The organism is Gilliamella sp. X-57, assembly GCF_057063565.1.
The window spans coordinates 1-48,087 of sequence record NZ_JBXSQI010000023.1; the positions used below are offsets into that span (position 1 = coordinate 1).

General features: G+C 35.6%; 45 protein-coding genes and 2 pseudogenes. 15 read left to right on the forward strand and 32 right to left on the reverse strand.

All coding sequences use genetic code 11. From position 1 onward, the window contains the following. The 3 genes from ACYIAL_RS10560 to ACYIAL_RS10570 form a co-directional block, all read left to right on the forward strand. Positions 1-446 (forward strand): integrase core domain-containing protein (locus tag ACYIAL_RS10560; protein ID WP_483751271.1); only part of this gene is annotated, 446 nt, incomplete at its 5' end. 13 nt (positions 447-459) lie between these two features. Next, entirely contained in the window at positions 460-1,569 is a 1,110-nt protein-coding gene (locus tag ACYIAL_RS10565) for a cytochrome P450 (protein ID WP_483751652.1), read from the forward strand. A gap of 1 nt (position 1,570) precedes the next feature. After that, positions 1,571-2,935: an MFS transporter gene (locus ACYIAL_RS10570; RefSeq protein ID WP_065586987.1), complete on the forward strand. Its 1,365-nt coding sequence runs from the start codon at positions 1,571-1,573 to the stop codon at positions 2,933-2,935. Positions 2,936-3,797: 862 nt separating this feature from the next. Here ACYIAL_RS10570 and ACYIAL_RS10575 read toward each other — a convergent pair. After that, positions 3,798-4,947 (reverse strand): annotated as a pseudogene (locus ACYIAL_RS10575) (IS3 family transposase). Next, positions 4,943-5,077: pseudogene (locus ACYIAL_RS10580) on the reverse strand (transposase); the annotation flags it as partial. The pseudogenes ACYIAL_RS10580 and ACYIAL_RS10575, both read right to left, overlap by 5 nt. A gap of 122 nt (positions 5,078-5,199) precedes the next feature. Between ACYIAL_RS10580 and ACYIAL_RS10585 the strand changes: the two are divergent. Beyond that, a complete protein-coding gene (locus ACYIAL_RS10585) occupies positions 5,200-6,024 on the forward strand; it encodes an IS3 family transposase (RefSeq protein WP_483751653.1) in 825 nt (274 codons plus the stop codon). A gap of 13 nt (positions 6,025-6,037) precedes the next feature. After that, on the forward strand, positions 6,038-6,259 hold the full coding sequence (locus ACYIAL_RS10590) for a hypothetical protein (protein ID WP_483751654.1): 222 nt from the start codon (positions 6,038-6,040) through the stop codon (positions 6,257-6,259). A 99-nt stretch (positions 6,260-6,358) separates the two neighbouring features. Here the strand turns inward: ACYIAL_RS10590 and pgl are convergent, their stop codons facing one another. From pgl to ACYIAL_RS10610, 4 genes are all read right to left on the reverse strand, one after another. Next, positions 6,359-7,057, reverse strand: coding sequence for a 6-phosphogluconolactonase (gene pgl, locus ACYIAL_RS10595; protein ID WP_091346517.1), 699 nt, complete (start codon positions 7,055-7,057; stop codon positions 6,359-6,361). 13 nt (positions 7,058-7,070) lie between these two features. Beyond that, positions 7,071-8,531: a glucose-6-phosphate dehydrogenase gene (gene zwf, locus ACYIAL_RS10600; protein ID WP_174796618.1), complete on the reverse strand. Its 1,461-nt coding sequence runs from the start codon at positions 8,529-8,531 to the stop codon at positions 7,071-7,073. A 171-nt stretch (positions 8,532-8,702) separates the two neighbouring features. Continuing rightward, positions 8,703-8,987, reverse strand: coding sequence for a 50S ribosomal protein L25 (rplY, locus tag ACYIAL_RS10605; protein WP_065637261.1), 285 nt, complete (start codon positions 8,985-8,987; stop codon positions 8,703-8,705). Between the two features lie 181 nt (positions 8,988-9,168). After that, on the reverse strand, positions 9,169-10,041 hold the full coding sequence (locus tag ACYIAL_RS10610; protein WP_483751655.1) for a D-hexose-6-phosphate mutarotase: 873 nt from the start codon (positions 10,039-10,041) through the stop codon (positions 9,169-9,171). A gap of 196 nt (positions 10,042-10,237) precedes the next feature. On the opposite strand from ACYIAL_RS10610, the gene hemW reads away from it, so the two are divergent. After that, positions 10,238-11,365 carry a radical SAM family heme chaperone HemW gene (gene hemW / locus ACYIAL_RS10615; RefSeq protein ID WP_483751656.1) on the forward strand — a complete coding sequence of 376 codons (1,128 nt, stop codon included), beginning with the start codon at positions 10,238-10,240 and terminating at the stop codon, positions 11,363-11,365. A 246-nt stretch (positions 11,366-11,611) separates the two neighbouring features. Here the strand turns inward: hemW and ACYIAL_RS10620 are convergent, their stop codons facing one another. Next, positions 11,612-12,580 (reverse strand): sugar kinase, encoded by a 969-nt coding sequence (locus tag ACYIAL_RS10620; protein WP_483751657.1) that lies wholly within the window; start codon positions 12,578-12,580, stop codon positions 11,612-11,614. A gap of 1 nt (position 12,581) precedes the next feature. Next, on the reverse strand, positions 12,582-13,409 hold the full coding sequence (locus ACYIAL_RS10625) for a DeoR/GlpR family DNA-binding transcription regulator (protein ID WP_174796622.1): 828 nt from the start codon (positions 13,407-13,409) through the stop codon (positions 12,582-12,584). Positions 13,410-13,757: 348 nt separating this feature from the next. Here ACYIAL_RS10625 and ACYIAL_RS10630 point away from each other — a divergent pair, with 348 nt between their 5' ends. From ACYIAL_RS10630 to ACYIAL_RS10645, 4 genes are read left to right on the forward strand one after another with little or no spacing between them, the layout of a single operon-like run. Further along, positions 13,758-14,612, forward strand: coding sequence for a tagatose bisphosphate family class II aldolase (locus tag ACYIAL_RS10630; protein ID WP_483747500.1), 855 nt, complete (start codon positions 13,758-13,760; stop codon positions 14,610-14,612). 12 nt (positions 14,613-14,624) lie between these two features. Further along, the gene (locus ACYIAL_RS10635; protein ID WP_483747553.1) at positions 14,625-15,545 is read left to right on the forward strand and encodes a 1-phosphofructokinase family hexose kinase; all 921 of its coding nucleotides are present in this window, start codon (positions 14,625-14,627) and stop codon (positions 15,543-15,545) included. 11 nt (positions 15,546-15,556) lie between these two features. Further along, entirely contained in the window at positions 15,557-16,975 is a 1,419-nt protein-coding gene (locus ACYIAL_RS10640; RefSeq protein WP_483751658.1) for a PTS fructose transporter subunit IIC, read from the forward strand. Positions 16,976-17,032: 57 nt separating this feature from the next. Continuing rightward, on the forward strand, positions 17,033-17,470 hold the full coding sequence (locus ACYIAL_RS10645; RefSeq protein ID WP_483751659.1) for a PTS mannitol transporter subunit IIA: 438 nt from the start codon (positions 17,033-17,035) through the stop codon (positions 17,468-17,470). Between the two features lie 419 nt (positions 17,471-17,889). Here the strand turns inward: ACYIAL_RS10645 and ribD are convergent, their stop codons facing one another. The 13 genes from ribD to rpsU form a co-directional block, all read right to left on the reverse strand. Beyond that, a complete protein-coding gene (gene ribD, locus ACYIAL_RS10650) occupies positions 17,890-19,005 on the reverse strand; it encodes a bifunctional diaminohydroxyphosphoribosylaminopyrimidine deaminase/5-amino-6-(5-phosphoribosylamino)uracil reductase RibD (protein WP_483751660.1) in 1,116 nt (371 codons plus the stop codon). A gap of 8 nt (positions 19,006-19,013) precedes the next feature. After that, on the reverse strand, positions 19,014-19,466 hold the full coding sequence (nrdR, locus tag ACYIAL_RS10655; protein ID WP_065587000.1) for a transcriptional regulator NrdR: 453 nt from the start codon (positions 19,464-19,466) through the stop codon (positions 19,014-19,016). 229 nt (positions 19,467-19,695) lie between these two features. After that, positions 19,696-20,985: a threonine synthase gene (thrC, locus tag ACYIAL_RS10660; protein WP_483751661.1), complete on the reverse strand. Its 1,290-nt coding sequence runs from the start codon at positions 20,983-20,985 to the stop codon at positions 19,696-19,698. Between the two features lie 113 nt (positions 20,986-21,098). After that, the gene (gene thrB, locus ACYIAL_RS10665) at positions 21,099-22,037 is read right to left on the reverse strand and encodes a homoserine kinase (protein WP_483751662.1); all 939 of its coding nucleotides are present in this window, start codon (positions 22,035-22,037) and stop codon (positions 21,099-21,101) included. Continuing rightward, positions 22,038-24,494 carry a bifunctional aspartate kinase/homoserine dehydrogenase I gene (gene thrA, locus ACYIAL_RS10670; protein ID WP_483751663.1) on the reverse strand — a complete coding sequence of 819 codons (2,457 nt, stop codon included), beginning with the start codon at positions 24,492-24,494 and terminating at the stop codon, positions 22,038-22,040. Positions 24,495-24,839: 345 nt separating this feature from the next. Next, the gene (locus tag ACYIAL_RS10675; RefSeq protein WP_483751664.1) at positions 24,840-25,169 is read right to left on the reverse strand and encodes a hypothetical protein; all 330 of its coding nucleotides are present in this window, start codon (positions 25,167-25,169) and stop codon (positions 24,840-24,842) included. A gap of 139 nt (positions 25,170-25,308) precedes the next feature. Beyond that, positions 25,309-26,064, reverse strand: coding sequence for an SDR family NAD(P)-dependent oxidoreductase (locus tag ACYIAL_RS10680; RefSeq protein WP_174796630.1), 756 nt, complete (start codon positions 26,062-26,064; stop codon positions 25,309-25,311). Between the two features lie 177 nt (positions 26,065-26,241). Then, the gene (gene uspA / locus ACYIAL_RS10685) at positions 26,242-26,694 is read right to left on the reverse strand and encodes a universal stress protein UspA (protein WP_065637249.1); all 453 of its coding nucleotides are present in this window, start codon (positions 26,692-26,694) and stop codon (positions 26,242-26,244) included. Between the two features lie 65 nt (positions 26,695-26,759). Further along, a complete protein-coding gene (gene pitA, locus ACYIAL_RS10690) occupies positions 26,760-28,274 on the reverse strand; it encodes an inorganic phosphate transporter PitA (RefSeq protein ID WP_174796631.1) in 1,515 nt (504 codons plus the stop codon). A 68-nt stretch (positions 28,275-28,342) separates the two neighbouring features. Beyond that, a complete protein-coding gene (locus tag ACYIAL_RS10695; RefSeq protein WP_174796632.1) occupies positions 28,343-29,314 on the reverse strand; it encodes a bile acid:sodium symporter family protein in 972 nt (323 codons plus the stop codon). A gap of 65 nt (positions 29,315-29,379) precedes the next feature. Beyond that, a complete protein-coding gene (gene rpoD / locus ACYIAL_RS10700) occupies positions 29,380-31,218 on the reverse strand; it encodes an RNA polymerase sigma factor RpoD (protein ID WP_483751665.1) in 1,839 nt (612 codons plus the stop codon). An 81-nt stretch (positions 31,219-31,299) separates the two neighbouring features. After that, entirely contained in the window at positions 31,300-33,081 is a 1,782-nt protein-coding gene (gene dnaG / locus ACYIAL_RS10705; protein ID WP_483751666.1) for a DNA primase, read from the reverse strand. Positions 33,082-33,226: 145 nt separating this feature from the next. Continuing rightward, positions 33,227-33,442, reverse strand: coding sequence for a 30S ribosomal protein S21 (gene rpsU / locus ACYIAL_RS10710; protein WP_034882800.1), 216 nt, complete (start codon positions 33,440-33,442; stop codon positions 33,227-33,229). A 186-nt stretch (positions 33,443-33,628) separates the two neighbouring features. On the opposite strand from rpsU, the gene hemB reads away from it, so the two are divergent. The 4 genes from hemB (at position 33,629) to ACYIAL_RS10730 (ending at position 36,750) form a co-directional block, all read left to right on the forward strand. Then, positions 33,629-34,636 (forward strand): porphobilinogen synthase, encoded by a 1,008-nt coding sequence (gene hemB / locus ACYIAL_RS10715; protein WP_174796635.1) that lies wholly within the window; start codon positions 33,629-33,631, stop codon positions 34,634-34,636. 71 nt (positions 34,637-34,707) lie between these two features. Next, on the forward strand, positions 34,708-34,899 hold the full coding sequence (locus ACYIAL_RS10720; protein WP_483751667.1) for a hypothetical protein: 192 nt from the start codon (positions 34,708-34,710) through the stop codon (positions 34,897-34,899). A 242-nt stretch (positions 34,900-35,141) separates the two neighbouring features. After that, positions 35,142-35,912 (forward strand): IS1 family transposase, encoded by a 771-nt coding sequence (locus ACYIAL_RS10725; RefSeq protein ID WP_174796637.1) that lies wholly within the window; start codon positions 35,142-35,144, stop codon positions 35,910-35,912. Between the two features lie 28 nt (positions 35,913-35,940). Continuing rightward, positions 35,941-36,750 carry a hypothetical protein gene (locus ACYIAL_RS10730; RefSeq protein ID WP_174796638.1) on the forward strand — a complete coding sequence of 270 codons (810 nt, stop codon included), beginning with the start codon at positions 35,941-35,943 and terminating at the stop codon, positions 36,748-36,750. On the opposite strand, the gene nudC is transcribed toward ACYIAL_RS10730, so the two are convergent. The 6 genes from nudC to epmB form a co-directional block, all read right to left on the reverse strand. After that, on the reverse strand, positions 36,747-37,547 hold the full coding sequence (gene nudC, locus ACYIAL_RS10735; RefSeq protein ID WP_174796639.1) for an NAD(+) diphosphatase: 801 nt from the start codon (positions 37,545-37,547) through the stop codon (positions 36,747-36,749). The genes ACYIAL_RS10730 and nudC overlap by 4 nt on opposite strands. Before the next feature lie 58 nt (positions 37,548-37,605). Continuing rightward, the gene (gene yidC, locus ACYIAL_RS10740) at positions 37,606-39,234 is read right to left on the reverse strand and encodes a membrane protein insertase YidC (RefSeq protein ID WP_174796640.1); all 1,629 of its coding nucleotides are present in this window, start codon (positions 39,232-39,234) and stop codon (positions 37,606-37,608) included. Further along, a complete protein-coding gene (gene yidD, locus ACYIAL_RS10745) occupies positions 39,234-39,476 on the reverse strand; it encodes a membrane protein insertion efficiency factor YidD (protein WP_174796641.1) in 243 nt (80 codons plus the stop codon). Before yidD ends, yidC begins: the two co-directional genes overlap by 1 nt. Positions 39,477-39,523: 47 nt before the next feature. Further along, complete coding sequence (gene rnpA / locus ACYIAL_RS10750) at positions 39,524-39,880, reverse strand: ribonuclease P protein component (protein WP_174796642.1); 357 nt, start codon at positions 39,878-39,880, stop codon at positions 39,524-39,526. An 11-nt stretch (positions 39,881-39,891) separates the two neighbouring features. After that, complete coding sequence (gene rpmH / locus ACYIAL_RS10755; RefSeq protein WP_025314679.1) at positions 39,892-40,032, reverse strand: 50S ribosomal protein L34; 141 nt, start codon at positions 40,030-40,032, stop codon at positions 39,892-39,894. A 154-nt stretch (positions 40,033-40,186) separates the two neighbouring features. Then, on the reverse strand, positions 40,187-41,215 hold the full coding sequence (gene epmB, locus ACYIAL_RS10760) for an EF-P beta-lysylation protein EpmB (protein ID WP_174796643.1): 1,029 nt from the start codon (positions 41,213-41,215) through the stop codon (positions 40,187-40,189). Positions 41,216-41,248: 33 nt separating this feature from the next. On the opposite strand from epmB, the gene efp reads away from it, so the two are divergent. Further along, on the forward strand, positions 41,249-41,815 hold the full coding sequence (efp, locus tag ACYIAL_RS10765) for an elongation factor P (protein ID WP_085246840.1): 567 nt from the start codon (positions 41,249-41,251) through the stop codon (positions 41,813-41,815). Positions 41,816-42,147: 332 nt separating this feature from the next. Here the strand turns inward: efp and ACYIAL_RS10770 are convergent, their stop codons facing one another. The 5 genes from ACYIAL_RS10770 to thiI form a co-directional block, all read right to left on the reverse strand. Further along, positions 42,148-43,074: a hypothetical protein gene (locus ACYIAL_RS10770; RefSeq protein WP_483751668.1), complete on the reverse strand. Its 927-nt coding sequence runs from the start codon at positions 43,072-43,074 to the stop codon at positions 42,148-42,150. Positions 43,075-43,588: 514 nt separating this feature from the next. Beyond that, positions 43,589-44,074, reverse strand: a complete 486-nt coding sequence (trmL, locus tag ACYIAL_RS10775) for a tRNA (uridine(34)/cytosine(34)/5-carboxymethylaminomethyluridine(34)-2'-O)-methyltransferase TrmL (protein ID WP_174796645.1) — start codon at positions 44,072-44,074, stop codon at positions 43,589-43,591. A gap of 19 nt (positions 44,075-44,093) precedes the next feature. Then, positions 44,094-45,470 carry an envelope stress sensor histidine kinase CpxA gene (gene cpxA / locus ACYIAL_RS10780; RefSeq protein ID WP_174796747.1) on the reverse strand — a complete coding sequence of 459 codons (1,377 nt, stop codon included), beginning with the start codon at positions 45,468-45,470 and terminating at the stop codon, positions 44,094-44,096. Positions 45,471-45,508: 38 nt separating this feature from the next. Continuing rightward, entirely contained in the window at positions 45,509-46,225 is a 717-nt protein-coding gene (locus tag ACYIAL_RS10785; protein WP_174796646.1) for a response regulator, read from the reverse strand. A gap of 133 nt (positions 46,226-46,358) precedes the next feature. After that, a complete protein-coding gene (thiI, locus tag ACYIAL_RS10790; protein WP_174796647.1) occupies positions 46,359-47,807 on the reverse strand; it encodes a tRNA uracil 4-sulfurtransferase ThiI in 1,449 nt (482 codons plus the stop codon). Between the last annotated feature and the right edge of the window lie 280 nt (positions 47,808-48,087).

Sequence of the window (48,087 nt, forward strand, 5' to 3'; positions counted from 1 at the left end):
GTAGTGGTAATCAACGTCGCTTTAGGACATTCAATGTCATCGATGACTTTAATCGTGAGGCGCTAGGCATTGATATTGCGGTAAGCTTACCGGCAGGGAGAGTTACCCGTTACTTAGATAAACTGGCTGAATATCATGGGTATCCATTAAAAATACGGGTCGATAATGGACCAGAATTTACAGGAAAAACCTTTATAAACTGGGCAAAGTTACATGGTATAAACATTGATTATATCCAGCCCGGTAGTCCTTATCAAAATGGTTATATTGAACGATTTAATCGTACCTATCGTACTGAAGTACTCGATTTATATCTTTTTAACAACTTAGCACAAGCAAGGAGAATAACCGAAGAATGGTTAACGATTTATAATACTGAAAGACCGCATGAGGCGTTAAATAACATGACACCGATTGAGTATAAAACACTAAAACAAGCAGCATGATTTTCTACGTGAGTTGTGTACTAGGTTTGGGGTATTTACAATTTATGACAAAACTTTAAATGCGCATTTAGCTATTAGTTATGATGCTGTTCGTAGCATACTTGGAAATTCAGTATTATTTTCAACAAAACCTTTATCTAAAAGAGCTGAGCCAGTAATGAGAGGAAAAGTTCTGGCTCAGATGGAAGGTAATGAACATAAAATAAAAAAGAGCATGCTCTTACATCAGCTTACCGGTCGTGTGTTGAAAGATTATTATCACCCCAAACTGACAAATCTATGTGATTCATTGTTAACAGAAATTATAACTAAGAACAAATTTGATTTTATTTCTGATTTTGGTAATAAATATGCTTTATTAACAACATTCAATATCATTGGTATTGATTATAATAAATTAGACTGGTATCTAGAAAGATTAAAACTCATAGTTCAATTTGCGACTGGGTTTAATCTTTCAAAAGAGACTGAAGATATCGCACTATTTGCATCTGAAGAATTGGAAAAAGTGATATTGGATTTAATCGATGAACGTAAAAAGTGTGCTGGAGATGATATTATTTCTTTTATTATTCATAATAGTAATGAAAGTGAAATATTAAGTGATAGTGAGATAGTCGCACTTTCATTAAACATTTTACTTGCAGCTTCAGAACCAGTTGATAAAGTTTTAGCAAATTGTATCTATCACCTTTATAGAAATGAATCTTATATTGATCTAGTTATCTCCAATGATTGCAGCACTAATAGTATCTTGCAGGAAAGCTTACGAATTACACCACCTGTTCATTTAATTCCACGCCAAGTCGAGGATGATAGTTGTGTTGAAGGTGTTAACTTAAAAAAAGGAGATTTAATATTTTCCTTAATACCATCAGCAAATAGAGATGAAAAATATTTTGAACACCCAAACACATTCAATCCACGAAGAGAATTTAAGGGACATCTTTCATATGGAGTGGGAATTCATGCTTGTATTGGTGCTCAATTTGCAAATATGCAATTAAATATCGCCCTTCAAAAATTAGTTTTAATACTTAAAAATTATAAAGAAATTACACCGCCAACGTTCGGTGGAATATATACACGAGGCGCAACTCAATATAATCTGGAAAGAGTTTAATATGAAGCAATCGATTGACCTGACAACCTCAGAAAGAAAGTTAGTGTTTGCTATGACACTATCTAGTATATTGCCATTATTAGATAGCAGTATTGTTAATGTTATTTTACCCTCAATTTCGAATGACATTAATACCTCTTATGCTTATATGCAATGGGCTGTTACCATATATATGCTTGCTTGCGCAGCTGGCATATTACTATCACCTTATGTACATGAAAATTTTGGACTCAAGAAAGCATGGGTATGCTCAATTTTTGTCTTTCTTGTTGGTTCTATATTAGTTGGATTTTCATATAATCTGGTTTCTTTAATCTTGTATAGATGTCTACAAGGTTTTGGTGCAGGAATTTTAATTCCTATTACTCAATCTACAATAGCAACTTATTTTGGTAAGGAAAGACTAAAGCCGGTTATGGCATTGATTGCTATTCCGTCAGTCTTTGCCCCTGCACTAGGACCAATTTTTGGAGCAATCATATCAGAACAGTTAAATTGGAGAATAGCTTTTTTTATCAACATACCTTTAGTACTTATGGCTTTTTTATTTGGTAGAACGACAATGCCTGATAATAAAACGTCTAAATACAATATGAATATTTATGTATTAATGACATTTTTAATTGCTTTAATAATATTTTTCATCTCTATTAAAAATATCACTTCTGGGCATTTTTTTGATATTTTTAATATTATTATGCTAGTTTTAGGTATTGGTTTGATGCTGGTTTCGCTTATTATTAATAACAAGTCAGACAGTAAACTGATCGATTTAAGTTCATTTAGTTGTATTCAATATTCGTTCGCAATAATTATGGGATTTCTGACGTCACTTATCTTTTTTGGTTTCATGATTTTTTTTCCTTTAATACAAGCAATAAATGATAATATATCTATTACATATATTGGTATGTTGCTAGCTCTACAAGGTGTAGGTGCCTGGTTGGCTAGAAAATTTATTTATAAATCTCTAAGTGAGATAAATTCATTTCTAATTATTGGTGTAGGATTAATAATATCAGCAATAAGTATATTAATAATTCAAGTAGGTGGCAACGCCTTTGAAATTATCGGTTTTACTGTTCGAGGTTCTGGATTAGGCGTCGCCACGATTGCTGTTCTCTCTTCTCCATTTGAGTTCTGTGATAAAAATCAAATTAAGGACACGAGCGCTATCACGCGTGTTACACAGCAAATTGGTGGTGCATTTGGAGGCGTACTATCAGGAATATTAATCAACCTCACTCAACATCAAATAATTTCAATAAACTGCGCTTATCAGGCAATGTTTTTTGTGTCTCTGGCTTTTGGTTTTCTAGCGGTTATTGTCTATATTTTCTTTGGCCGAGTGAATACAAGGATTTAGCATACAAAAAAACGGAACATGTGAGTTCCGTTTTTTTCGCTTATTCAACGATACTGCTAAGCCACTTATTCAGTATTGAACAATTGAATGAACTATAAAGAGTCTCAACCGCTGACGCAGGTTTCAACTTGAATAAGGTATTTTTTCTGTTTAAACTAATTTTCTAAACCACTTACACAGTGTAACGGTATACTTTTCTTGCAGATATTCTTAGCGGTATGAAAAAGCATCAACTAATAAGATTATCCCGTGACAAGACAACTAAGTAGTGAATTTAAAAGAGAATGTGCACAATTAGTTCTGAATTCTATATTTTTGGCAGGAATACCTTGTAGATATCTGCTCAGAACATCATGCACTAACATTCGGGTTACCAAATATTGGTGTTTATACTTGTCAAAGTATAATTTTGCCACTGCTCCAATTCCTGATGATTCAAAAATTGGACATAGTTGGTCAAAGCAAAATCGGGATTTATTTCCTCATTATAGGTAAACCAGATGTGTATTTCATTTTCTGCTATCTTCATAAAGCTTTCTACTTATTCTTTGGTTTCGTAAATACGGTTTAATTTGAAACTCCATTGACTGAACTAATCCAAGCTCATCTTTCAGGCAGCTTATTGAACTTTGATATCAAACTAGAGTTATCTGTACAGCAGGAAAGGCGCCTAGAATAGGGAAATGGCGATAAATAGTCACTTATCTAGAGGTATTTAGGTCTAAATATAAGCCCAAATGCCTCAAAAAAGCACGGTTAAAAATTTAGTTTGAGTGAAACTTTACCGTACAAAGGTCGCAATAAAAATCAAAGTGGTTTATACATATGGTAATTTATCAGTACCTTGATCCTCGCCAAAATATTAGACAGTGCCCACCTCTATCATTTTTTCGTTTTGGTAATATTGTTGTTCATATTGTTCAGGTGATACCCAGCCATTAGCTGAATGACGACGTATCCGATTATAATAGATTTCAATATATTCAAATAGTGCTTTATTAGCCAGTTTCCTCGTTTTGTAGTAACAGTCATGAATAATATGTGTTTTGAGTGTATGAAAAAACTCTCAACAACCGCATTATCAAAGCAGTTTCCTCTTCGACTCATGCTTTGCCTGAGTCCATATTGTAACAATAACTGCTTGAAATCAGCACTGCAATATTGGCTTCCTTGGCCACTATGAATGAGTACATTTTTAGGAAAATGACGCCGCAATAAGGCTTGTTTTAATGTATTACACACTAAATGACGGTCTATGTAGCGACTCGTTTGCCTAGCAATTACTTTTCGTCCATATAAATCGATAATCACCGACAAATATAACCAACCTTCACCCGTTTTAATATAAGTAATATCGGTTACCCATGTCGTATTCGGCTTATCACGGTTAAATTTCCTATCTAACGTATTGGGCGCAATATTGAGATGAGCCTAGTTTGTTTTATACTTGAATTTACGTGCTGCTTTACTCTGTAATCCCAATTGTTGCAAAACACGGCTAATTGTCCTTTCTGAAACTTGATAGCCCGCTTCCCTAACATCATGAAGCAGGCTTGGCGCACCCAAACGGGCATTATGTTGCCAATACTGCTTTTTAATATACTCGCTGAGTTTGGCTGATTTGTTTGCTCTTTTTAACCAAGCATCATAACCCGATGAACTGACACCAAGTAATGAGCATATCTTAGTAACGGGATAGCAGGTTAAATGATTTTTCATATAAGCGTACTTCACCGACTTGGATTATTGATGAAGTACACATGCGCCTTTTTTAGTATATCATTGGCCATTTTCAGTTCTTTAATCTCTTTTTCTAACGCCATAATCCGCTGTTGCTCAGCCGTTAACTCTCGACGGCTGGTTTTATTCGGGGAAAGTTGCCTAATCCATTTATCTAGGGTTGATTTACCCACACCTAGATGGTTGGAAAGTTCGCTAATAGAAAGGTGTGCATGAGATAATGCATAATCAACTGGTTGTTGTTTGAATTCGATACTAAATTTTTTAACCATGATATTTATCTCGCCATTTATAGAAAGTTGAATTTCCCATGCCATATTTACGGCAAAGTTCCTTGACAGGGATACCGGCCTCAGCTTCTTTTAAAATAGATACAATCTGATGTTCAGTCATTTTTTTCATGGTTAAATCCTCAGTGGATTAATAAAGAGAATTTTCTACTCTTTTGCTGTACTATTTTAAGGGGTAGTTACAGAACTGAGCTTAAAATCCCAGCTTCAGGAAGAAATCATAAAAAAGCTTTAGTGCCCACAAAGGCACGTAAAACGTGGGCACAGCAACTACAACAAAATCATTCAGTTACTATTGCTATGAGTTGTGCCATTGTTGGCTTAAGCCGTTGTGCTTACTATTATCAACCTAAATTACCGGATGATTCGGTGATAATATCAGTATTAAGTACTATCACTGACAAGCATTTACGCTGGGGCTTTCCCAAATGTTTTAATCGCATCAGAAAGCTTGGCTATAAATGGAATCATAAGCGTGTTTATCGAGTGTATTGTGAGTTAAAACTTAATATTAGGGCTAAACGTGAAAAACGTATCCCCCCACGAACACTAGAAAAGCTATTGGTTCCTAATAAACAAGGTGAATGCTGGTCAATGGATTTTATGAGTGACAGTAGTGGTAATCAACGTCGCTTTAGGACATTCAATGTCATCGATGACTTTAATCGTGAGGCGCTAGGCATTGATATTGCAGTAAGCTTACCGGTAGGGAGAATTACCCGTTATTTAGATAAACTGGCCGAATATCATGGGTATCCATTAAAAATACGAGTCGATAATGGGCCAGAATTTACAGGAAAAACCTTTATAAACTGGGCTAAATCACATGATATAGCCATTGATTATATCCAGCCCGGTAGTCCTTATCAAAATGGCTATATTGAACGATTTAATCGTACCTATCGTACTGAAGTACTCGATTTATATCTTTTTAACAACTTAGCACAAGCAAGGAGAATAACCGAAGAATGGCTAACCAGTTATAACACCGAAAGACCTCATGAAGCACTAAATAATATGACGCCGATTGAGTATAAAACACTAAAACAGGCAGTTTAATTTTCTACGTGAGTTGTGTACTGGGTTTGGGGTATTTACAAAACCACCCTATCAGATTACCCACCCGACTGAACAAAAGGCGATTTTAGATAATAGCCAAGAGTGGGGCGTGATTGATGACGAAACGGGTGAACTTATCGACTATGGTCAATTTAAAAGACCCAAGAAAAAAGCCAGCCGAAAAAGAAAAACAAAAACAGCAAAACAAGCAGAAAAGCCCATAAAAGAGGATTAATTGGTAAGGTCAAAGCACTGCTGTTCCAGTGCTTTGGAAGCAAAATTTATTGTAAAAATTCATTACCGACGCAAGTTGGCAAACAAAACTGAAGAAAATTTAAGATGCAGTCCAAAACCCTGTGACATTCACTTTGTCCTGCTGCAAAACAGCTCGAATAGGCATTTGATTAACATTATGATCTTTTTCGGCTTGTTCTAATACCTGCATTTTACTTTCACCAACTAAATGTAGATAGATATTTTTACTATTTAAAATAGTAGGTAACGTTAAAGTAATACGATCAAGTGGCGCTGTTAATGGTGTCATTCCGACAACTTTTCGACCTGATTTCATATCTAAACCGGCCGCTAAATTAGCTGCCCCTGGGAATAATGAAGCTGTATGTCCATCTTCGCCCATACCTAAAACAATTACATCAAATGGCATCGGAATTTTATCTAACATCTTGTCAGTCATTTCGGCACCATCAAATGGATTATCACAACTGTTTTTTAAACCGACAAAATTAGCCAATTTTGCATTGTTTTGTAATAAATGCGTCATCACTAACTTTTCGTTACTGGCATCATCATTATCATCAACCCATCTATCATCAACTAATGTAATAAAAACTCGGCTCCATTCTATATTTTGTTGACTTAGTGATACAAATAATGGAATAGGTGTTTTCCCCCCCGAAACCGCAATAGAAGCATGTCCTTTTTGTACAATGGCCTGTTTTAATTCATTGACGATATGTGAGGTTAAATCTTCGATCAATAATTGACTATTTTGATATTTATTTAACGTAAACATAGTTATTTTTCCTTTATTCAAATTCGTGCCATGAATGCCCATCTTTAGTGATTAAGGCAACGGATGCGACTGGTCCCCAAGTTCCAGCTTGATAAGTTTTTGGTGGTTCTTTTTCTGTTTCCCATGCACTAATAATTGAATCAACCCATTTCCATGCTGCTTCAACTTCATCACGATGAACAAATAACGCTTGGCGCCCCCGCATAACTTCAAGTAATAAACGCTCATAGGCATCAGCGCTTTGTTGGTGAAAAGTTTCGCTAAAACTTAAATCAAGTTTAGTAGTTTGTAAATTGTGAGTACTATCTAATCCCGGTACTTTGTTTAGAATTTCAATATCCATTCCTTCATCAGGTTGTAAACGAATTGTCAATTTATTTTGAGGTAATTGTGGATAAAATTCACTAAATAGATTAAGTGGTAATGGTTTGAAATAAACAACAACTTCAGAACATTTGCTCGGTAAACGCTTACCTGTACGTAAATAAAATGGAACGCCCGCCCAACGCCAGTTATCAATATCAACTCGAATCGCAACAAATGTTTCGGTATTGCTTTTTTGATTTGCGCCGTCTTCTTCTAGATAGCCCGGTACATTAACACCATTAACGAATCCTGCTGTATATTGTCCACGAACTACTTTTTCGCGTATATTGGTTTTATCAATTGGCCTAAGGGCATTTAGTACGGCTATCTTTTCACTACGTAAACTGTCATCTTCAAGGTTAGCGGGTGGTGACATGGCAATCATGGTTAATATTTGTAATAAATGATTTTGCACCATATCACGCATTTGACCGGCTTTATCAAAATACCCCCAACGTCCTTCAATGCCTACTTGTTCAGCTACTGTAATTTCGACATGATCAATAGAATTACGATCCCAAAATGACGCAAACACTGTATTGGCAAAACGTAAGGCTAAAAGATTTAGTACTGACTCTTTACCTAAATAATGATCAATACGATAAACTTGTGATTCACTAAAGAATTTAGCCACCGAATCATTGATTTCACGAGATGATTGCAAATCAGTTCCAAGTGGTTTTTCCATCACAATGCGGTTTTGTGATTGATTTAACCCTGCGGCAGCTAGACCTTGGCAAATAGTCCCAAAAGCACCTGGATGCATTGCAAAATAGAAAATAGCGGGATGGCCTGAATCAAGTTTATTTTTCAACCCTGCAAAACCCGCGCTATCATTAACATCTAATTTATGAAAATCCAATCGTTGACTAAATCGTCGCCAAATACTATCGTCTAACGGCTCCGGCATAAATGAGATGAGTGCATCTTTTGCAACTTCACAATAAGCGGCATGATCCCAATCAGCGCGTCCTACGCCTAAAATCTTGGTTTGTTCAGGTAGTTTTCCATATTTTTCTAGTTGATATAAAGACGGTAGTAATTTACGTCTTGTCAAATCCCCTTTAGCACCAAAAATAACTAAATCGCAAGCTGGGATATCAGACATGGTTTTCTCCTAGGATGGTATAATGTAATTATTCTATTATGTTGGATGGTTAGTGTACAGGCTAAATCATAACAATAGGCATTAGCCTACATTAGCACTAAAACAAAAAGGCCACCACTGTGGTGACCTTTTGCTTGAAATAAGGAATTGGATAATATTCCAATATATAAATTATACGCGTACAAAATCCATATGAACTAATTTTGGTTTAAATGCATGACGTTGTACTGCTTGTACTTTTACTTTAACTGCTTTGCCGTCAACCTCGATAGTTAACACTTCAGAGTAAAACTCTGGTTTTTCTTGCATATTAAAGATTTGGTTGTGATCAAGCACAACAGAGATTGCAGGCTCAGTTCCACCATAAATGATGGCTGGGAATTGACCAGCGTGACGCAGGCGGCGGCTCGCACCCTTACCATGCTCTTTTCTAACTTCAGCTTTGAATGTAAACATATTTATTTCTCTTAATGATTTAAAATAAAAGCCAATTACAGGCGACCCAGTAGTTGACTATCAAACTAGCACTTTAAAAAGTGGTGTGGATTATAAAGTGTTATCCTTGTAAACGCAATCAATTAATCATATTACAAATGAGTAAAACATTGATTGCGTATGTGGCATAAAATATGGACGATTAGATCAATTCTATCAGAAAACCATAAGTTAATTTTTTATTAGGAGATGATTTTAATGGTTTTGTAATACAACCGGCTTCGACACAAACCATTGATTTATATTCATCATCACCAAAATCCGCCATGGCTTTAGCTTTATTTATCCATGGATTCCAAGTAACTACATCACTGACATTAGTATTGGTTAATCGAATTGTTCGGATGCCATCAGTTATCGTTAGTTGTTTACTCGCATCAGTATAAATACGATCGACTTCTTGATTAAAAGTTAATTGACCTACTGTCGCCGGTTTGTTTTCAACTGCAAGTCGTTCTTGATAAGTTTCACCTAAACCTTTGACTACAACATGGTCAATGTTATCAATACCAAAATAAGTATGTAGCGCACTAGTTACATCAAAGTCAGCAAAACAGCTTAAAGTAACTTCACAAGTTTTACCTAAATGAAGATTTAATGACACAGTAAAAGGTTGGTGACAATAAGGTGCTGTCTGCTGATTATTAGTAAGAGACAATATGAGATCAACACCATTATCATCCTCTTTACAAGAGTCTAATTTCCATTCAACAATACGCGCAAAACCATGAGAAGGATTCCCTAATTGACCAAACCAAGGCCAGCAAACGGGTACCCCTCCTCGAATAGCCACTCCTTGTTTAAAATTTGTTTTGTCGCTTAGCCAAACAACGGGGGTTTGTTCAGTAGCGGGGTGCCAAAATAGCAAATGTGCACCTTGTAATGTAACCGCTGCCTTGCAAGTTTTATGGTTAATAACCACAATAGGGAGTTGGCCATAAGTCGATTGCTTAACCGATGAGCTTAGTGATACGCCTGATAAGCCACTATCTAAAATCGCTTTATATATACTCATACTTACTCCTAAATAATAAATTTAATCAACAATTAATATCGAAATATATCGATAATTGTACGCTTTTTAACTTAATAATAAAAACACTATAGATGCCAAAAGCTTTTTTTAATAAATTGGAGTAAAATGGCAGGCTATAAAAATAAGATAACACACGGGTTATTTTTGTTAAAAAGTTTCAGGAAAGGCTACGTTTATGTATAAAATCCCAATGAGTTTGTATATTCATATGCCATGGTGTGTACAAAAATGTCCTTATTGTGATTTTAATTCACATACCGTTAAAAGAACGCCAGATTATGAAGCTTATGTAGAGCATTTGATTGAAGATTTACAGCATGATGCTGTTTTTTGTTCAAACCGTTCAATTCATTCAATCTTTATTGGCGGAGGTACACCGAGCCTGTTTTCTGCTGAATTGATTGATAAATTATTATTGAACATAAATAAGATTATCCCCATAAATAAGAATGCCGAAATCACCATTGAAGCCAATCCAAATTCTGTAGATATAGAAAGATTCAATGGTTATCAGCAAGCAGGTATAAATCGAATATCAATTGGTGTGCAAAGTTTTCAAGCCGATAAGCTGGTTAAATTAGGGCGGATACATGATCCCAAAGAAGCAATCACAGCAGGAAAACTAGCCAAAAAATTAAATTTAAGAAGTTTTAATTTAGACTTAATGCATGGATTGCCAAATCAAAGTATTGATGATGCCATATATGACTTAGAACAAGCCATTGCTATCGCGCCGCCTCATTTGTCTTGGTATCAATTAACTATTGAACCCAATACACTATTTGGATCAAAACCACCCGTTTTACCAGATGATGATAAACTTTGGGAAATTTATCAACGAGGTCATCAATTATTGACAAGCCATGGTTATCAGCAATATGAAACTTCGGCTTATGCTAAAGAAAATTTCCAATGCCAACATAATTTAAATTATTGGCGATTTGGGGACTATTTAGGTATTGGATGTGGTGCTCATGGTAAATTAACACAACCTGATGGCAAAATTATTCGCACCATAAAAACGCGTCACCCAAAAGGGTATTTAGAAGGACGTTATTTAGATAAATATTATACAGTACCGGAAGAAGATCTGCCCTTTGAATTTTTTATGAATCGTTTTAGACTATTTGAACCAACTCTTAAACACGAATTTGAACAACGAACTTATTTACCATTACAAACAATCGAGAATCAAATAGCAACTGCCATTGAAAAAAACTATTTAATTGAGGATAAGCAAAACTGGCAAATAACCGATCATGGAAAGTTATTTTTGAATTCGTTATTAGAGCTATTTTTATAGTTAATTAAATGATATATATTAATTTATTTAAAATAAGATAATTGTTTACATTTATTTAACATGATAGATACGAACTATTTAATCAATCATTCTGTTATCTTTACATACTTTTTTTAAAAAAAAGTGCATAATGTCTCTCGACAATGCATTTATTTCATTGTTTTCCTATTCCTTATGTTTTCCCAATAACTTTGTTATTGGGATTTTTTTTGCCTATACTATTAATAGTATTATTGCTTTTAATGATTAGTTGAAAGAAGCGTGCGAAAGAAATTGTTCTTGTTGAGCTAATGTAGATGTGCCTTCCATTGGGCCTTTCTTAGATACGGCAAGTGCACCACTCGCATTTGCATATTGCAAGGCTTTTTCGACCGAATAACCTGCCAACATTAAACTGACAAATGTTGCGCCAAAACAGTCGCCGGCTCCTGTAGGATCCAGCAAATTGACCTTGTATCCATTAATATGCAGTGTTTTTAAATGGCCTTGTTCATTAAGTCCATAATAATTAGCACCTTTAGTGCCCCCTTTTACCACTATATGCTTAATACCTTTTTTTAGCAAAGTAGACATGGTTTGTTGCTCTGTTTCACCATTATGCTCAGCAAAATAACTGACTTCATTTTCACTCGGTAAAAAGATATCGGTATATTCCATTATATAATCAAAAGATTGCTCCATTTCGGGTATATCAAACATCTCTTTGCGTAAGTTAGGATCGAATGAAATTGTACCGCCTTTATTTTTGATAATATCTAACGCTTTACGCATAGCATCAATCACGCGAAACGAATAAAGTGATGACCCCATTACATGTAAATGAGTACAATCTTTTAATAAGTTTTCATTAATATGATTAAATGAAAGTAAACCACATGCGCTATTTGGAATATTAAAAATAAAATCTCTTTCGTTAGCACCTTTATAAGTAACAAATGCACTGCCGGTATTGGCTTTATGATGTGAGGTAATGCCATCAATAATCACACCGTCATTTTTGAGGCGACTAATACACATTTTGCCAAAGGCATCTTTTCCGACACAACTAAAAAAGACAACGGGAAAACCTAATTTTGCAACTTGATCTGCAAATATTGCGGGAGCACCACTAACAAAAGGACCTATAAACTCTCCTGTTTGATCGAAACGTTGATTTTGTGTTTTCGCCAAAAACTCAACCAACAGCTCACCTATCGTGCAGATTTTAAAATGCATATTATGTCTCCAAGATGTTTTGATAAGTCACACAATATTTATTGGAAATAAGCTGATCAAAATGAGTATCTAATAATTGTTGATGATATTCAGTCACAGCCGGTCGTGACAAAACCACCATATCAATATCAGCTAATATCCCAATGCTATTGTTATCATTATGGGCGATGCGTTGTGGCAAAATGCCAATAGTATGTGCCGCTTTTTTCATTATTTGTTGATAAGTTTTAACTTGTTCTAAATTTTCAATAATCAATTGATTATCAGAATTAATTGCACTTAATTCAGTGATAAAATGCGTGACTGAAAATTGATTCAAGACAAAATTAATCATCTTGTTATCTTGCAAAATATTGCCATCAAGTAACACGCCGCCAACAACAATCACTTCAGCATCGGTAAATTCTTTTGCTAATTGTGCGTTACTAATATCATTCATAATAAGTATTAATGATTTTTTGCTATGTAAAAATGGAATCAATTTCCTTATTAAATTGCCATGGCTCAAAAACAACGTATCACCATCATTAATATAACTTAAACAGACTTTAACTAATTCAATATCACGACAATCACTAACACTTTGTGTATAACTTTGGGTAATGGTACTTGCCTGATTAAACACACTCTCTGGAGCAATATAAATCGCTCCACCAAAGGATCGCTTTAAATATCCTTGCTGCTCTAAATAAGTTAAATCTTGACGAATAGTCACATTCGAGACTTGAAGCAATTCTGATAACTCATCAACTTTAACTTCGCCTTGCTGACGAACTATTTCTGCAATTTGCAATCGTCGCTTTAATAGGGCTGAAGATGCTCTAGCCAATTTTATTTCCCATGCTGTAGATAAAAATAAAGAAGCAGTGATAATAGAATTAATCCTATACTTGGTCAACATCAAACTAGATCAATGTTTTACCTTATAAATCATATTAATAATGCTTAACACATTCTTTATTTTGCAGCATTCCCTATATACATATTAACCATCAAAACGAAAATTTATAAATTATTTTTATTTCGTTTCGAAAGTAAAGTTGAATTTTGTGATCTATCTCACGTGATTACCACTAGAATAACTTACGTTTTGAAAGTATATTCATTAACAATAAATTTCAAAAAGAAAGTTATTAGCACAATATCAATCAAAACCAAATTATTAAGGGAAAGTCATATGTCTATCATTTCAAGCCACAATATGTTAAAAAAAGCGCAAACAGAACACTACGCTGTACCTGCCTTTAATATCCATAATTTAGAAACCATGCAGGTTGTTGTCGAAACTGTCGCCGAATTGCAGTCCCCTGTCATTTTAGCTGGCACACCTGGGACATATAGTTATGCCGGAACAGAAAATATTATTGCCATTGCTGATGAGTTATCGAAAAAACATAACATTCCATTAGCAGTTCATTTAGATCATCATGAACAATTCGACGATATAGCTCATAAAATTAGCGCCGGTGTTCGCTCGGTGATGATTGATGGTTCACATTTCCCATTTGAAGAAAATATTGCGATTGTTAAACATGTGGTGGATTACGCCCACCGTTATGATGTCAGCGTTGAAGCTGAACTAGGCCGTCTTGGAGGCGTTGAAGATGATCTCGTTGTTGATGCAAAAGATGCTTTATATACCAATCCTAAGCAAGCAGTAGAATTTATTGAAAAAACTGGAATTGACTCTCTTGCTATCGCCATTGGTACCGCACATGGTCTTTATAAATCAGAACCCAAACTAGATTTTGAACGCTTATCAGAAATCCGTTCAATGGTTGATATCCCCCTTGTATTACATGGTGCATCGGGCGTGCCAGAAAAGGATGTCCGTGAGTGTATTCGACGCGGCATTTGTAAAGTCAATGTCGCAACCGAATTAAAAATTGCATTTTCAGATGCCCTAAAACAGTATCTTATTGAACATCCTGATGCTAATGATCCTCGTCACTATATGAAACCTGCAAAAGCAGCAATGAAAGATATTGTCAAAAAAATTATTGCGACATGTGGATGTGCAGGCAAATTATAGGGGGGCGAGATGATGATCTATACATTAACGCTTAACACGGCAATCGATATGAATATTCATTGTCAGGGGCTTAACCCTAATAGCGTCAATCGCACATTACACACGAAATATAGTCCCAATGGTAAAGCAATCAATGTTTCCATTGTCTTACATAAATTTGCTAAACCAACTTGTGCAATAGGCTTTTTTGGCGGGTTTTCAGGTAAATATATTACCGATGAACTGACAAAAATGCAGATTGAAACAAAACCTTGTTTTATTGACGATATTACCCGTATCAATGTTTTTATTAATGATGGGCAAAATGAATATAAATTGGTGAGTAAAGGGCCATTTGTACCGAACGATAAAAAAATCGAACTGCTCACTATCATTGAATCATTAGTCAACAATAGCTATTTAGTTATTAGTGGTAGTTTACCTAATAATGTTGAGCCTGAATATTATGAAACTATTTTAGATTTATGCAATCAAAAAAATATTAAAGTTATTCTTGATATTAGCCACAAAAAATTAAGCCAGTTACTTACCTATAAGCCACTATTAATTAAACCTAATGATGATGAAGTAAAAGAGATTTTTGGTCTTGAAACAAGAACCACATCACAAATCATTACCACGCTAGAAACGCTACACGCGCAAGGTGCACAAAACATTTTATTAACCATGGGGGCCAAGGGACTCTACTTTTCTAATGGGGTGCATATTTGGTATTGCAATGCTGTAGCAATCAAATTAATCAGCTCTGCTTGTGCTGGTGATGCTTCACTGGCGGCTTTTCTTAGTGAATGGTTACCTGAGCAACAACATATTGAAAAATCAATAAAAAAAGCGGCTGCGACTGGTGCTAACGTGGCCGAATCAGATGGATTAGGGTTATTAGATAAAGTCAATATTTATATGGATCAGCTTGAAGTTACCCAAATAAAGTAAGGGGGATTATTATGAAAAAAATATTAGCTGTAACAGGCTGCCCAACGGGCATTGCCCATACCTATATGGCAGAAGAAGCCTTGAAAGCGGCTGCTGAAAAAGCAGGCGTTGAAATTAAAGTGGAAACCAATGGTGCAGGTGGGGTTGATAATGCCATTACCGATATAGATCTTGCGAATGCAATGGGTGTTATTATAGCAGCAGACAAAGATGTCAATCCAAACCGTTTTGATGGATTGCCTGTTATTGAAGTCCCTGTCAAAGATGGTATTCATAAAGCAGCCGCACTAATTGAACAAATCACTTCAGGTAAGGTTCCTATCCGCAAAAGCGATAAAAACGACACCAAAAACTCGGTTTCACCATCTAACCCAATAGATGTAAAAGAATCGATGGGTCGACAGATTTATAAACACCTTATGAGTGGTGTCTCTAACATGTTGCCTTTTGTTGTTGCTGGTGGGGTATTAATTGCACTCTCATTTTTATGGGGGATCTATTCAGCAGATGAAACCAATGCACAATACAATGAATTTGCTGCATTATTGATGAAAATAGGCGGGCAAGCATTTGGTATTATGGTGCCAATCTTTACCGGTTTTGTCGCTTACTCTATAGGAGGAAGGCCTGGAATGGTTGCCGGTTTTGTTGGCGGATTGATTGCCAATATGACCGGAGCTGGTTTTTTAGGCGGCATTATTGCTGGTTTTGCCGCGGGTTACTTGATGCTTTATGTCAAAAAGTGGTTAGACTGTTTGCCTCGTTCATTTGAAGGGCTAAAATCTATTTTTATCATGCCATTAATCGGTGTCTTTGTGATCGGTGCCGGCATGTATTTACTAGGCGGACCGATTGCAACCATTAACAATGCCATGAAATCATTCCTTGAATCATTACAATCCGCTAATCCTATTTTACTTGGTATAGTAATTGGAGCAATGTGCTCTTTTGACTTTGGCGGTCCTGTCAATAAAGCAGCCTATGTGACTGGCACCATGCTATTAGGTGAAGGTAACTTTTACTTTATGGCTGGAGTTTCTGCTGCGTGTATTGTGCCACCTTTTGTGATTGCTTTTTCAACGACTATTTTCCGCGACAAAGCTTTTACTGAAGAAGAACGTGCAGCCGGAATGGTAAACTATATTTTAGGTTCAACGCACATTACCGAAGGCGCGATTCCTTTTGCGGCAAAAGATCCATTACACGTGCTCCCAATCATGATGCTATCATCGGCCATTGCTTCTGTATTAACTTTCTTAAGCAAAATTCAAGTCCCTGCGCCCCATGGCGGTTTTTTAGTACTGCCATTGGTAAATAAACCTTTTCTCTGGGTGGGTTGTATTTTCGCTGGTGCACTTATTGGTGCCATATTATTAGGTTTAATGCGTATTCATCAAAATCGACAATTAGCAATTAAAGACACAGTATAATTAACCAGTTGATACATCGATAACTTTTCGGTATATCAAAATTAATAAGGACGAAAAATGAGTCATTTAAAGCTGACAACTAATGATATTTCAATCATAAGCGGATCTCACTCTAAGCAAGAAGCCATTCAGTCAATATCAGAAGCGATGATCAAAGCCGGTTTAGTTAAAGATGATTATACTCAAGCTATGTTTGATCGCGATGCGCAAATCTCAACCTTTTTAGGTAATGGCATCGCAATTCCGCATGGAACCACTGACAAACGTGATAGTGTCATCAAAACAGGGCTAAAAATAAATTATTATTCTGAAGGAATCTATTGGGATGAAGATAACAATATTGCTTATGTTGTCATAGGTATAGCAGCAAAAACCAATGAACATCTAGATATTTTACGGCAATTAACTCGTGCTGTAATTGCTGAAGATACCCTTAAACGCATTAAAGCAATTAATACCACTGAAGATTTATTAAAAATATTACAAGGTAGTTGATATTAATCATCCCATGATGAGATTGTATTCTCATTCATGGGATTGATGTTTTTATGTTACTTAATACTAGTTGGCATTAGCTGTTAAGCTTAAGCTTTGATTTAAATATAAAGTTATTTTTTAGATTTGAAATATTTAAACCTATTATCGATAATGCTCTTATTATTAACTATTTCCAATAATACTAAATTCTTTTTAAAGCTAAGGCTAAAGATAATAAATGGTTCACCGATATCAGAATAATAACGTTTATCATCTTCATTGATATGATGTTTAAATATCTAGTTACGATTGAAGGTATCAGTTAAAAACAAACAGACGTCCTAATTTAAAATCAAAACCTAGATTTGTAGTTTTATAATGAAGCCCATTTTAGCTTTCGACTATATCGTTTAATAGATGATTTTTTGTTAATAGAATTATATCCGTTTTAAAATAACTCGCAGATCTTCGCCCACCATAACAACTGATTCAAATCGAAAATTTGGCGCCATTGACAAATTGTGTAAGTTAGGCAATATACACATATCTTTTGCATTATGACCAAGTAATTTAGGCGCGTAATAGATAATCAATTCATCAACTAAGTTTTGTTCTATTAGAGCACCAGCTAGCTGAGCACCCGCTTCAACCCAGACAGAATTAATACCTTTTTGACCTAAAATTGTCATTAAATGCACTAAATCAATATTATTTTTGGGTGAGGATTCAACTATTAATTGGCTGTTAGGCTTATTGATGGAAATAGCTTGCTTCCGCACTACCCATATTTCGCCTAATTGCTTAAAAAGATTCTCATCACCGGTTAATTGATTTTGACCATCAATAATGACACGAATGGGCTGCCGAATTTTTTCGGCGGAATAAACTTGTTTTATATCATCAGGTAATTCAGCATGTCTAACCGTTAAACTCGCGTTATCGGTTTGTACCGTCATGCGAGTACTTAAAATACAACTTGCCTGTGCCCTAAACTGCTGTACATCTTGTCTTGCCGTGCTTGATGTGATCCATTTGCTTTCGCCCGATGCCATTGCTACTTTACCATCAAGAGAAGTGGCAAGTTTAAGTTGTACATATGGCAATCCAGTTCGCATTCGTTTTAAAAAGCCTTGATTGAGAGTTTCAGCCTGCCTATTTAATACCCCAACAACCACTTCAATTCCCGCATCACGCAATCGTTTTATACCATTGCCCGAAACATTTGGATTGGGATCTTGCATGGCAATAACAACACGCCTAATTTGCGATTTGATTAGGGCATCGGCACAAGGTGGCGTTCGACCAAAATGGCTACAGGGTTCTAGTGTTACGTATGCTGTAGCATCTTTAGCATTATTCCCTGCCATCTGTAGTGCATAAACTTCGGCATGTGGGAGCCCTGCTTTTTGATGATAACCTTTACCAATGATGTGATTATCTTTTACAATCACACAACCAACATTAGGATTTGGTGATGTGGTAAAACGACCAAGCTTAGCTAGCTCAATCGCTTGTTGCATATAAAAATAATCATTGTCGTTTATCATCGTCATTTGGGGTATTATTTCTGTTGTAGCTTGGCAATTTCATTACTAAATTGTTCGATATCATCAAAACTAAAATAGACCGAAGCAAAACGAATATAAGCAATTTTATCTAAGTTTTTGAGTTCTTCAATCACATAGTCGCCAATTAATTTTGCTGGAACTTCGCGTTCACCAGTTGCTCTAAGTTTAGATTTTATACGTGTAATAGCATCTTCAATGGCATCAAAACTCACTGGGCGTTTTTCAAGTGCCCTTTTGATACCATTACGTAATTTATCTTCATTAAATGGTTCACGAACTTTATTGCTTTTAATGACATTAGGCATAATTAATTCAGCAATTTCAAATGTGGTAAAACGTTCATTGCACTCGACACACTGGCGACGGCGACGCACTTGATATCCTTCACCGACAAGACGTGAATCAATCACCTTTGTATCATCTGCATTACAAAACGGACAGTACATAACAATATCCTTATAATGACATAATTAAGCTTACAATAGCTGAAAATTTTAATTTAAACAAGGTTGATTAGTATCTTCTATTTTTAGATGGGGTAGTACAAGTAAATTTAAGCATTGAAAATGAAGATGATGACTGTGAGGATAAAATTGGCTAGTCAATCAAGTAAACAAATTGGGGCACTATCATTAAGTAAAAAATGCCGTCGCCTATTGGGCAACGGCACAATATTTACCAATCTAAGTTAATTAAAAAATCACGTAATTTGGCAAAATCATCAGGCATATTATGGGAAAGTAATGTCATATCTGCGCGTTCCGCTAGCGCTTTTGGTAGTGGAATTGACTTACCAAGAATATCTTCAACCACCTCTTTAAATTTAGCTGGATGTGCCGTACCTAAAAACAGACCATATTCACCGTCTTGCAGTTGATCACGTAATGCACGGTAAGCAATTGCACCATGGGGCTCTGACAAATAGTTTTTTTGATTCAGTTCACGAACGGTCTGCTTAACAACTTCATCAGACACAGCAGCATGACCAAGTGATTTAAGTGCCCAACCTTCTCTTTTATAAATTTCCTCAATTCGAGGCCAATTATTAGGTTGGCTAACATCCATTGCATTAGATAGCGTTGCAACTGTTGCGTGAGGTTCCCATTTTCCGGTTTCTAAATATCGTGGTACGGTATCATTCGCATTTGTTGCAGCAATAAACCGTTTAATTGGTAAGCCCATCGTTTTTGCTAGCAAACCAGCAGTTAAATCACCAAAATTACCACTGGGTACTGAAATCACAAGTTGTTCACGTTGCTTAGGCGTTAGTTGTGCATAAGCTTCAAAGTAATAACAAATTTGCGCTAGTAATCGGCTAATATTGATAGAATTAGCAGAATTCAAACCAATGTTATTTTTTAATTCCTCATCATCAAATGCTTTTTTAACTAATGTTTGGCAAGCGTCAAAATCGCTTTGAATCGCAATAGTATGGATGTTATCACCAAGTGTACAAAAAAGTTTTTCTTGTAATGGGCTAATTTTTCCCTCGGGATATAAAATTACGACCCGAATATTAGGTAAATGATAAAATGCATGGGCGACAGCGGCTCCAGTATCACCAGATGTAGCGGTTAAAATAGTAATTTTTTTATCTGCTGCAACTTGGACTAATGCTTGCGCCATAAAACGTCCACCAAAATCTTTAAATGCGAGCGTTGGCCCGTGATAGAGTTCTAGTGAGCCAATATCTGCTTCTACCGATTTTACAGGTGCAGGAAATTGGAACGCATTGTTAACGAGCCTATGCATATCATCAAAGCTGATCTCATCACCAATAAAAGCAGATAAGATTTTAGCACTACGAGTCACAAAATCGAGTTCTAATAATGATTCAATTTCGTTTATAGAAAATTTAGGTAGCTCTTGAGGGAAGAATAGACCTTGCCCTCTTCCTAATCCTTGTTGCACCGCGTCAGCAAAACTAACTTGCTGGTAATGATCTTTTAAGTTATATAATTTCATAATATATTCCAGTTATCTTTATGCTTTAATTTTGTGCTTTTTCTGATATTAACTTAATCAGCAAAAAGTTGGCGTCTTCTTAGATTTAACCCGATTTTTTATAATCAATAAACTTAGATCACTCTTGCTCCTTGGGCATCTATTTTACAAATATGGGTAAAACCTTCATCATTTTGTAAATAACAATGTTTAAGCAGTGATTCAATTTGCTGAGCAGTTTCCAGTTTATCGGCAATCACAAACATTGTTGGACCAGAACCGGAAATACCCGATGCCAACGCACCAAGTTGTTTAACCCGTTTTTGTGTTTCATCAAAGTGAGGCAATAGCTGTTTGCGATACGGCTCTGCAATATTATCAAAAAGCATTGTCGCAGCTAGCTTAGATTGCTTGGTATAACAAGCATGCAAGAACCCACCAACATAGCGCCCATGCGCTACACAATCAGCTTTTTGATACTGGGCAGGTAATATTGCGCGCGCATCAGCGGTTGAAACCTTAATGCCTGGATATGCCATTACCCAGTACCAATCTTCAAAATGAGGTATCGATTCACTAATGATGCCCATTTCATCAAGGATAAGTTGCATTCCACCCAAATAGCAGGGTGCCACATTATCATAATGCACACTACCAGAAATACGTCCTTCAAGTTCACCCATCATTGAAAGCATTTCAAACTCATTAAATGGTTTATCAAAAAACTCATTTAAAGCAACAAACGCCCCAACCACAGAGCAAGCGCTTGATCCTAGTCCCGAGCCAATTGGCATATTTTTTTCAAGCGTCATACTGACAGGCAATTTTTTACCCATTGCTTGGCAAAAGCGCTGCCAACATTGATAAACAATATTATATTTAGGATTATCGGGTAGTTTTTTTACAAATTGACCTTTGCTAGTAAGGGAAAATTCATTAGCAGATTTAACGGTAATACAGTCCCCCAGCATCGCACCACTAATCGGGCTAATTGCTGCACCTAATATATCAAAGCCAACACTAATATTAGCCATTGATGCTGGTGCATAAACAGTTAAAGATTTATGACTCATTTAACCCCCAATTTTGCCAGATGTAGTTCGTAAAATATCAGCAAAAACACCTGCTGCTGTGACATCATTCCCTGCACCATAACCACGTAAGACTAAAGGAATTGGTTGGTAATAACGTGTATAAAATGCTAGGGCATTTTCGCCATTTTTGACTTTATAAAGAGGATCTTCACTATCGACAGCTTCAATTCTAACACTGCATTGATTATTTTCTATGCTACCAACATAACGTAATACTTTGCCTTGTTTTGCCGCTTGTTCTGATTTTGCTTTAAACTCTAAATCTAATTGCGGTAATTTAGCCATAAACTCATCAATACTACCTTGTGCATATTGATCAGGTAAAACCGATTCAACTTCGATTTGATCAAGTTCTAATTGTAATCCTGCTTCTCGGGCTAAAATTAATAGCTTTCTAGCGACATCTGTACCCGATAAATCATCACGAGGATCAGGTTCAGTAAAGCCTTTTTCTTTTGCCAATTTAGTGGCTTCGGACAATGACATGCCCTCATCAAGTTTTCCAAAAATAAAAGAGAGCGAACCTGATAATATGCCAGAGAATTTAATTAGTTCATCCCCAGCATTAAGTAAATTTTGTAAGTTTTCAATAACGGGTAAGCCAGCTCCAACATTGGTGTCGTACTGAAATTTACGTTTACTTTTTTCGGCTTCTTGACGTAAACGTAAATAATAAGCCATTGAACTTGTATTTGCTTTTTTATTTGGCGTGACAACATGAAAACCATTAGCTAAAAAGTCTGCATATTTATCAGATATTTCACCACTAGAAGTACAATCAACTAAAATTGGATTAAGTAATCGATTATTTTTAGCAAACTCAATAATTCCATCTAATGAGTAACTACTTTCACTGTGCTTAATTTGCTCTCGCCAATTTGAAAGATCGATACCATCGCGATTAACAACGTTATGTTTAGAATTAAATAACCCACAAACACGCAAATCGATCTGTTTATTTTTAAGCCATGCTTGTTGACGTTCGATTTGATCAATTAATGCACCACCAACACCACCAACACCAATCACAAACACATCAAGCATTTTATCAGTACCAAATAACATCTGATGTGCAACACGTACGCCCATCACGGCAACATCATTATCAACCACAACTGAAATAGACCGTTCAGATGAACCTTGTGCAATTGCAACAATATTAATATTGGCTCTAGCAAGCGCTGTAAAAAAGTTAGCCGATAAGCCTCGCAATGTCCGCATACCATCACCGACAACAGAGATGATCGCTTGTTTTTCGATCACTTCAATTGGTTCAAGTAACCCATCTTTTAATTCTAAGAAAAACTCATCACTTAATGCTTCTTCTGCGCGATACAGTTCAGTTTGGGGTACACAAAAACTGATACTATATTCTGATGAAGATTGAGTAATGAGTACCACTGAAATACCTGCATAAGACATTGCTGAAAAAACACGGGCAGACATACCAACCATGCCCTTTAATCCAGGACCAGAAACATTGATCATTGCCATGTTATTTAAATTGGTAATACCTTTTACTGGGTTTGTTGAATCAACCACATTTGCTCCAATCAGTGTTCCCGGTGCATCAGGGTTATTCGTATTTTTAATTAAACAAGGGATTTGGAACTGGGCAATAGGTAAAATTGTTCTTGGGTGAAGCACTTTTGCACCAAAATATGAAAGTTCCATGGCTTCTTGATAAGACATCGTTGTAAGTAGTTTAGCATCGGGTACAATACGGGGATCACAGGTATAGACACCATCAACATCTGTCCATATTTCACAGCTATTAGCACGTAAGCATGCTGCTAGTACCGAAGCTGAATAGTCTGAACCATTACGCCCAAGAACAACTAACTCGCCTTTCTCATTACCTGCTGTAAAGCCAGGCATTAAAATAATATGATCTTGTGGGATACGCATTTCACTAATGCGGTGTGAAGACTCTGCAATATCGACCGTTGATTCTAAATAGCTACCCTCTGCAATTAACATCGCGACTGGATTAATTACAGTAACTAAATGCCCCTTAGTCTTTAGTAGTTCTTCCATAATGGCGATAGAAAGTTTTTCACCACGACAGATAATTGATGCATTAATGCTATCAGGGCATTGACCTAATAAACCAATACCCTTAAGCAATTGCTTAATATTATTTAATTCATCAAGTGCAAAGCGTTTCATCTGTTCATAAGCAAAATTAGGTTGTGCTTTTGCAATGCCTTCTAATAAATCAGCAAAGATTTTTTCAGCATCATAGATATTATTTTGTATATCTTGCCCTGCAACTGTTTTTTCTACCATTGCGACTAAATGATTAGTAATTTTAGCCGGTGCTGATAAAACAGCTGCGTTTTGCTCTTGCTTAGCATTATTTTCAATAATCTCTGCAACGCGTAAAAAACGTTCTGCGTTAGCGACAGAAGTTCCTCCAAATTTTAAAACTTTCATATCACACCTTTACTTATTGTTCTAATTTATGCCCATTAAAATCCAAAATACCTTTTGCCAAAAGGCTAGCAATTTTAAAAATATTGCTATAAATATCAAAACTTTATATTTTATTTATTTTTATGCTTTTTGAACATATTTTTTATATAAACTAAAAACCCGCCTTTTTTGGCGGGTTTTTATATTTTTTAAGGGAAAATCAACCCGCCCTATATTGAATAATAGTGCTTAAGGTGCCAATAATGTTTGAAATAGTCATTATCATTTTCATCACTTCCCTAACTAAATTTATACTTTAAACGCTAAAAACAAAACAGCCCGACATTTTCATGTCAGGCTGTAATTTTAAAAAACTTTTTTACTGTTTTCGTACTCATGAACGACTTTATTCAAAGCTTGGTAGATGCTTTCAGTATCTTGTTTTTTTAATGCTTCATCAAGAATATTAAGGTACGATAACATTAACTTTTGATTGTCTTCTGCAAACGTAGGCGATATTTCCTGATCTTCATATAGCATGACATAAGTGCGCGCAAATCCAAAGATCAAAAAATAAACCGCTGCATTTTTTGGGTCTTCTTGAATCAATGTCCACATAGCGTTGCGCAGTTTCACATAGCTATCTGTACCCGGTAAGCTTGTTGCAAATGTTTTAGTCACTTCAGTAAATGTCATTACCATTAACCTCAATCAAAATTACAAGGGAAAAGAATAGCAATCCAAAGAAAGAAGTGCAAGTCTATTTTGTTTTTTATATCTATTTTTTAAAATTAAAGAATATCGATATTTATAATTTAATCCCGATGTTATTTGATTATTCACCTTCTTTGTAAACCGCTAATCCAGCTTGAGCTTGTGCAACAGGCATTATCTCAAGTGAATTAACATTAAAATGTGTTGGTGTATTAACTAGCCATGAGACAGTATTGGCGATATCATCTGGAGTTATATAATCAATACCCTTGTATACGGCAGCTGCTTGCTCATTATTTCCATGAAATCTAACATTAGAAAATTCAGTACCACCACATAATCCAGGTTCGATATTAGTCACCCTAATGTTTGTTCCTAAAAGATCGGTACGCAAATTAGCACTAAATTGTTTAACAAATGCTTTAGATGCACCGTACACATTTCCACCTTTGTAAGCATAGGTACCAGCTACAGAACCAAGGTTAATGATGTAACCAAAATTACGCTCAACCATACTAGGCAAAAGCTGATGGGTCAAGTGGATTAATCCAATTATGTTAGTTTGGATCATTGTTTCCCAATCATTATAATCGGCTTGATAAGCAGGCTCTAACCCCAAGGCCAATCCAGCATTATTAATTAAAATATCGACAGGTTGAAATTCTTTAGGTAGCTGCAACAATATTGACTCTACTGCATCTTTTTTTGTGATATCCAAAGCTAAAAAAGTAAAGTTTCTTCCCAATTCATCCGCTAGCTTTTGTAATTTTTCTGCACGCCTAGCGACACCTACCACTTTATAGCCATCTGCAATTAGCTTACGACAAATAGCTTGCCCAAATCCAGAAGATGCACCAGTAACTAAAGCGATATTCATATTAAATCCCCTTATTGACTATATAACAATTTGAGTGTATTTCCATAAATGCAATAGGTACAAACAAGAAAGTAGTAAATAAAAATATACTAAAACACATACTTTTCTGAAAGTTTTTTACAAATTATGAAATACTAATAAAAAACCCGCTAATTAAGCGGGTTGATATTTAACACTTCATTTAGCTGGTTCTTCCACTGGCTCTTCATCTTTTAATGGAACAATCAAAGTATCAATATGGGTATTATTGATAAGTTGACGAGCAGAAGACATTAATTTACTCCAGAAATCCTGATGATGCCCACACACAACCAGATCAATGTTATATTCGTGAATCGCTTCAATTAATACTTGGTCAAATTCCCCATTGCCCGAAAGAGTATGAGCGATAGGATAACCTGCATCATCCGCTAATTTATTTAATGCAAGATGTGCATCTTCGGTAATACGATCTTTCATATCATTCATATTGATATCAACTAAACCCGTGTAAAGATCTGAATAATTAATACCAACATGAATCAATGATATTTGAGCATTATATGGCCTAGCCATCGAAACGGCTTTTTCGACAAGAACTTCACTTTCAGGTGATAAATCAACTGCGACTAATATATGTTTATAAGCCATGATACTTTACTCCTTCCTATTTTTAACGCTCAAGTAAATTGAAAATCAGTACTCTACTTTTACTACTAAATTAATTTTTGAGCAAGCCAAAAAAGTGATCCAGATAACAAAATCGAAATTGGAAGTGTTAAAATCCATGTTAATGCAATACTTTTAATGGTTTTACTTTGCACGCCACCACCATCAACAATCATCGTCCCCGCAACCGATGAAGAAAGAACTTGAGTTGTCGATACGGGCATGCCGGTGTAACTTGCAATCCCAATTGATAAAGCTGTTGTGATTTGTGCCGATACGCCTTGTGCGTAAGTCATGCCTTTCTTACCAATTTTTTCACCGATAGTAATCGCCACACGACGCCAACCAATCATCGTCCCTACCGCTAATGCGGAGGCAACCGCAACAATAATCCAAATTGGGGCATACTCTACTGTCTTAAGTAAATCATTATTTAAAGATTTAAGATATTGTTTGTCTTCTGATGATACATTCGGTTGTTTGGCAACATGAGATACCGTATCAGATAAACATAACAATATACGTCTAGTTTGTGATCGTTGATCAACAGTCAATGAGTCGTAATCATTGATTTTGTTAAATAAGTGATTAGCAATCCCTAATGTGATAAATGAGCGTGAATAATCACAATGATATTTATTCAAATCGCCTTCTGGAATACTGGTGTCTAACGCAGGCTGCGTACCAATTATTGTATTTAAATCATCATTATGGGTAACAAAATACTCTTGAATATTGTGAATCGCATTACGAGTATTTGTAATATCATAGGTCGATGCATTCATGTTAACAATAAAGCCTGCAGGAGCAATGCCCATTAATACTAACATTAATAAGCCGATACCTTTTTGCCCATCATTAGCACCATGTGAAAAACTCACACCAGCAGCTGAAATTATAAGCATAATGCGAATCCAAAAAGGGGGTTTCTTTTTGCCATAGAGTTTTTCACGTTGTTCTGGCGTCATGAAAATACGTTCTCGTTTTTTGCTGCTTTTTTTACTTTGGCTTTTACGTGTCCAATATTTCCTCAACAAAAAGATCATCAAGCCTGCAATCACAAGACCTACAACAGGGGAAACAATTAATGATAAAAAGATATGAATCATCTTAGGAATATTAAGGGCATCTATTATTGATGTATCCATAATAAATGCGTTAGTCAGTGCCACACCAATAATTGAACCAATTAGGGTATGTGAGCTTGATGCTGGAATACCAAGATACCATGTTCCAAGATTCCAAATGATAGCCGCAAATAAAATAGAAAAGACCATAGCAAGCCCATGTGATGAACTTACATTAAGTAATAAATCAGTAGGTAATAGATGAACTATGGCATAAGCCACACTGAGGCCACCAAGCAAAACCCCAAAAAAGTTAAACATACCAGCCATAAAAACAGCGAGTTGTTCCTTTAATGCCCTAGTATAAATTACTGTTGCAACAGCATTAGCTGTGTCGTGGAATCCATTAATTGCTTCATAAAAGAGTACAAAAAACAGTGCCAAAACTAATAGTATAATGGTCGAAAATTCTAATTCAGCAAATAGATGTAACATAATATATCTTTCTGTTGTTAATAGCGGCCCTATTATCCTTGAGAATAGGGCAATGAGCAAAACAATTTTTAAATTTTTCGTTTTGCATAATGTGCAGCTAAAAGCGCACAAATCATTAATTGAACTTGATGAAAAATCATTAAGGGTAAAATCATTATGCCAATTATCGACATGGGAAAGATAATGCTAGCCATAGGAATACCGCTCGCTAAGCTTTTTTTGGAACCACAAAACACAATAGTGATTTCATCTTCTTTGTTAAAACCCAGTAATCTTGAACCATAAGTTGTTATTAATAAAACAATAATTAACAATATAATAGAATAAAAAATAATTGATAAAAGTGATAACAAACTAATTTGAGACCAAATGCCATTAGCAACGGCATCACTAAAAGCTACATATACAACTAATAGAATCGAGAATCGATCGGTTTTGGAAATGACACTTTTATATTTATCCACCCATTTGCCAATAAAGCGTCTTGATAAGTGACCAAGTAAAAATGGCAACATAAGTTTTAACATGATAGAAGTGATGGCATCTAGCATATTCATAGAATTTGAAGCTTGGGTATGCATCAATAAATTCACTAAAACAGGCGAAATAACCACCCCTAATAATGTTGATGCTGAAGCACTACAAATAGCCGCAGCCACATTGCCTTTTGCAATTGAGGTAAACGCAATAGCAGATTGAACGGTTGCTGGTAATACGCAAAGATAAACAAAACCTAAATAAAGATTTTGTGATAAAAAAGTGGGAACCAAAACTTGCATTATCACCCCAAGGATCGGGAAGATAACAAAAGTAGTCATAAAAATAACCAAATGCAATCGCCAATTTTTTATGCCAATAACAATTGCTTGAAAAGAAAGCTTGGCACCATGCATAAAAAAGAGTAAGCCAATAGCAAAGGTTGTGAGGTTTTCAAAAAAAACTTTGGTTTGCCCCTCACATGGGAAAAAGCTTGCTGTAATAACGACACAAATTAGCGTTAATAAGAATGGATCAAGTTTAAAACGTTGGAGTATATTCATAGCTTTTAGCTTAATTAGTTAAAAAAAATCGCCACAATTGTGGCGATCTAAATAGAAAATAAAGTTTATTCTAAGAAACTACGAAGCACATCGGATCGACTTGGATGGCGTAACTTACGCAAGGCCTTAGCTTCAATTTGACGAATACGTTCACGTGTGACATCAAATTGTTTACCGACTTCTTCTAGCGTATGATCTGTATTCATATCAATACCAAATCGCATACGTAACACTTTGGCTTCTCTTGGCGTTAATCCAGATAAGATATCGCGTGTCGCACTGCGTAAGCTTTCAGACGTGGCTGCATCTAACGGTTGCTCAAGAGCGGTATCTTCAATAAAGTCACCTAAATGGGAATCTTCATCATCCCCAACAGGTGTTTCCATTGAAATAGGTTCTTTAGCAATCTTAAGCACCTTACGAATTTTGTCTTCTGGCATTTGCATGCGCTCTGACAACTCTTCAGGCGTTGGTTCACGACCAATCTCTTGTAACATCTGACGTGAAATACGGTTTAGTTTATTGATTGTTTCAATCATATGCACTGGAATACGGATTGTTCTTGCTTGATCTGCAATAGAACGAGTAATGGCTTGCCTTATCCACCAAGTTGCATAGGTTGAGAATTTATAACCACGGCGATATTCAAACTTATCAACCGCTTTCATCAAACCAATATTACCTTCTTGAATAAGATCTAAGAATTGTAATCCGCGGTTAGTATATTTCTTCGCAATAGAGATAACGAGTCGCAAGTTAGCTTCAACCATTTCTTTCTTAGCACGACGTGCTTTAGCTTCACCAATAGACATACGTCGATTAATATCTTTAATTTGCTCAATAGAAAGATTAGTTTCTGTTTCAATTTGCTGTAATTGATTGATCTGAACTTGGATAGGTTCTTCAAATTCTTTCAAACTTACAGCAAATGCACTTTTAGCAGTTAATGCCTTATGATACCAGTTCATGTTATTTTCATTACCGGTAAAATGCGTCATAAACTGCTTTTTCGGCATTTTACATTGTTCCACACAGATCTTCATAATGGCACGTTCATGCGTTCTAACGCGCTCCATCATGCTTCTCATATTATTAACAAGAATATCAAACTGCTTAGCAACTAAACGGAATTGTTTGAATATTTCTGATAGATTTTCGATCTCATTTTGTGCTTTTTTATGAGCACGACCATATTTTTTTATAGCCTCAGAGGTTTTATCATGTTGCTCTTTTAATTCAGCAAATTTAGCTTTTGCAACTTCAGGATCGATAGAAACATCATCATCAGTTGAAGCATCGCTTTCTTCATCCTCGTTCTCATCGTCGCTATCATCAATGTCAATTTCGGTTTCACTAACTAACTCTTCAGGTAGTTCTTCCGCAACTTCTTCAGCATTCGGATCAACAAAACCTGTAATCAAATCAGATAAGCGAACTTGTCCGCTTTCGATTAAATTATATTGCTCTAAAAGATAGGTAATGGCTTCTGGATATTCGGATACTGAAGTTTGAACCTGATTAATACCATCTTCAATACGCTTAGCAATATCAATTTCGCCTTCACGCGTTAACAGTTCAACCGCCCCCATTTCACGCATATACATACGAACGGGATCGGTTGTTCTACCAATTTCTGACTCAACATTAGATAATACTAATGCTGTCGCTGCTTCAACGGCCTCTTCATCAGGGACATTATCGGAAAGTAATAACTCATCAGAATCTGGGGCTTCTTCAAGAACTTGAATCCCCATATCATTAATCATTTGGATAATATCTTCAATCTGATCTGAATCAATAATCTCTTCAGGCAAGTGATCGTTGACATCAGCATAGGTTAGGTATCCTAGCTCCTTACCTCGAATGATTAGGAGTTTAAGCTGTGATTGAGAATTTTGCTCCATAAAAGGTATCCACTTTAGTTATTTGGTCATCTATATTATATATGTAGAACAGTATCTGAAATCTACATGTACCCTATATATTTAGTCTTTTTTTGATAAAACAAGTATTAAAGTCGCCAATTCTTTTTTCTCTGCGGTACTTAAACCGGAGACTCTCTCTTTTGCGATTAGTTCATCTTGCCTTTGGACGAGTATGTTATCATACAACTCTTTTAAAGTATGTGAAAAAGTTGAATCTATTTCATCATCTTGATAATGACACTCCCATGTTGATAAACGATTTAATTGTTTATAAAACGGTCTATCTATACACTCTGTTAATATTTGTGCTGTCGTTATATTGGGATAACGTTGACATAATTCAAGTAATTCAATGAAGATCTCAATACCTGCCATTTTAACTTGGCGAATCACATTAATATCAGAAACTTGCTCAGCAAGATTAGGATATTGAAGTAATAAACCAATTAAAACACGCATAGTGGTTAATTTCATTTGTGATACAGGGGCTTTTTCTTTCGCCTTTTCATCACCTTTAGAGCGATTTTCATTCATTAATTGCTCTAGCTGAGAAACATCAAGCAAACCTAAATAATTGCCAAGTTTTTGTAATAAATTTAATCTGAAAGCTTTTGCCTTAATTTGATCAAGTAGCGGTAAAGCTAACGAGCTCAATTTAGCTTTTCCTTCAGCAGTTTTTAAATCAACCTGTTTCAAAAGTTCATCAAATAAAAACTTTGATAAATTTGAGGCCTCATTTAAATATTTTTCAAAACCCGCTTTACCAACTTTACGAACAAAACTATCCGGATCTTCATCTTGAGGTAAAAAAGCAAAGGTAATTTTCTTACCATCGATTAAGCAAGACAATAATACATTAAGAGCTCGCCATGCGGCACTTCGCCCAGCATTATCGCCGTCATAACAAAATATTACCGAATCTGTTGCTCTAAATAATAACTTAATATGTTCTTCTGACGTTGCCGTACCTAAAGAAGCAACTGCATAATCAATGCCATATTGAGCAAGCGAAACCACATCCATATAACCTTCAACCACAATGAGTTGTTGAGGATTACGATTCACTTCTTGTGTTTCATAAAGTCCATAAAGTTGAAAACCTTTATGGAAAATTGGGGTTTCCGGTGAATTAATATATTTTGCTGGGTCATTAATGATAGTTCGGCCACCAAATGCTATCACGTTTCCTTGCCTATCACGGATAGGGAACATGATTCGTGCCCGAAAGCGGTCATATTGATTACCACTATCATTGGTTACAAGCATTCCTGCTTGTTCATAAAGCACTGCTTCAGCTTTTGTTTTAACAATGTTTTGTGAAGTTAACCGCCAATCATTAGGGGCAAAACCAATTTTATATCTAGCAATAATTTCAGCGTTAAGCCCTCGATTTTCAAGATATTTTTGAGCATCAATAGATGTTGGTAATACTAATTGCTGCTGGTAGAAATCCGTGATTTTAGCCATCAAGGTATACAAATCACGACGTACATTTCGAGATTCAATATGCTTGGATTGATCTATTTGATTGTTATCACGATCAATATAAGGTACTCGAATCCCTTGCATACTAGCCAATTCTTCAATAGCTTCAGGGAAAGACAACCGTTCATATTGCATTAAAAAATTAACAACCGATCCCGATGCACCACATCCAAAACAGTAATAGATCTGCTTTTTCTCATTAAGCGAAAAAGAGGCTGTTTTTTCATCATGGAAAGGGCAGCAACCAAAATAGTTATTCCCCTTTTTTTTCATTTTAACGCGTTTACTAATCACATCAAGAATGCTAGTTCGAGCAATGAGATCTAAAATGAAATCGCGAGGGATATGACCTTTCATGATAAATTTTCAACCAATTTAGGTGTTATAGAAAGACAACAAGCCGTATCAAAAATACGGCTTGTTAGAATTCTTTATATTAAAAAGATAACAAATTGATTTTAATATCAATTCAAGTTTTCAGTATAAATAATCTTAAAAACAATTAATATAGACGAGTGCGACGAGCGTTTTCTCTTTCTAATTTTTTAGCATGGCGTTTAACAGCTGCCGCTTTAGCTCGTTTACGAATAGTCGTTGGTTTTTCGTAAAATTCACGATTACGAACTTCAGCTAAAACTCCTGCTTTTTCACAAGAACGTTTGAAACGACGTAATGCTACATCGAAAGGTTCATTTTCACGTACTTTAATTACTGGCATGTGCCTCTCACCTCAAATTTGTTTAATATCACAAGGGACTAAAATTTAGTGCGCAATTTTACCCCTAATCAATATATGTTGTAAAGTAAAAAATCGAATTATTCTAAGAGAGCAAATTAATTTGCCAATCAACATATAGCGTCAGATAATAAATGAAATCTGATTAAGAATAAACAGGAGTTTTTCATGCCATCATTTACAGGTCAATATCCAACTCGCCGCTTACGTCGTAATCGTGCCCATGATTTTAGTCGTCGTATGGTTGCAGAACACAGCTTGACCGTCAATGACCTCATTTATCCAGTTTTCATTATTGAAGGCAATAATGTTACTGAACCGATTACCTCAATGCCAAATGTAAATCGAATGAGTATTGATGTATTACTAAAAGAAGCAGAACAAGTAGCTAAATTAGGGATTCCTGTTCTTTCATTATTTCCTGCTATTGAACCAGCAAAAAAATCACTACTTGCTCAAGAAGCATATAATGAAACGGGATTAGTACCGAAAGCGATTCGAACATTAAAAAAAGAGTTCCCCGAGCTAGGCATACTCACTGATGTCGCACTTGATCCTTATACCACCCATGGACAAGACGGCATTATTGATGAACAAGGGTACGTGCAAAACGATCGCTCTGTTGAGACGCTTGTAAAACAAGCGCTAATGCAAGCAGAAGCGGGAGTAGACATTATCGCACCAAGCGATATGATGGATGGACGCATTGGCGCAATACGTAATGAGCTAGAAAAACACGGTTTTGTTAACACCCAAATTATGGCTTATTCAGCCAAATATGCATCTTGTTTTTACGGTCCTTTCCGTGATGCTGTCGGTTCTGCCCAAAATATTAAAGGTGGCAATAAAAAAACTTATCAGCTCGATCCTGCTAACAGTGATGAAGCATTACAAGAAATTTATCAAGATTTAAGCGAAGGTGCAGATATGGTCATGGTTAAACCGGGTATGCCTTATCTTGATATCGTGCAAAGAGTCAAAGAAACTTTTGCTGTGCCGACTTTTGCTTATCAGGTTTCTGGCGAGTATGCCATGTTAACAGCGGCAATTGAAAAAGGTTGGTTAGATGAAAAATTAGCCATTACGGAGTCTTTACTTTGTTTTAAACGCGCAGGAGCCGATGGTGTATTAACCTATTTTGCCAAACAAGTCGCCGAATGGTTACACCAAAAATAAATATATTTATTCAAATAGATAATAATTACGCACTCCAATATTTGGAAGGCGTATTTATTCCTATACCGGACATGAATATCAAAGCACAGGCGAACACCTATTTGTTAAAACGTGTAATAACGATTATATCAATCAATAATTTACAAAACCTACCTGCAAACGAATGGGAAAGCGGAAAGAATGATACGGTTAAACCGCATAAAGCGATTTCAGGGAAAACCCCTTATGAGTTTTTAGAAGATTATTTTAATCATGAAGTGTAAACAACCTGACTTTCCCTACAAAATATCTAACATATCGAATCATATTATCAACCATACTGCTTAATAACAATACAACTTCCATTCTTCCTTGGGCATCGATAATAAGAAATAAAAATAAGTGATTACTTAGCCTTGGTTAATAATTACTCTTTGCTGAAAATCGTAAAAAAGTTTCAGGGAAGCTATATGTTTAAGTAAAAATCTGATAATATTTACAGGGATAAGCGATAAGGGAATAAAAAATGATTTATGAACTCGTACCAACCGAATTGCATGATGAATTCAAAGCTTTTCATCATGACCTAGAAAAAATAGCATCGCAACATGTAGAAGCTTGTCCATTTTGTAAAAAAACTGCATTTTATTTAATTCGTTCAAAACCAACTAAAACATACCGCTGTAAAGATTGTCATAAATATTTTACCGTTTCAACCAATACTCCTTTCAATCGTTTAATGCCATTTAATTGGCTAGAACTTATCTTTACTAGTCGTATAAAAAATATTAGTTATCTCAATATTGCAGAAAAACTTGAAAGCTCATTAGAAAAGGTAATACGTCGAGATCGTGCTATTATTCATTATCTTCAAATCCATTACCCATCATTGCATAAGTGGTATACACATCAAAAACAAACCACATTAATGCCAACTTTAGCAGAACAACATCAAACCATTAAAGCTAAAGTAACCGCCTTATTGAATGAACAAAGTCCAACGTGTATACACTGCGGATCGAACGAAACAACCAAAGTCGGTTCTCGCACTTGCTATCGCTGTAGGCGCTGTCGACATAGTTTTAATATTTTAAGCAACACTAGTTTAAACCGGATACCAAAACCTGAATTATGGCTACAATTCATCGATCTACTTGTTTCTGGAGCTAATAATTTACAAATAAGAAAAGCACTTAATTTACACAATGATACTGTACGTAAATGGCGTTCGGCTTGGTACCACATGATGAAAGATTGGCACTGCGAAGCACTTGCTATTTGGTGCAAAAATAAATAAGACAACAGAATAAAAGGAAATCAGCTCTATGAAAAAAAATAGTTTATTTTTATATATATGTATATTGAGCAGTACACTATCCATCAGCGGTTGCAATGATAAAAAAACAGTTGAGGAAAAAAACTTGCCACAATTACCGACAGCAATGATTAATAGTTATCTTTTTCATACTGAACCAGAACTTTTACCGTTTAGTAAAATGATTAAACAGCAACATATTCAAGGATCATCAAGTAAAATCATTAACTACAATGAACAAGGCTTTGTAGCTAATTATGATTTAGAAGGGTTACATGGCGACATTAACTATGAAACAGCTAAATATAGCTACGGCATGGGTGACACCAGAAATGTTTATGAGATTACTTTTGATTCATCGAAAAATATTCTTGGCATGAAAAACAATAATAATGATATAGTTGCAAGTTCAGAATTTGATGAACAAGGTCGTTTAGTTGAAACTACCCTATCACGATTTGCAGAAAATAACGTCATTTTTAACAGTAAAATTATTTATGATAACAACCGTGTCGAGCTTGTGTTATATAACGCTTATGTTCCTGTTGATGAAAAAACAAAGTTTCCTGTATTAGCACAAGAAAAAGATGTCGTTTACAATGCCAATAAACAATTAGAAAAAACCATCACTAGAACCTTTAAATTAGCATCAAATGGTGACATCATCATTAATGATAAAAATGAACAAGAGGTTGAACTCACCGAAACGTGTACTTATTCGGATTATAATCAAAACAACGATTGGACTAAAGCTGTTTGTATTACAACAGGCGATGAATCAAAAACTGTTAATCTAATTAGAACTATTGAATATAATTAATCATTGCCATATTCATCATAGTCACGGCAAAGTGTAATTGTATCTTCAATTAAGCGTCTTGCAATGGTGCCATACTCTGGAATTTTAGGTAATTGTGTGTAATGGTACCAGTTTGCTTCAATCAGTTCATTTTTGTCTACCACTATTTCACCACTATCATAATCAGCTAAATAAGCCATCATTAATGAATTAGGAAATGGCCAAGGTTGCGAGCCTACATAACGAATATTCTTAATTTTGATTCTTGACTCCTCAAATACTTCCCGCTCAACTGCGGTTTCCATTGTTTCACCAATTTCAGTGAAACCAGCTAAAACAGTATATAAGTTATCTTGATTATGCCTAACATGCTTTGCTAATAAAATTTTATTTTTGTGGCGAATAGCCACGATAATAGATGGTGAAATTTGTGGATAGTAACGCTCTTTACAATGGTCACACATACAGCACCATTCTGTATTACTAATATACATCTCATGTCCACAATAGCCACAATACTTATGAGAACGATAAAACTCAGAAAGTTGTACAGCTCGACCTGCCATATTAAATAGTGATTGATCAGTTATATCCAGTAATTGACGAATTGAACTCATTGCATTTTTCATTTCATCACAAATCAACCAAGCAATTTGCCCATTCCATTCGCCTATTGGTTGCGCACGCTTATGGGTAAAACCGAGCTGATCGGCACGCCCAACAGGAACATCACCATTAGGCAACCATAATCGACCATTAGCACTGACAAACCAATAACCGATTTCATTACCGGTTAAATTAAATTGTTGTATATTCATATCATTGACACCAAAAATAAAAACGAAAAAGGAGGATTTACTCCTCCTTTTTTCAATACTATTTCTTTTTCTTCTCGTAAAGCCCTTTTTTCTCAAGTTCCCAGTAGATAACACGCTGCTGAGCAATTGTGAATAAGTTACTAACGATATAATATAAAACTAAGCCTGATGGGAACCATAAAAAGAACAACGTAAAAATTAATGGCATATAAGTCATTAATTTTTGTTGTAGTGGATCGGTAACAGGTGTTGGTGACATCTTTTGGATTAAGAACATGCTAGCACCCATTAATAAAGGCAAAATATAATAAGGATCTTGCGCTGATAAGTCATAAATCCAAAGTGCAAATGGCGCATGCCGTAGTTCAACTGCGTTGCCTAACATATAGAACAAAGACAAGAAAATTGGCATCTGAATTATTAACATCAAACACCCTCCTAATGGGTTCACTTTTTCTTGTTTGTAAATTGCCATTGTTTCCATACTCATTTTTTGTCTATCATCACCATAGCGCTCTTTTAAAGCTTCTATACGAGGTTGCAATAACTTCATTTTTGCCATTGAACGATACTGCGCACGAGTTAATGGAAATAAAATACCTCGAACAATAAATGTGATAACAATAATTGAGAAGCCCCAATTACCAATAAAACTTTGAATAAACTTCAATAAGTAAAATAATGGTTGTGATAAGAACCATAACCAACCATAGTCAACAACTAAATCAAGATGATTAGCTGTTTCTTTCAATTGACTTTGAATTTCTGGTCCTAACCATAATTTGGCTCCAATGGTTTGTGTACTACCCACTGGAATAATAGCTGACTCACCTTTGAAACCAATCGTTGCTTGTGATTTATTAGCCGCTGCTCGTGTATAAAATAAGTTATTTTTATCCTGTGTTGGTACCCATGCTGAAGCAAAATAGTGCTGTAACATCGCAACCCAGCCTGTTTGCGTCTCAACCGCTAACGCTTTATCTTTGATATCATCAAAACTATATTTGCTGTAGTTAGTATTCGAACTTGAATAAGCGGTGCCACGGAATGCGCTTTGTCCAACTCCACTTCCCCCTTCGGTTGGTATATCATCAGGTAATTTAATGGTTTGTTTTAATTGACCATACATTGCTACATCAACAGGCGCATTGCTTTGGTTATTAATGTCATACTGAACATCAACAGCATAATTACCACGATGTAATATGTAATATTTAGTATAACTTACACCATTAACTTGATAAGTAAGTGGAACACGCAATTCATCTTGCCCATCAGCTAACACATATTCAGACTTTTCAGTTTGATATACAGGGCGTTTTGAGCCTTGAGTCGCATTATCTGGACCATCTTTACCTGTTAAACCACTTTCTGCAATATAAACAAAATCGGGGCGTGATGTTAATAATTGGAAAGGCGTGCCAGAATGAAGCGTTTGCTCATATTTTAACAGTTGTGCAGCTTGTACATCACCGCCATAAGTATTAATGGTGAGTGACAATACATCTGATTTTACAGTAACTGTTTTACCCAGCATTGAGCCATCAGCTGAATCATCATCACTCATTTGTTGAGTTAATTGATTTGCGATTGGCGGTTTAGGTGCGTGATCTTCCTCCCACGCTTTCCAAATGAAAAAAGATACAAAAAGTAAAGCAATGACTAAAATATTACGTTGAGATCCCATTAGTGTTTTTCTCTATTGGTTTTAATTTTTGGAGGAACAAAGTCTTCTCCTCCTTCATGTAAAGGATGACATTTTAATACACGTTTAACTGTTAGCCAACCACCTTTTATTAATCCAAAACGTCGTAATGCAATTATTGCGTATTGTGAACATGTCGGTGTAAAACGACATTTAGGGCCAAGTAAAGGACTAATAACACGCTGATACACACGAATAAAAAGCACAAAAGCATTTACTATCATACATTTACATGCATAAACATGCTGTTTGATAATTAATTTAAATTTATTCAAACCTCGTACTTGGTTATGATTCGCTGGCATAATTTATTTAGTGTTTCAACGATTTGCTGATTATCTAAGTCTATAACAGGTTGTTTAGCCATCAAAATAAAATCGATATTAGGAAGTTGATGTTGATGATGTCGAAAATACTCTTTAGCCAGCCGCTTGATGCGATTACGCTCATGAGCTCGTTTTACCTGTTTTTTAGCTATAGCAAACCCTAATCGCATATGATTATGGTTATTTTTACGTGCAACTAACGTTAAAAAAGGAGAGCCAGCTCGAATGGACTCTTGAAAGACATGATTGAAATCAAAGGGAGTTAACAATCGTAACTCCCGCGGAAAAGTGAACTTAATCACCCAACTTTAAATCAGCTAGCAACAGTTAAACGAACACGGCCTTTAGCACGACGGCGAGCAAGAACTTGACGACCGTTTTTAGTTGCCATACGAGCACGGAAGCCGTGAGTTCTATTGCGTTTTAATACTGATGGTTGAAATGTGCGTTTCATGACGATTTATATCCAAATCTAATTTATCAACAGGTTGCAGAGTTTAAACTCCACAGCATTAATTAAAGAGGTCGGAATTATAGAGCCTATTTTATTTTCCGTCAATGAGATTTTCATAGAATGTTTTTTGCAATTTAACCCCATATTAAGTGAATTAATCATTCACTGATAGTACACGCTTACTTTTTTCACCGCCCACTTCGCGCGCTAATTTAGGCACTAAATAACCCGATACTTGATCAGCAAGTTGTTTCATTATTATTTTTGCGGACTCATCATCAACCAAAAAATGAGCAGCGCCTTGCACTTTATCTAACAAATGGATGTAATAAGGCAAAATCCCAATATCAAAAAGCTTATTGCTCAACTGAGCCAAAATATCGGCATTATCATTAATATTTTTCAACAATACGCTTTGATTTAGCACAGTTACACCGCTTTGTTTTAAAAGCTTAATTGCATAAGCAACAGCACTATCAATCTCATTTGAATGATTAATGTGAGTAATGACTATTATTTGCAACCTACTTTCAGCAAATAACCGACAAAGTTCAGGCGTCACTCGCGAAGGAATAACAACGGCCAAACGTGTATGGATTCGTAATCGCTTAATATGTGGGATTTTTTCTAGTGCATTAATCAAAAAAGCCATTTCATGATCTTTTGCCATTAGTGGATCACCACCAGATAAAATAATTTCATCAAGTTCAGGGTGATTTGCAATATATTCAAGCGCAATACCAAGGTTCTTTTTATTGCCTTGATTATTATGATAAGGAAAATGCCGCCTAAAACAGTAACGACAGTTAATTGCACACGCCGTTTTTGTGATCAACAATGCGCGATTATGATACTTATGCAATAACCCTGCAATGGTATTATCTTGCTCTTGTAATGGGTCATGACTGTAGCCATCAACTTTTAATAATTCCTTATCATGACAAAGCACCTGTAGTAAAAGTGGGTCATTACTATCCCCCTTTTTCATTCGGTTAATAAAAGCCCTAGGGACACGAAGCGGAAACTGTTTTTTTGCCTGTTGCATAGGGATTGAGATGGTGTCAGGATCTAGACCTAAATAGGAATATAAAACGTTGATATCTGTCACAACATTGGCAAGATCAACAATCCATTCATCTTTATTATTTGGTAGTTCAATTTTTTGCTGTATAATATGGCTCATTTTTTGTAATTCAGAATTTTAGTTGGAGCTTTTATGGCATCTTATAGTACTAATGAGTTTAAAGCTGGTCTTAAAATAATGCAAGATGGTGAACCGTGTGTCATTGTTGAAAATGAATTTTATAAACCGGGTAAAGGTCAATCCATCAATCGCGTAAAAATTAAAAAATTACTTTCAGGTAAAACTGTCGATAAAACATTCAAATCAGGCGAATCAGTCGAAGCGGCTGACGTTGTTGATATGAACTTAACTTACCTCTACACCGATGGTGAGTTTTGGCATTTTATGAATAACGACACATTTGAACAACTTTCGGCTGATGCTAAAGCAGTTGGCGACAATGCAAAATGGTTGGTTGATCAAGCTGAATGTATTTTAACATTATGGAATGGTCAACCAATTGCTGTAACACCACCAAATTTTGTTGAACTTGAAGTGATCGAAACGGATCCAGGTTTAAAAGGCGACACAGCAGGAACCGGTGGTAAACCAGCGACTTTATCAACTGGTGCGGTAGTCCGTGTACCTTTATTTGTACAAATTGGCGAAGTCCTTAAAGTGGATACTCGCTCAGGAGAATATGTATCACGCGTTAAATAAAATCGCGTACTTTTAAGTTCGCTTTTACCCCCCGAAAAGAGAGGTTGGTCTAACCTCTCTTACTTATCTAAATAGCACAAATTTAAAATTCAAGCTTACTGTTTTCCAGTTATTAAAATCCTTTAAAATCTGTCGAAATTTAATTATCAACACAATCAACGTTGATAAATTGAAAATGCTAATTTTTATTGCTGACAAGCTATAAGAGCACAAGCTTTTAAACCTCGTCGACTTGTGAGCCCGCTTTAGGCAAGGCTTTGTTCTTTGATTGCTTGTCCTTAATTAGCGCTATAAGCCCGTGCGCAACCCAAGGATTAAGAACAGCCATTAAACTAGGGAGTGGTGCAAAGGCCATAATTGATAATGGAGGCACTGAACCAATAAATGTCACCGTTGCCCGATCCCACATCGAACTGACCGCTGAACTGACCACTCATCGCCGTATCACTTGTCCAATAGTTGTAGGGGACGAAATCTGCACCACTATAATTGTACATGAGCCCCCACTCCGTGAATAATCCAGCATCTATTTGACGCTGATAATGATTACCACTTGATGGTGGCGTTGCGCCAATGGATCCTTGGCAATGCAAACCTGAGTCAAGACCAGAACAAATCGCGTTAGTCAGCTCCTTGACCTGTGGCACACGATAACCCAAACGACTACACCAAGTTACCATATCAGGATAGTAATATAATTCAGCTCCTCGGTTCACAAACCATTTCTGTATGACAAATCCATATCTTACTATCTCTTTACCCTCTCTATCTCTACCCACTAACTCAAAGGCCTGTGGTAACTTTGGCACGGTAATTTGATTAGGATAGGGATCACCCCATTGAGTTCTTGCCTCTGGACCTGTTAGCGTCACACGAAACTCGACATAGCCTTCGTCATTACATTCTGTTTTTCGCGTCACTGTGGCAGTAATTCCCTCATGCGTAACTGGCGCTCCCCATGTCAATTCACTTGCTTCTCCCATTATGATGAAATCAAAATATAATCCATCAGCCCCCGTAGTTGGGAAGTTAAGCGCGTATGATGCTGGATCCGTTGATTGAACTAGGAATCCATAATCGGGGTTCCATATGTCAGCGGGGCCCGCGAAGTGAAGCCTGCCGTAATCAAGATTAGGTCTTACGGATTTGAGGATCCCCCATTGTGACGATGGCAGTATTATGGCATCACTACGATTTTCCCCTCGACCACTTTTACCTATTAATGCCTGCGAATTCCATGAAAAAGACAATAATAACACAGCCAATACCAACGAGATTTTTCGAGATAATTTTGGTGATGATTTGAAAGATAATTTCGAGGATATACACGAGGTAAGAGCTAAAACCCGTCTAAGGTGTCTATTCGATAAATTTAAGACATAAGTTTGCCAGTGCTGGTGTCTGGTGTCTGGTGTCTAAAATGATAATGCATTATGGTTTACCTGTCAAGTAAATTTATGTTTTATTTGGTTTTTTATGCTTATATGCTTATTAAATAAGCCAAATTTTCAACTGATTAAAGTATAATCGTTTAAAAAAAGTTTGGCTAGTTTTTTGGGTGATTTTTATAAAGATTTATTAAGAGTTATTTTTATGAAGCTCTGTGAAAAGCTTTAAGGGTTTCAAATTTTTGTTTTTTGTAAAAAATAAAAATAAAATCAAAACTATACCTAAAAAATCTACAGAACAAACATACAACTATCATAACACCGAAAGGTGTGAATATAGCTGCCTTTTCCTGCTTCGGAATGTACCGATAAAGTAGGGGTAAATTTATTTTGCACCCATGTAGTTTAACTGGCGCCATGATTCATAAACCACAACAGCTACAGAATTAGATAAATTCATACTACGGCTCGTCGCTAACATGGGAATACGTATTTTTTTATCTTGAGGTAATGCATCCAGTATGACTTTCGGTAAGCCTCTAGTTTCTGGCCCAAACATTAAAAAGTCATGTTGCCGGTAATTAACTTCATTATAAGACCTTTGCCCTTTTGTGGTTAAGGCATAAACTTGTGTCAACAAGTCGATTTGATTGGCATCTAAGAAATGGTTGAGATTTTTATAACGTTTTACATCAACAAATTCTTGATAATCAAGCCCAGCTCGTCTTAATTTTTTGTCATCCCAGAAAAAACCCATGGGTTCAATAATATGTAAATTAAAACCAGTGTTAGCACAAAGGCGAATAATATTACCAGTATTAGCGGGAATTTCGGGTTCAAATAAAACAATATTTAAGACTGAATTTGACACAACTTTTCTCTTTCACTATTTATTGATGTTTATGAATTGGCAATACTATCACAATTCTAAGTCCGCCAAGATGACTTTTTTCAGCTTTTACGGTTCCGTGATCGCGTATAATGGCATTGGCAACAATAGCGAGCCCTAATCCAGTTCCACCTGATTGGCGATCTCGAGCTTCACTTGTACGATAAAAAGGTCTAAAAATTTGTTCTAATTCATTTTCAGCAACCCCTGGGCCATCATCATCAATAGTAATGGTTATCTTTTTTTGTTGTGCCACAAAATTGACAACAATCTGTTTATTGGAATAACGAAATGCATTACGTATAACGTTTTCAAGTGCACTACATAAAGCAACTGGATAACATAGAATGGTATGGTTGGTTGGAAGATTGGCAACGGTAAACTTCTTGCCTATTTGTTCTGCTTCAAAAGCGGCATTATCAAGCACTTGTTTAAACAACAGATTAATTTGATTAAATTCACGGATTTCATTATTGTCATATTGCTGCCTTGCCAATGATAATAAATCACCAATCATAGAATCTAACTTTAATGCCTCAATATCAATACGCACAACTTCATTGCTTTCACCTTGTTTTCGACGTAATAAAGCTGTAGCAAGCTGCAACCGAGTCAAAGGCGTGCGTAGTTCATGAGAAATATCTGAAAACAGGCGGTGCTGCACCTCCTGCATTCGCTTAAGCTCCCTAAGCATATGGTTAAAACTAGCACCAGTTGCTTTATATTCTGAGGATCCTATTTGTTCAAGTTCTGGCCACTCTTGTAAATTGCCTTTTGCAACCTGATCTGCTGCTTTTTTCAGTCCTCGTGCTGGTTTAGCTATACTCCAAGATAACCACAGTAAAAAAGGCGAACTGGCAAGCATGGTCAAAGCTAATAATAAAAAAGGATGATCAAATATAAAGTTAACGAATTGTGATTGAATGCCAGTTGCTTGTTGTAAGATATACAATTGATATTCTGTATTGGCATAATGGACTAAAAAAGGCCCTATAATTTCTTGTGAATCATAAATCTTTTTGGCTGGATCATCGACATTACTGGATTTTTCTCTAAAATTCTTCACTAAATCGATATTTTTAGTCTCAGCGGTAATGATTTGCTCATTGGGTGTAACAATAAATAAAGATTGACCTGATTTCTGGTGATTATCCATCACAACAATAAAACGCATCCACCATCGAAAACTATCTTTAGGCACATTAACAAGATCATTCTCAACCTGACGAGCTAGTATATTACCTGCTTCTTTATCTTTATTTGCTAAATACGTTAAATTTCGAGAATCAAGGCTCGGTAATACCATTATTAACATGAGAAAAAAAACGATGGTCAGTAAAAATATAGTGAAAATTCTGATTGTTAATCGATCAAAAATCCACATATTATCTGACCTTCTTAAATGTTATTCTAGCCTTACAACAAATCATCTTGTTGATCCACGACAAATAAATAACCTTTAGTGCGTAGTGTTTTAATCCAAGGTAAACCATCACTTCGATGAGGGAGTTTTTTCCGTAAATTAGAAACATGAACATCAATCGAGCGAGCAAGCGGGACAAGCTCTTTACCTAAAACAGATTCACTTAACTTTTCACGTGTAATTATTTTGCCTGCGTTTTCAAGAAATGTAAGCAATACTTGAAACTCAGTACCCGTTAAATCAATATACTTGTTATCAAAAAAAACAGATTGCTGTTTTCGATTTACACTAAGTTTATCAATTGTATATTGAATCGGTTTATCAGCAGCATCATTTTCTGTATTATCCCAACGAGTTCTACGTAAAAGCGCATTAATTCGAGCAATAAGTTCTCTATCATTAAATGGTTTTTGAATGTAATCATCAGCACCAAGTTCAAGGCCAATAACTTTATCATCTTCACTATCTTTAGCCGTTAAAAAAATAACAGGTACAGTAAACTTACCTCTAAGTTGAGATAATAAACTAAATCCATTCATTTCAGGCATCATAATATCAAGTAAAATAAGATCTATGGTTCTGTCAAACTTTTCTAGAGCCTGAATACCATTATTCGCTATTTCAACTTGATAGCCTTCTAATTCGAGTAGTTCTCGTAATAATAAAGTAATCTCCTGATCATCATCAACGACAAGTAATTTGCTGTTCATTACATTCCTCTTTCTATCTATATCAAATTCATTCTTGATATTTATTTTTATATTAATAACAAATATAGTTTTTGTTTAAGAATTCATTATATATGTAAAAAATAAGAATAATATAGTAAATTATTGTTAAGATTTATATAGAAAATATTTTTACATTATTAAACCCTTGGTCAATTAAATAAAGTGCTTGCAACTTGCTCATTACGCCACGTTCACAATAGAGTAAATATTGATTTGATTGATCCAAATTTCCAAATTGCGTTGCCAATTTGTAAAATGGAATATGCTTGATTTTAATATCATTCAATACAAGTGGATTATCTTCTTGCTCTTCTGGAGAACGAATATCAATAACCACATGATCTGCACTCAGTGTTGTAACAGTTTCGACTTGAGTAATCTTTGTGTCAGATTGTTTTGCAATCTCACGTATATCAATGTTTTCAGCTTCGGCAACAGCTTTATCTAAAATTGTGAAATCGAAATTTAATTCTTCTGCTTCAATTTTTTCTTTTACGGCTTTAACCGTTGGTTTTTTAGATATCACACCACAAAACTCAGGCATTGTTTTAGCAATATCTTCCGTTCCAATTTGGCGTGCAAGATTAATAATCGTTTCTTTATCATGCGTGATAAGAGGACGTAGAATTAATGTATCGCTAGCATTATCAATTAACCGTAAGTTAGTCAATGTTTGACTCGATACTTGACCTAATGCTTCGCCAGTCACAAGAGCTTCTACTTTGTAACGTTGCGCAATTTTTGATGCCGCACGAATCATCATTCGTTTTAGAATCACCCCCATTTGCCCATCGTCAATTTTTTCCAGAATTTCACCAACAACATCAGAAAAATCAATAGCAATAAAACGTACTTTATGTGAGCTGCCAAAACGCTCCCATAAATAATGTGCCATCTGTTTAACACCGATCTCGTGAGTTTTGCCACCAAGATTAAAGAAACAATAATGTACTCGGCTACCGCGCCGAATTAGCATATAGCTTGATACTCCCGAGTCAAATCCACCCGATATAAGCGAAAGAACATCTTCTTGGGTACCTGTTGGAAAACCACCAATTCCTGCATGTCGGCCTTTTACCAGTAGTAACTTGTCTTTATCTATTTCAAGATTAACCGTGATTTCTGGGTGGGTTAATTTAACCTTAGCTGAAGATACGTATTGATTAAGCCCACCACCAACATAACGCTCTACATCAATTGAAGTAAATTCATGTTTACCACGACGTTTAACCCGTACACAAAATGTTTTGTTTTCAATCAATGGTGCATAATAATCCAACACTTTTTCAAAAATATCATGCATATCAACAAAAGCCAGTTCATCGACAGCTAAAATATGATGAATGCCGGGGATCCGAGTTAATAGCTCAAGTATCTGATTTTCGCTATTTTCAATTTTTGGACGGACTTCAATAAAGTCCCAATGACGAATAACCGCTACATCTTCAATATGATGCTTTAAAATATTACGAATATTACTGGTTAATATTTTAATAAAACGCAAACGAACAGAATCACTTTTAATGGTAATTTCGGGAAAGAGCTTAACAATAAATTTCATAAATACAATGTGCCATAATAAAAATGGCGACATTATACTGTTTTTTTAGATAGAAACGTACCATTGATTATCACCTATCCCCCACTTTTAAAGAAGAACAGTGTTTTTTCATCTGCTACGTTTCTACTAACACATCTACATCCAGTGTAACTATCCCCTAAAATAGTACAGCAAAAAAGTAGAAAATTCTCTATGATAAAAGTAAAGGGGATTTAATTATGAAAAAAATGACTGAACATCAAATCGTCGCTATTTTAAAAGAAGCTGAAGCGGGTATTCC

Bases quoted from the DNA above. Each gene is read 5' to 3' on its own strand.
- ACYIAL_RS10570 (WP_065586987.1), top strand. From the start codon at position 1,571: ATGAAGCAATCGATTGACCTGACAACCTCAGAAAGAAAGTTAGTGTTT.
- pgl (WP_091346517.1), bottom strand. From the start codon at position 7,057: ATGTTTACGTTAAATAAATATCAAAATAGTCAATTATTGATCGAAGAT.
- zwf (WP_174796618.1), bottom strand. From the start codon at position 8,531: ATGTCTGATATCCCAGCTTGCGATTTAGTTATTTTTGGTGCTAAAGGG.
- rplY (WP_065637261.1), bottom strand. From the start codon at position 8,987: ATGTTTACATTCAAAGCTGAAGTTAGAAAAGAGCATGGTAAGGGTGCG.
- ACYIAL_RS10610 (WP_483751655.1), bottom strand. From the start codon at position 10,041: ATGAGTATATATAAAGCGATTTTAGATAGTGGCTTATCAGGCGTATCA.
- hemW (WP_483751656.1), top strand. From the start codon at position 10,238: ATGTATAAAATCCCAATGAGTTTGTATATTCATATGCCATGGTGTGTA.
- ACYIAL_RS10620 (WP_483751657.1), bottom strand. From the start codon at position 12,580: ATGCATTTTAAAATCTGCACGATAGGTGAGCTGTTGGTTGAGTTTTTG.
- ACYIAL_RS10630 (WP_483747500.1), top strand. From the start codon at position 13,758: ATGTCTATCATTTCAAGCCACAATATGTTAAAAAAAGCGCAAACAGAA.
- ACYIAL_RS10635 (WP_483747553.1), top strand. From the start codon at position 14,625: ATGATCTATACATTAACGCTTAACACGGCAATCGATATGAATATTCAT.
- ACYIAL_RS10640 (WP_483751658.1), top strand. From the start codon at position 15,557: ATGAAAAAAATATTAGCTGTAACAGGCTGCCCAACGGGCATTGCCCAT.
- ACYIAL_RS10645 (WP_483751659.1), top strand. From the start codon at position 17,033: ATGAGTCATTTAAAGCTGACAACTAATGATATTTCAATCATAAGCGGA.
- ribD (WP_483751660.1), bottom strand. From the start codon at position 19,005: ATGACGATGATAAACGACAATGATTATTTTTATATGCAACAAGCGATT.
- nrdR (WP_065587000.1), bottom strand. From the start codon at position 19,466: ATGTACTGTCCGTTTTGTAATGCAGATGATACAAAGGTGATTGATTCA.
- thrC (WP_483751661.1), bottom strand. From the start codon at position 20,985: ATGAAATTATATAACTTAAAAGATCATTACCAGCAAGTTAGTTTTGCT.
- thrB (WP_483751662.1), bottom strand. From the start codon at position 22,037: ATGAGTCATAAATCTTTAACTGTTTATGCACCAGCATCAATGGCTAAT.
- thrA (WP_483751663.1), bottom strand. From the start codon at position 24,494: ATGAAAGTTTTAAAATTTGGAGGAACTTCTGTCGCTAACGCAGAACGT.
- ACYIAL_RS10675 (WP_483751664.1), bottom strand. From the start codon at position 25,169: ATGACATTTACTGAAGTGACTAAAACATTTGCAACAAGCTTACCGGGT.
- ACYIAL_RS10680 (WP_174796630.1), bottom strand. From the start codon at position 26,064: ATGAATATCGCTTTAGTTACTGGTGCATCTTCTGGATTTGGGCAAGCT.
- uspA (WP_065637249.1), bottom strand. From the start codon at position 26,694: ATGGCTTATAAACATATATTAGTCGCAGTTGATTTATCACCTGAAAGT.
- pitA (WP_174796631.1), bottom strand. From the start codon at position 28,274: ATGTTACATCTATTTGCTGAATTAGAATTTTCGACCATTATACTATTA.
- ACYIAL_RS10695 (WP_174796632.1), bottom strand. From the start codon at position 29,314: ATGAATATACTCCAACGTTTTAAACTTGATCCATTCTTATTAACGCTA.
- rpoD (WP_483751665.1), bottom strand. From the start codon at position 31,218: ATGGAGCAAAATTCTCAATCACAGCTTAAACTCCTAATCATTCGAGGT.
- dnaG (WP_483751666.1), bottom strand. From the start codon at position 33,081: ATGAAAGGTCATATCCCTCGCGATTTCATTTTAGATCTCATTGCTCGA.
- rpsU (WP_034882800.1), bottom strand. From the start codon at position 33,442: ATGCCAGTAATTAAAGTACGTGAAAATGAACCTTTCGATGTAGCATTA.
- hemB (WP_174796635.1), top strand. From the start codon at position 33,629: ATGCCATCATTTACAGGTCAATATCCAACTCGCCGCTTACGTCGTAAT.
- ACYIAL_RS10720 (WP_483751667.1), top strand. From the start codon at position 34,708: ATGAATATCAAAGCACAGGCGAACACCTATTTGTTAAAACGTGTAATA.
- ACYIAL_RS10725 (WP_174796637.1), top strand. From the start codon at position 35,142: ATGATTTATGAACTCGTACCAACCGAATTGCATGATGAATTCAAAGCT.
- ACYIAL_RS10730 (WP_174796638.1), top strand. From the start codon at position 35,941: ATGAAAAAAAATAGTTTATTTTTATATATATGTATATTGAGCAGTACA.
- nudC (WP_174796639.1), bottom strand. From the start codon at position 37,547: ATGAATATACAACAATTTAATTTAACCGGTAATGAAATCGGTTATTGG.
- yidC (WP_174796640.1), bottom strand. From the start codon at position 39,234: ATGGGATCTCAACGTAATATTTTAGTCATTGCTTTACTTTTTGTATCT.
- yidD (WP_174796641.1), bottom strand. From the start codon at position 39,476: ATGATAGTAAATGCTTTTGTGCTTTTTATTCGTGTGTATCAGCGTGTT.
- rpmH (WP_025314679.1), bottom strand. From the start codon at position 40,032: ATGAAACGCACATTTCAACCATCAGTATTAAAACGCAATAGAACTCAC.
- epmB (WP_174796643.1), bottom strand. From the start codon at position 41,215: ATGAGCCATATTATACAGCAAAAAATTGAACTACCAAATAATAAAGAT.
- efp (WP_085246840.1), top strand. From the start codon at position 41,249: ATGGCATCTTATAGTACTAATGAGTTTAAAGCTGGTCTTAAAATAATG.
- ACYIAL_RS10785 (WP_174796646.1), bottom strand. From the start codon at position 46,225: ATGAACAGCAAATTACTTGTCGTTGATGATGATCAGGAGATTACTTTA.
- thiI (WP_174796647.1), bottom strand. From the start codon at position 47,807: ATGAAATTTATTGTTAAGCTCTTTCCCGAAATTACCATTAAAAGTGAT.